This is a genomic window from Nonomuraea sp. NPDC004702 (assembly GCF_053601695.1).
Genome location: NZ_JBSGCE010000017.1, coordinates 1 through 54813, shown reverse-complemented (window position 1 = coordinate 54813; position 54813 = coordinate 1). Strand labels below are relative to the sequence as shown.

The window sequence follows — 54813 nt, the reverse complement described above, 5'->3', positions numbered from 1 at the left end:
CGCGTGGGACGACGCCCGGCCCGCCCGGCTCGGCCTGCTCTCCCGCGAGACCGGCGACGTGCAGTGGGTGGAGATCGACCCCTGCTGGGTCTTCCACACCCTGAACGCCTACGACGACGGCGACCAGGTCGTGGTGGACGTCGTCCGCTACCCCAAGCGGTTCGTGGACGCCCGGCTCGACCTGGGCGGCGCGCCCACGCTCGACCGGTGGCGCATCGACCCCGGCGCGGGCCGGGTCACCACCACCCGCCTGGACGACCGCCCCCAGGAGTTCCCCCGCATCGACGAGCGCCGCACCGGCAGCCCGTACCGCTACGGCTACACCTCGGCCGCCGCCGACCTGCACGACGTGATCTACCCGGCCGCCGAGCTGGAGGACCTGCCGGACGAGGCGTTCGACAACACGCTCATCAAGCACGACCTGGAACGCGGCACGCAGGAGGCGCGGCGGTTCGGCCGCGGCGCGTACGTGGGGGAGCCGGTCTTCGTGCCCTCCGGCGCCGCCGAGGACGACGGCTACCTGCTCACCTACGTCAACGACCCGGCCAGGGGAGCGGCCGACCTGGTGATCCTCTCGGCCCAGGACTTCACCGGCGAGCCGGTCGCGGTCGTGCACCTGCCCGCCAGGGTCCCGCTCGGCTTCCACGGGAGCTGGATCGCGGACTGACCGGAGGCGGTAGCCTCTTCAGGTTGGGGAAACACACGTGAAGAGGGAGAGGCCGTGTCCGGTCTGGTCGTCGCCATGGACGGTCCTTCGGGGTCGGGCAAGTCGAGCGTGTCGCGCGGGGTCGCCCGTGCGCTGGGCCTGCGTTACCTCGACACCGGGGCCATGTACCGGGCGATGACGTGGTGGATGCTCCGGCAGGGCGTCGACCTGGCCGATCCCGAGGCGGTCGCGGCCCGTTGCGGCGAGCCGTCCATCGTCTCCGGCACCGACCCCGAGGGGCCGACGATCCTGGTCGACGGCGTCGACGTGGGCGGGCCCATCCGGGAGGCCGAGGTGACCGGCTCGGTCTCCGCCGTGGCCGCCGTCCCCGAGGTGCGCAGGCGGCTGGTCGCGCTGCAGCGGGAGATCGCCGGCGCCGGTGACATCGTGGTCGAGGGGCGCGACATCGGCAAGGTCGTCTGCCCCGACGCGCCCGTCAAGGTCTACCTGACGGCCAGCGCCGAGGCCCGCGCCCGCCGCAGGAGCGCCGAAGTGGCCGGCTCCACGGTGGAGGCGCAGCAGGCCGCCATGGAGCAGCGTGACACCCTGGACTCAACACGTAAGACGGACCCACTCTCGATGGCGGATGGCGCCGTCGAGCTCGACACCACCGCGCTGAACCTCGAAGAGGTCATCGCGGAGGTGCTGAGGCTGGTCAAGGAGCGCACCTGACCTCCAGGTGCGGTACTCACCTAAGGATGAACAAGCATGTCAACGGGGGATTGGGTCGAGGCTGACCTCGACGAGCTGGAAGTCACCGAGCACGGCGACACCACGCCTCTGCCGGTCGTGGCCATCGTGGGCCGCCCCAACGTGGGCAAGTCCACGCTGGTCAACCGCATCATCGGCCGCCGCGAGGCGGTCGTGGAGGACGTGCCGGGCGTCACCCGCGACCGCGTCACCTACGACGCCAACTGGCGCGGCCGCCGCTTCACCGTCGTCGACACCGGCGGCTGGGACCCTGACGCCACCGGCATGAACCTGCGCATCGCCGAGCAGGCCCAGGTCGCCGTCGAGCTGGCCGACGTGATCGTGTTCGTGGTCGACGCCACCGTGGGCGCCACCGACGCCGACGAGATCGTGGGCGCGGTGCTGCGCCAGTCGGGCAAGCCGGTGCTCCTGGCCGCCAACAAGGTCGACAACCAGCAGCTGGAGCTGGAGGCCGCCGCGCTGTGGGCGCTCGGCCTGGGCGAGCCCTACCCGGTCTCGGCGCTGCACGGCCGCTCCAGCGGCGACCTGCTCGACGTGGTGCTCGACGCGCTGCCCGAGACACCGCAGGTGACCTTCGGCGGCGAGCGCGGACCGGCCCGCGTGGCGCTGCTCGGCAAGCCCAACGTGGGCAAGTCCTCGCTGCTCAACAAGCTGGCGGGCGAAGAGCGGGTGCTGGTCGACCCGATGGCGGGCACCACCCGCGACCCGGTCGACGAGCTGATCGAGCTGGGCGGGCGCACCTGGCGCTTCGTCGACACCGCCGGCATCCGGCGGCGCGACCGCGAGCTGCAGGGCGCCGACTTCTACGCGGCCATGCGCACCCGCGCCGCCCTGGAGCGCTCGGAGGTGGCGATCGTGCTGATCGACGCCAGCGAGCCGCTCACCGAGCAGGACCTGCGGATCATCGGCCTGGTGATCGAGTCGGGGCGGGCCATGGTGGTGGCCTTCAACAAGTGGGACCTCGTCGACGAAGACCGCCGCTACTACCTGGAGAAGGAGATCGACCGGCAGCTCGTGCGCACCCCGTGGGCGCTGCGGGTGAACATCTCCGCCAAGACCGGCCGCCACATGGACCGGCTGGTGCCGGCGCTGGAGAAGGCGCTCGACTCCTGGTCCACCCGGGTGCCGACGGCGCGGCTCAACGCGTTCCTCACCGAGCTGGTGCACGCGACGCCGCCGCCCGTCCGGGGTGGCAAGCAGCCGAAGATCCTGTTCGCCACGCAGGCGTCCGTCGAGCCGCCCAAGTTCGTGCTGTTCACCTCCGGCTGGCTGGAGGACACCTACCGGCGCTTCATCGAGCGGCGCATCCGCGAGGAGTTCGGGTTCGCCGGGTCGCCGATCGACGTCACGATGAAGATCCGCGAGAAGCGCCCCAAGAAGGACAAGTAACGGCGTTGCCGTATCATCTACGGCAACACGTGGACGGAGACGAGTAGCCAGCGGGCCGCACGGGCCCAGAGAGCCGCCGGCAGCTGTGAAGGCGGTCCCGTGTCCGCTGGTGAAGACACTCCCGAGTGCGGGGAGGAAATGCCCCGCCGGCCTGACCCCCGTCATCGGGTCGTGGAGGCCGCCCCTCGCGGGCGGCGAAAGTGCGGTGGCACCGGGAGCTCCCTTCTCCCCCGCACTCCCAAGGGGTCATGCATTTCCTGCAGAGGAGCTGTAATGATCTCTCGTGTCCTGTCGGCGTCGCTCGCTGAGCACGCCGGCCGACGAGTGACGATCGCCGGCTGGGTCCATCGCCGCCGGCACCTGAAATCCGTCTCCTTCCTGGTCGTACGCGACCGTGCCGGGCTGGCCCAGGTGGTCAGCGCGGACGGGGAGCTGCCGCCGGAGGAGAGCGTCGTCCGGGTCACCGGCACCGTGACCCCGGCCGGGCAGGCGCCGGGCGGGGTCGAGCTGACCGGCCCGGAGATCGAGGTCCTGGCCGAGCCCGCCCAGGCGCCGCCGTTCGACCTCTACCGGCCGGTCGTGGCCGCGACGCTGCCGACGGTCCTCGACCACGCGCCCGTCGCGCTGCGGCATCCGCTGCTGCGGGCGCCGCTGGAGATCTCGGCGGCGAGCGTGGCCGGGTTCCGCGAGACGCTGGACGGCCTCGGCTTCACCGAGATCCACACGCCCAAGATCGTGGCCTCGGCCACCGAGTCCGGCGCGAACGTCTTCGGCATCGACTACTTCGGCCGCCGCGCCTACCTCGCGCAGTCGCCGCAGTTCTACAAGCAGACGATGGTCGGGGTGTTCGAGCGGGTCTACGAGGTCGGGCCGGTCTTCCGTGCCGAGCCGCACGACACCGTCCGCCACCTGGCCCAGTACACCAGCCTCGACGCCGAGCTGGGCTTCGTGGCCGACCACCGGGACGTGATGGCCGTGCTGCGGGAGGTCGTCGCCGGCATGGTGGAGTCGGTGCGCCGCCGGGCCGGGTCCGCCGTCGAGGCGGCCGGGGCCGTGCTGCCCGCCGTGCCCGCCGAGATCCCGGCCGTGCACTTCACCGAGGCCCAGCGGCTGACCGGCGAGGACGAGCCCGACCTGTCACCGGCCCAGGAACGCTGGTTGTCGGACTGGGCGCTGCGCGAGCACGGGTCGGAGTTCCTGTTCGTCACCGGCTACCCGATGTCCAAGCGGCCGTTCTACACCCATCCCGACCCGGCCAGACCGGGCTACTCCAACGGCTTCGACCTGCTGTTCAGGGGCCTGGAGCTGGTGACCGGCGGCCAGCGCCTGCACCGGTACGACGACTACGTCCAGGCCCTGGACGGGGACGTGGCGCCGTACGAGGGCTACCTCCAGGCGTTCCGGTACGGGATGCCGCCGCACGGCGGGTTCGCCCTCGGCCTGGAACGCTGGACGGCCCGGCTGACCGGCGCCGCCAACATCCGCCAGACCACCGCCTTCCCCCGCGACCTGCACCGCCTGTCGCCCTGACCGGCGGCGCCACCTGATCCGCGGTCAATGTTCGGGGTCGGGGGCGGCGTCCGCGAGGGCGGGCGCCGCCCCCGGCAGGGCGCGGCGCGGCATGAGCAGCGCCACCGCCGCCCCCAGCAGGCAGACGAACGCCGTGAGCAGGAACATCTCGGTGTACTCGACGTGCAGGGCGGCATCGACCTGGGCCAGGTAGTCGGCCAGCCGCCGCTGGTAGGTCTGCGCGTCCACGCCGAACGGCAGCGGCGTGTCCAGGTGGGCGGTCAGCGACTGGAACCGGTGGAACCCCCACGCCGACACGCCCGCCACGCCGACGAGCATGCCCATCATCCTGGCCACCACGACCGCCGCCGAGGCGACGCCGTGCTGGACGGCCGGGCTCACCCGCAGGACCGCCGACGAGACCGGCGCGATCACCAGGCCGAGGCCGAGCCCCGCCACGACCAGGTCGGCGTCCACGGCCAGGCCCGCGCCGGCCAGGTCGAGCGGCCAGCGGCTCATCAGCCAGTACCCGGCCGCGGCGATCAGCAGGCCGGGCACCGCCACCGCGCGTTCGCCGGCCCGCCGGGCCAGCACGCCGCCGAGCAGCGCGCCCACGGCCAGCGCGCCGAGGAACCGGGCCAGGACCAGCGCCGCGCCCAGGGCGTCCTTGTCCAGCAGCGTCTGGGCGGCGAACTGCACGAACACCATCGTCACCAGCAGCGCCGCGCCCGCCAGGAAGCTCACGCCCAGCGTCGCCAGCAGCGGCGACTTGCGGGCGGCCGACAGGTCGAGCAGCCGGACGGGGGAACGGATCTCCCACCAGACGAAGACGCCGCCCGCCACCGCCCCGGCCGCGATCACCGGCGGACCCCACGGCGGCAGCACGGTCGTGGCCGGGTCGGGGTTGTACAGGCCGACGACCAGGAGGGCCAGCGCCAGCGCCAGCAGGGCGCCGCCGACGACGTCGACGCGGGCCGTGCCGGAGGGCGGCCGGGCCGGGACCGTACGCTGCACGGCCACGGCGGCCAGGGCGGCGAGCGGCACGTTGACCCAGAAGATGGCGTGCCAGCCGCCCAGCTCCACGCCCGCCACGGCGACCGGCGGGACCAGCGCCAGCACGCCGCCGTACAGGGGGCCGAGGGCGCTGCCCAGCTCCTGCGCCGCGCCCACCGCGCCCAGCGCGAGCGGTCGGTCGCGCTCCTCCCACAGGTCGCCGATCAGCGCCATCGTGATCGGCAGCAGCGCCCCGCCCGCCACGCCCTGCACCGTACGGCCCGACACCACCATCGCCTCACCGGCCGCCAGCGCGGTCAGCACCGAGCCGAGCGCGAACGCCGCCAGGCAGGCGTGGATCAGCGGCCGCCGGCCGTAACGGTCGGAGAGCTGGCCGAGCAGCGGCATCGCGGCGACGTAGCCGAGCAGGAACCCGGTGACGACCGGTGTGACCCGCTCCAGGTGGTTCTGCGGCACGCCGACGTCGTGGGCGATGTCCATCAGGACCGTCACGACCACGTAGGCGTCGAGCGCGGCCAGCAGCACCACCGCGCCGCCCGCGCCGAGCGCGACCCGCCGGGCGCGGTCCGCCGGGACGTTCCGGCTCACCCGGCTCATCCGGCTCATCCGGACGGGGGCGGCGTGATCGTGACCGGCGCGTCGTAGTCGCTGAACGTCACCGTCACCGTGCCGTTCTGCAGCGGCAGGCTCGCCTTGGTGAGCCTGCTGCTGGCCTTGTCGATCCAGACCTTGCCGTTGACGCCCTGCGTGACGCCCGGGACGATCTGCCCGACGACCTGCCCGGAGAACGTCGTGGCCACCCGGTACGAGCCGTCCTCGACCGCCTCCACCTTGGGGTCGGTCGCCGAGGCGAGCAGCTGCGCGATGCCCTTGCCCGGGTCGAGGATCACCGACGGGTCGTAGAACTGGGCGAGCTGCTGCCTGGTCATCGTCTGGAAGCCGCCGGTCGGCCCCTTGAAGTGCACGGTGTCGCCGATCAGGGCGAAGGTGATCTCCTGCAGGGTGCCCAGCACGTCCAGCGTGATCGTGCCGTCGGCGTCGCCCGCCGAGGTGAGCCTGCCGTCGGCCTTCTTGAGCGGCACGTTGGGCTTGCCCTCCGTGGCGATCGAGAAACCGGCCGACCTGACGGCCTTCATGGCCTCCGCGGACTTCTTCATCACCTCGGGCCCGGCGGGGAGCTCGTCACCCCCGCCCCCCGCGGAGCAGGCCGGCATCAGCGCGAGCACGACAACGATCAGCAGCTTTCGGAGCATGAGCGGATCGTAGCGAGCGCCCGGGAACGCCGGTGAGCCGTCACCGATATCGGTTGGGCCTCAGCGCAGCTTCTTCAGGTGGTCGACGATGGGGCCGAACGCCTGCTCCAGCGCCTCCAGCTGGTCGTCGGTGAGCCGGTCGACGAAATGCTCGCGCACGCTCGCGACGTGGTCGGGCGCCACCCGCTGGATCGTCGCCCAGCCCTCGTCGGTCAGGACGGCGAACGTGCCGCGCCGGTCGTCGCGGCAGTCTTCCCTGGTGACCAGCCCTTTGGCCTCCATGCGGGAGATCTGGTGCGACAGCCTGCTGCGCGACTGGATCGTGGCGTCGGCCAGGTCGCTCATCCGCATGCGCCGCTCGGGGCTCTCGGAGAGGTTGACCAGGATCTCGTAGTCGTTCAGCGAGAGCTGGTGCTCCTGCAGCTCGCGGTCGAGGCGGTGCATGAGCAGCTTGTGCAACGCGAGATGCGTACGCCAGGCACGCTGTTCGGCGGGGGAAAGCCAGCGGGGCGCGCTCATGATCCCCAATCTATCGCACGCCCGCGACGACGCGGCTACCTGCGGGGGGCCGCCGCGCAGGGCCGCCGTACAGTGATCTGATGGAGGAGAAGTCGGGGGAGAGCCTGGCGACCGTGCTGGTCGCGGGCGCCGCGAACCTGACCATCGCCCTGGCCAAGCTCGTCGCGGGGCTGATCGGCGGCTCGGCCGCGATGTTGTCCGAGGCGGCCCACTCGGCCGCCGACACGATGACCGAGCTGCTGCTGCTGGTCTCCGTACGCCGGGCGGGCAAGCCGCCCGACGAGCGCCACCCGTTCGGCTACGGCAAGGCGGGGTTCTTCTGGGCGATGATGGCGGCGGTCGCGACGCTGGTCGGCGGTGCGGGCTTCTCCGTCACCCACGGGCTGCACGAGATCAGCCACGGCGAGCAGCTGGGCAACCTCACGCCGTCCTACGTCGTGCTGGCCGTCTCGTTCGTGATCGAGGGCATCTCGTTCACGAAGGCGTACTCGCAGTTGCGCGCCGAGGCCGGCCGGTACAAGGTGCATCCGGCGCGGCTGGTGCGGATCACGTCCGACACCGCGCTCAAGGCCGTGCTGTTCGAGGACGCCGCCGCGCTGGTGGGCCTGGTGATCGCGGCGCTCGGGCTGCTCGGCTCGCAGTTGTCCGGCTCGGCCCTGTGGGACGGCGCGGCCTCGGTCGCCATCGGCCTGCTCCTGCTGGTGGTCGCGCTCATCCTGATCCAGTCGAACCTGTCGCTGCTGATCGGCCAGGCCGCCCCCAGGCAGATCGAGGTCGGCATCCGCGCGGTGCTGCTGGCCCAGCCCGAGGTGGACGACGTGGTCGAGCTGCTGACGATGATGATCGGGCCGGGCTCCATCATGATCGCCGCCAAGATCGACTTCCGGGACGAGGCGAGCGCGGCGGGCGTGGAGATCGCCTGCGACGAGATCGACCGGCGGCTGCGCGACCGCTTCTCCGGCGTCACCCTGGTCTTCCTCGACCCCACCCCGACCCGCCGCCGCTGACCGGGCCCTCAGAGCGACGGGACGGGAATCCGCTCGGCCGGCGTGTCGGTGACGACGGCGACCCTGATGTCCGGCGCGGCCCGCCATTCCAGCAGGTGGCCGACCGGCAGCGGGTCGACGCCGGTCGTGCGCAGCTCGTCCAGGGTGAGCTCGCCGCGTTTGACCAGGGCCTCCTTGCGGGTCCAGTGGCGGATCAGGTCGTCGTTGCCGGTCACCAGGGCGCGTTCGGCGGGGGTGAGCGCGTGGTCGGCCAGGCCCTCGTTCAGCGGGCCCGCCGGCACGTGCTCGGCGTCCACGCCGACCCGGCCGGGGCCGGCCGCGGCGCACACGTAGCCGCGGGTGTGGCTGAAGCTCACGCCCAGATCGGGGGCCTCGCGCAGGTACGGCCTGCCGTGGCCGGGGCCGTGCACCTCGCAGTGCTGCAGCAGGGTCAGCCCCTCCGGCGGCAGATCCAGCACGGCCGCGGCGCACAGGCGGACGAGCAGGTGGGCCGCGACGAAACAGGCGCGGTCGGCGGGGAAGACGAACCGGTCGGCGCGTTCGCGCTCGGCCTCGGTCAGCCACGTCTCGGGGGCGCGCACCTCTTCGGGGCGGCCGCCCATCGCCAAGGGGACGATCGTCAGTCCTTCTTCTTCGCCGCGGGGTCGTCGAGCTTGTGCTGGTCCTCCGAGGCCGCGCCGAGCACGGTCACGTCCTGGACCTTCCAGGCGCCCTTCTGCTTCACAAGCGTGATCTTAAGGTGCGAATCCTGCACCGAGCGAATCGCCTGCGCGGTGTTCACCTGCTGGTCCACGACGACGATGGCGTGCGCGCTGGCCTCGCCGGCGTCGGCCAGGTAGACCTCGCGGACCTTGGCCTGGGAGACGGCCCTGAGCTTGACGATCACCTGGGACATCGCGCCGCCGAACGCCGCGTCGTAGGTGGCCTGGAAGTCGCCCGTGGCCTGGGCGGACAGGTTCGAGCGGGTGCTCTGGAGGTCCTTGTAGTCGTAGCTGAGCAGGGCCTGGCCGAAGGCGCTCGCGGCGCCGGAGACCTCCAGACGCAGGGCGCGTTCGCGCTCCAGGCGGGCCAGCGCGTCCTGGGCCCGGGAGGCGTCGATCCACTGCGGCACGGCCGTGGCCGCGACGGCCGCCGCCAGCATCGCCGCCAGCGCGCCGAGCACCCGCCCCCGTGTGAACCACCGGCCCACCGCCGCCGCCCCGCCGCCCTCCGCCTCTCGGTCGCTCTCCGCCTCGGCGGGAGCCTCGGTGGGGGCCTCCGGAGGTGCCTCGGTGGTGGGGGCGGCGAGGCGGTGGTCGGCGGTCATGGTGACTCCTCACGGCGGCGGGCTGCCCGGCCCGCCGAGATCCAGCCCACGATGCCAGCCGGGGCCGAACCTTGTCAGTCGGCCACGAAAAGTGACCGGGCCGTCACGATCGGACGACGTTCATCCAGGACTCGATCTCGTCGGGGTGGCGGGGGAGGGCCTTCGACATCAGGGTGGCGCCCTCGGCGGTGACCACCAGGTCGTCCTCGATGCGGATGCCCATGCCGCGCAGCTCGGCGGGCAGCGTCAGGTCGTCGGGCTGGAAGTACAGGCCCGGCTCGACCGTCAGGACGTTGCCCTCCTCCAGCACGCCGTCGAGGTAGACCTCGGCCCGCGACCTGGCGCAGTCGTGCACGTCGAGGCCGAGCATGTGGCCGCTGCTGCACAGGGTGTAGCGCCGGTACAGGCCCGACTCCATGAGGGCGTCGGGGGAGTCCTTCAGCAGGCCCCAGTCGTGCAGGCCCTCGCAGATGACGCGCATGGCCGCCAGGTGGAAGTCGCGGAAGCTCGCGCCGGGCTTCAGCGCCGCGATGCCGGCGTCCTGGGCGGCCAGCACCAGCTCGTACGCCTGCCGCTGCGCCGCGGTGAACCGGCCCGACAGCGGGAACGTCCGGGTGACGTCGGCGGTGTAGAGGGTGTCGGTCTCGACGCCGGCGTCCAGCAGGAGCAGGTCGCCCTCGGCCAGCGCGCCGTCGTTGCGGATCCAGTGGAGCACGCAGGCGTGGGCGCCGGAGGCCACGATGCTGTCGTAGCCGACCGCGTTCCCCTCCAGGCGCGAGCGCAGCCCGAAGACGCCCTCCAGGTAACGCTCGCCGCGCGGGTGGCCGAGGGCCGCGGGCAGGGCGCGCACGACGTCCTCGAAACCGCGCACGGTGGCGTCCACGGCCGACTGCAGCTCGCCGACCTCCCACTCGTCCTTGACCAGCCGCATCTCCGACAGGAATACCTCCAGCTCGGCGTCGCGGCCGCCCGCCGGCACCAGCGCGTCGACGGAGGCGTCGACGCCGCGCAGCACCCGGGCCGGGCCCTCGGAGCGCAGGTCGCGGATGTGCGCGCACTCGATCTGGTACAGCTCCGACGCCTCGGCCAGGTCGGGCCTGCGGCCCACCCAGAACTCGCCGTAGCGGCGGTCGCGGTAGAACTCCTCGCCCTCCTCGCGCGGCGAGCGCGGGCGCACGTACAGCACGGCCTGCCCGGACGGCTCGATGACCAGCACATCGCCGGGCTCGCCCGCGCCCGTCAGGTAGGAGTACGCGCTGTGCGGACGGAACCGGTAGTCGCTGTCGTTGCTGCGCACCTTGAGCGTGCCCGACGGGACGACCAGCCGCTCACCGGGGAAACGCGCGGCCAGCGCCGCCCTGCGCCGGGCCGCCCAGGGAGCGATCGGCAGCGCGGTCACGCCGGTGCGCCGGGTGTCGGCCCAGCCGGTGCGCATGAACGCGGCCAGCTCCGGGGTGATGGGCAGGTCGTGGCTTCCGGTGTTGAGCTGCTCGGTCATCGATGCCTTCCACGTCGTCGGAGATGCGGCAAGTCAGCCTACGTGACCGCTTGACGGGGTCCCCACTCGGTTGTTTGCCTGTGAGGACCGGGCATAAGCCGGCCCTCGGCCGGGGACAACGGGAGCAGAGGTGGTGCACATGCTCATCGGGACGATCCTGCGCAACAAGGGAAGCGCTGTCACCACGGTGGCGCCGGCGGCGACGGTACGGGAACTGCTCGGCAAGCTCGCCGACCACAACATCGGCGCGGTCGTCGTCTCCACCGACGGCACGACGATCCAGGGGATCGTCTCCGAGCGCGACGTGGTTCGGCGGCTGCACGACCGGGGCCCCGAGATCCTCGACGCGCCGGTCTCCTCGATCATGACGACCGAGGTCCGCACGGCCGGGCCCGGCGACAACGTCGACGAGCTGCGCCGCACGATGACCACCCACCGGTTCCGTCACATGCCCGTGGTCGAGAACGGGCGCCTGGTGGGCATCGTCAGCATCGGCGACGTGGTCAAGAGCGCGATCGAGGAACTGGAGACGGAGAAGGCGTCGCTCGTCGACTACCTCCACCGCTGACCGGGGCGTTGACAGGGGCGTCGATGGAGATGGCACCCTTGGGTCCGTGACGTACGGCCCCCCTGAGCCCCCTCGGGCGACGAGCAGTCCGCCGATCATCCTGCTCGTGTCCGGGCTGGCCGCCGTGGTGGCCTTCATCCTGGGCGTCTTCGTGGGGTACGGCGCGGAGGGCTCGTCGGCCTCGCCGGCCCCCAGGGTCACGGTGACGGTCGAGGGCACCGGGCCGCCCTCGGCCTCCGTCCCCGCCACCCAGCCCGCCCCGACGGACGCCCCGCAGACCGGCCCCCTCCAGACGGACCCCCTCCAGACCGGTCCCGCTCAAACCGGTCCCGCTCAAACCGGTCCCGCTCAAACCGGTCCCGCTCAAACCGGTCCCGCTCAAACCGGGCCCACGCAGCCCGGACCGGCGCAGACCGGGCCCACGCAGCCCGGACCGGCGCAGACCGGGCCGATGGCCGGGATGCGCACGTTCGTCGTGGGCGTGGACATGCAGCCCGGGGCCTACCGCACGACCGGTCCCGTCGCCGGTTCCACGAACTGCTTCTGGGCCCGGCTGAACAGCACGTCCCCCGACCTCGGCTCGGTGATCAACGCGGGCGCGCCGACCGGCCCGGCGAGCGTCACCATCGAGCCGGGCGACAAGGCGTTCCAGACCGCCGGATGCGCACAGTGGACCAAGGCGTGACGGCCGCCGGTGGGTTCGACCTCCTGGTCGTCGGCGACGCCAACCCCGACATCGTGCTGACCGGCGCGCCGCGCGACCTGGCGTACGGCCAGCGCGAACAGCTCGTCGCGGGCGGCGACCTGGTTCTCGGCGGGTCCGGCGCGATCACCGCGTGCGGGGCCGCCAGGCTCGGCCTGCGCACCGCCTTCGCCGGCCGCGTGGGCGACGACGCAGCGGGGCGTTTCGTGCTCGGCGCGCTGGCCGAGCGCGGGGTGGACGTCTCCCACTGCGTCACCGACCCCCGGCCCACGGCCATGACCGTCGTGCTCGCCGACGGGACGGACCGGGCCATCCTCACCTCGCCGGGCTGCCTGCCGCACCTGACCGCCGCGGACGTGCCGCGCGGCCTGGCCCGGCACGTGCACGTGTCGTCGTACTTCCTGCAGCCGGGACTGGCGGACGGGCTGCCCGCGCTGCTGGCGGAGCTGCGCGCGGCGGGCGCCACGACCTCGCTGGACACCAACGACGACCCGGCCGGCCGCTGGGACGGACTGGCGGACGTGCTCGCCGCCGCCGACGTGTTCCTGCCCAACGCCGGCGAGGCCAGGGCGATCGCGGCCCGCCTGTCCGGCGTCCGTGACGGGCCGCTGGAGGCCGTCGCGGCGCGGCTGGGCGCCCTCGGACCGGCCGTCGTCGTCAAGGACGGCGCGGACGGCGCGCTGGCCTGGGAGTCCGGCCTGGTGACGCGGGCCCCGGCCAGGCCCGTCGAGCCCGTGGACACCGTCGGCGCGGGCGACAGCTTCGACGCGGGCTACCTCGCCGCCAGGCTGCGCGGGATGAGCCCGCGCGAGTGCCTCGACGTGGCCGTGGCCTGCGGATCGTTGTCCACCCGCGCGGCCGGCGGCACCGCCGCCCAACCCACCTGGGACGACCTGTGAAGACCGCCCTGCCGTGTCGTTGCGCGGGTGAGTCCCGCTGGAGGAGGATGCGCTCAGCCCAACAAGGAGGATGACATGTCGGTGTTGCAGAGCTTCCTGGACAGCGTGCGCGGCGGTGCGATCGAGGTGGTCGACCTCACCGCGCCCCTGTCCTCCGAGACGCCGATCCTCCAGTTGCCCGAGCCGTTCGGCAACACCATCCCGTTCCGGCTGGAGGAGATCAGCCGTTACGACGACCGCGGCCCGGCCTGGTACTGGAACGACATCCACACCGGCGAGCACTCCGGCACCCACTTCGACGCCCCCGTCCACTGGGTCACCGCCCGCGACGGCCAGGACGTCTCCCAGGTGCCCGTACGCAGCCTGATCGCGCCCGCGGTCGTGCTCGACTTCGCCGCCGAGGCGGCCAAGGACCCCGACTTCCTGCTGCAGATCGACCACGTCAAGGAATGGGAACGCGCCAACGGCCCGCTGCCCGACGGCGGCTGGCTGCTCTACCGCACCGGCTGGGACGCCCGCTCCGCCGACCAGGCCGCCTTCCTCAACGCCGACGAGACCGGCCCGCACTCGCCGGGCATCTCGGTCGAGTGCGCGTCCTGGCTGGCCGCCGAGACCCCGATCCTCGGGCTCGGCGTGGAGACCGTCGGCACCGACGCCGGGGCCGCCCACTCCTTCGACCCGCCCTTCCCCTGCCACTCCTTCCTGCTCGGCGCGGGCAAGTACGGCCTGACCCAGCTCCGCAACCTCGACCGCCTGCCGGTGACCGGGGCCGCCGTGGTCGCCCCGCCGCTGCCCATCGTGGGCGGCTCCGGCAGCCCCGTCCGCGTCCTGGCCCTGGTGGAACGTTGACCGTCCCGGAGACGGCGGCCGCGGCGGTCGGCCGGGCGCTGGCCGCCGGCGGCGTCCGCACGGCGTTCGGGGTGGTCGGCAGCGGCAACTTCCACGTCACGAACGCGCTGGTCGAGCACGGCGTGCGGTTCGTCGCCGCGCGGCACGAGGGCGGGGCGGCGACCATGGCCGACGCCTACGCCCGGATGAGCGGGGAGGTCGGCGTCGTCACGGTCCACCAGGGGCCGGGGCTGACCAACGCGATGACGGGGATCGCCGAGGCGGCCAAGAGCCGTACGCCGATGATCGTCCTGGCCGGTGAGGCGACGGACGCGCGCTCCAACTTCCACATCGACCAGGACGCCCTGGCCGCGGCGGTGGGCGCGGTCCCCATGCGTCTCACGGATGCCGCGCGGGCCGAGGAGCAGGCGCTCGAAGCCTTCCGCGTGGCCTCGCGGGAACGCCGCACGGTCCTGCTGAACCTGCCGCTCGACGTGCAGTCCACCCCCTCCCGCTCCCGCGCCCCCGCACCTGCCCTGACCGGCACGGCCGGCCCCGACCGCTCAGCGGCGCAGGACACGACGGCCGGCCCCGACCGGGAGGCCGCGGACGACGCGACGGCCGAGCTGGGGCGGCTGCTGGCCGGGGCGCGGCGGCCGGTGTTCGTCGCGGGCCGCGGCGCCCGGCACGCCCGCCGCGAGCTGGAGGCGCTGGCCGACCGCACCGGCGCCCTGCTGGCCACCTCCGCCGTCGCCAAGGGCCTGTTCCGCGGCAGCCCCTGGGACCTCGACGTGAGCGGCGGCTTCGCCACCCCGCTGGCCGCCGAGCTGATCCGCGGCGCGGACCTGATCGTCGGCTGGGGCTGCGCCCTGAACATGTGGACGACCCGCCACGGCACGCTGATCCCGCCGGAGGCGAAGGTGGCCCAGGTCGACCTCGACCCGGCGGCCGTCGGCGCGCACGTCCGGGCCGACCTCGGCGTGGTCGGGGACGTCCGCGCCGTGGCGGCGGCCCTCACCGGGCCGGGCGGCGCCGCGCCGGGCTACCGGTCGGCCGAGCTGGCCCGGCGGATCAGGGACGAGGGACGCTGGCGCGCGGTGCCGTACCGGGACGAGAGCGGCGCGGGCCGCATCGACCCGAGAACGCTCACCATCGCCCTGGACGACCTGCTCCCGAGCGAGCGCGTGGTGTCCGTCGACTCGGGCAACTTCATGGGATACCCCTCGATGTTCCTGGACGTGCCGGACGCGGGCGGGTTCTGCTTCACCCAGGCGTTCCAGTCGGTCGGGCTCGGCCTGGCGACCGCGATCGGGGCCGCCCTGGCCCGTCCGGACCGGCTCCCGGTGGCCGCCCTGGGCGACGGCGGCGCGTTCATGGGCATCGCCGAGCTGGAGACCGTCGTCCGGCTGGGGCTGCCCATGGTGGTCGTGGTCTACGACGACGAGGCGTACGGGGCGGAGGTGCACCACTTCGGGCCGCACGGGCATCCGCTCGGCACGGTCCGCTTCCCGCCCGCCGACCTGGCCGCGATCGCCCGGGGCCACGGGTTCGCGGCGGTGACCGTCACGGACGCCGCCGGGCTGGCGGGCGTGGCCGAATGGCTCAAGGGGCCCAGGGACCGCCCGCTGCTGGTGCACGCCAGGATCACCGGCGAACGCGGCTCCTGGTGGCTGGAGGAGGCCTTCAAAGGCCACTGAGCGGGGCCAGGGGCCGGGTCCGGGGTTCGGGGCCAGGGTTCGGGGCGGTCAGAGTTTGCGGTAGGTGCGGGCCTCTTCGGCGGCGGCCAGCACCTCCGCCAGCGACCCGCCCGTGCACGCCGCCACGCACGCCGCCACCGCCCCCTCCACGAACGGCACGTCCGCGATCACCACCCGCCCGTCCTCCTCCAGCAGCCGGGCGGTCAGCACCGAGCTGCCGAGGTCGGGGATGATCAGCACGCCGTCGCCCCGGTCCACGCTGCGCACCGCCTGCTCGACGAGGTCGAAGCTGGTGCCCAGGCCGCCGTCCGCGGTGCCGCCGGCCGCCGCCACCGGCACGGGCTCCGCGGCGATCCCCAGGGCCAGCGCCGCCGTCTCGGCCGCCAGCCCGGCACTGTGCGAGACCAGCACCACCCCGACCATCAGCCCTCCGCCCGCCCCTGGCCCTCTGCCGGGCTCTGGCCCTCTCCGGGGGGCCGGCTCTCGGCCTGGTCCTGGTCCGCTGCCTGGTCCTGGCCCTCTGCGCGGTTCCGGGCCACTGTGGCCAGGGCGCGCATGATCAGGGCCGCCGAGGCGGCTCCGGGGTCCTCGTGGCCCACGCTGCGTTCGCCCAGGTAGCTGGCCCGGCCCTTGCGGGCCTGGAGGGGGATCGTCTCGCGCGCGCCCTCGGCCGCCGCGTCCGCCGCCCGTTCGAACGCCTCCAGCGCCCCGATGCCGTCCCGTACGGCCAGGGCCAGCGACCGGGAGGCCGGGACCAGCGCGTCCACCATGGTCTTGTCGCCCACGGCCGCCTTGCCCAGCCGTTCCAGCGCGACCACCCCCTCCTCGAACGCCGCCTCGAAGCGGGCCAGCGTCACCGGGGACTCCAGCGTCCGGCCCATCTGCCGGAACATCGACCCGTACAGCGGGCCGGAGGCGCCGCCGACACGGCGGATGAGGGCCGTGCCCGCGTCGGCCAGCACCTGCCCGGGGGAGCCCGGCGGCCGGTCGGCCAGCGCCTTGGCGACCTCGGTGAAGCCGCGGTCGAGGTTCGCGCCGTGGTCGGCGTCGCCGATGGCCGCGTCGAGGTCCGTCAGCCGTTCGCGGTCGCGGCGGACCAGCCGGGCCGCCTCGTCGAGCCAGTCGGCGAAGAAGCGGGTGTCCATCAACGCCCCCAGCGCAGCGCCGGCGTCTCGACGGGCGCGTCCCAGAGCCGGATGAGCGGGTCGTCGACCCGGCACACGGTGACCGAGAAGCCCTGCATGTCCAGGCTCGTCACGTAATTGCCGACGAGCGAGCGGGCCACCCGCGCGTCCTTGCCCTTCACGAACGCCGCGACCTCGGCGAACAGCACGTACAACTCCATGAGCGGGGTGCCGCCCATGCCGTTGACCATGACCAGCAGGTCGCCGCGGAGCGGCAGGTCGCTGTGCAGGGCCTCCATCGCGACGGCGGCCAGCTCGCGGGCCGAGGCCATCGGCACCCGCGTGCGGCCGGGCTCGCCGTGGATGCCGATGCCCAGCTCCACGTCCGTCTCGGGCAGGTCGAACGTCGGCTTGCCCGCCGACGGCGTCGTGCACGAGGTCAGCGCGATGCCGAAGGACCGGCTGCGCTCGTTCACCTCAGTGGCCACCCTGGCCACCTCGGTCAGCGGCGCGCCCTCCTCGGCCAGCGCGCCCGCGATCTTCTCCACGAACAGCGTCGCGCCCGTGCCGCGCCGCCCGGCCGTGTAGAGCGAGTTCTGGACGGCCACGTCGTCGTCGACCAGCACGGAGGCCACGTCGTTGTCCTCGGCCAGCTCGGCGGCCATCTCGAAGTTGAGCACGTCGCCGGTGTAGTTCTTGACGATGTGCAGCACCCCGGCGCCGCCGTCGACGGCCTTGGTGGCCTCGATGATCTGGTCGGGCACGGGCGAGGTGAAGATCTCGCCGGGGCAGGCGGCGTCCAGCATGCCGTGGCCGACGAACCCGGCGTGCAGGGGCTCGTGGCCCGAGCCGCCGCCCGACACCAGCCCCACCTTGCCGGGGCGCGGCCCCGCGGCCCGGTAGACCACGCGGTCCCGGACCCTCAGCTCGGGATGGGCCGCGGCCATGCCGTTCAGCGCGTCCTCCACCACGGAGTCGGCGGTGTTGATGAGCTTCTTCATGGTCAAAACATCTGCCCGTTCGCACGGGAGGGCAAGCGCCGCCGCGTGAACAGGGTTGATGTCCTACGATCTCGTGACCCGAGCCGATCCTTTCCGGGCGGGACCAGGTCTCCCGGGTGGCCTGCCGACCGGCGTGAGTAGGCTACCTTCTGCTCATGGCTGAGATTGTGTACCCGCCGGTGATCGCCGCCGCGCGGACCCTCTTTCGCGTGCTCGACTACCGCTTCCACATGGAGGGCACGGAGCACGTGCCGCGGACCGGGGGAGCGGTGCTGGTGAGCAATCACATCAGCTATCTCGACTTCATCTTCGCGGGGTTCGCCGCGGTGCCGTCCAAGCGGCTGGTGCGCTTCATGGCCAAGCAGGACGTCTTCGACCACCGCGTCTCCGGGCCGCTGATGCGCGGCATGCACCACATCCCGGTCGACCGCGGGGCCGGGGCCGGCTCGTACGCCACCGCGCTGCGCAAGCTCAAGGCCGGCGAGGTGGTGGGCGTCTTCGCCGAGGCCACGATCAGCCGCTCCTTCACCGTCAAGGAGATCAAGAACGGCGCGATCCGCATGGCCCAGGCCACCAACGTGCCGGTCATCCCGGTCGCCCTGTGGGGCAGCCAGCGGTTGTGGACGAAGGGCCGTCCCAAGCAGCTCACCCAGCGGCACGTGCCGATCACCATCCTGGTGGGCGAGCCGTTCCACCCCAAGCGCGGGGAGGACGTCAACCAGCACACCGTCGACCTGCACACGCGCCTGTCGGAGCTGGTCGACCGGGCGCAGCGCACCTATCCCGAGGTGCCGCCGGGCGTGTGGTGGCAGCCCGCGCACCTGGGCGGCACCGCGCCCACCCCCGAGGAGGCGGCCGCCATGGACGCCGCCGAGGCCGAGGCCCGCGCCCAGCGGGACTGAGCCCGCCTGAGCCCGCCTGAACCGGTCAGATGGCGGCCTGGTAGGCGCTGGCGCGCATGCCCGCCAGCAGGCCCGCCGTCTGCTCCGGCGTGTAGCGGCGCACCGGGTCGTGGTGGAGCAGCCCCTCGATGAGCGGGCGCATCACCCCGGCCCGCCGCGGCGGCGGGTACGGGCCGCTGCGGGCCATGCCGAGCACCGTGGCCGCGTCCTGCCCTGGGTAGGGCGGCTGGCCCTCGACGGCGCTGTAGAGCGTCGCGCCGAAGGACCACATGTCGGCCTCCTTGCTGGCCGGCCCGCCGTGCAGCCGCTCCGGGGCCATGAACGCGGGCGTGCCGCGCAGCCGCCGCGAGGTCGTCATGCGGATGTCGCCCTCGGCCGTGGCGATGCCGAAGTCGGTCAGCACCACGCGGTCGCCGGTCAGCATCACGTTCGCGGGCTTGACGTCGCGATGGAGCACGCCGGCCTTGTGCGCGGTGCGCAGCGCGGCGAGCAGGTGCTGGCCGATCGCCACCACCGACTGCGCGGGCAGCGTGCCCACCTGGGAGAGCAGCTGGTGGAGTGAGAGCCCGTGCAGGTACTCCATCACGATCCAGAGCTTGCCGCCCACTTCCATCAGGTCGTGGACCGTGACGATGTTGGGGTGCGTCAGGCCGGCCGCCATCCGGGCCTCACGCAGCACCCGGCGGCGAACCATCTCGGCCTCACCGGCCAGAGTCAGCTCCTTCAACGCCACCTCTCGGTGGAGGAGCCGATCGAACGCCCGCCAGACGACTCCCATACCCCCACGACCGGCCTCCTCGTTCAGGAGGTACCGTCCGCCGATCTCCCGCATACCATCCCCTCAAGCTCGGGGATAATCATGTCATCTCCGCACACGGCATAGGGTGCCTAACGTGATCTGGATATGTCGGGAAGTGTAGGTTCGCTGGTCAGCGCCGCAGAAATTCGCCCAGGCAGGGCGCGCCACACGAGCCCCACCGCCACCAGGCACAGCCCCGCGGCCCCGGCCAGGACGGCGGACAGCCCGAACAGATCGCCCGCCAAGCCGCCGAGCGCCGCGCCCACCGGCATGCCGCCCATGCCGACCAGCCGGTAGGCGGAGTTCACCCGTCCCAGCATCTCGCCGGGGATCAGCCGCTGGCGGATCGAGACGACCAGCACGTTGGCCGCCGCCCCCGTCACGCCCCACACCACCGCGACCGGGTACAGCGCCCACGGCGACGGCACGAGCATGGGGACGAGCAGCAGCAGGCTGCTGATCAGCCACGCCCCGACCAGCGTGCCGGCCTCGCCGATCAGCCGTGTGACCGGCCCGGTCAGCGGCGAGCCGAGCACCGCGCCGGCCGCGAACGCGGTCATCATGAGGCCGTAGCCGCTCGGGTCGAGACCGATGCGCGACCCGTCGCCGACGGCCCACAGGACGAAGACGGCGAAGTATCCGGCGTTGGCCAGGTTCAGCATGCCCGCGGAGATCGCCAGCCTGCGCAGCAGCCGGTGGGCCCACAGGTAGCGCAGCGCCTCGGCGATGTCGGCACGCAGCGGGCGGCGCGGCCGGGACGCGGCCGGAGCGGCCCGGAAGGAGCCGGCCATGCCGGTCAGCAGCAGGGCGGCGGCGGCGTAGAGGAGGGCGGGGGCGCCGAAGAGGGCGGCGGGCAGCAGGCCGGCGAGCAGCCCGGCCACCGGCGCGCCGACGAAGTCGTTGCCGACGGTCTGGACGCCGACGATCCGGGCGTTGGCCCTGGTGAGGTCGTCCTTGGAGACGGTCATGGGCAGGACGGACTGTGCCGAGGTGTCGGCGAAGACCTCGCTGACCCCGGCCGCGAAGATCACCGCGAGCAGCGTCCACAGGTTCAGCAGGCCCGCCGTCGCCAGCAGCGCCGCCACCGCCAGCACCGCCGTACGCGCGGCGTTGGCCAGCGTCATGATCCGGCGGCGGTCGACCCGGTCGGCCATCGCCCCCGCGTGCAGCGCCAGCAGCAGCCAGGGCGCGGTCGCGGCGGCCCCGGCCAGCGACACCAGCGTGGGGGAGCGGGTCATGAACACGGCCAGCAGCGGCGCGCCGACCCGCAGGACACCGTCGGCCAGGTTCGACAGCGCGGTGGACGACCACAGGAACCAGAAGGCCCGCCCGAGACGGTTCACGACTCACTCCGATAGTGTGTAAGGAAAAGTGTGCATAGATTCCTTTGCAAAGATAGGCTTGCACAGTGACAGACGGCAAGGGCTTTTCCGCCCGCACCCTCGACGCGAAGGCGCTGAAGTCGTTCGCGCACCCGCTGCGGCTGCGCATCTACGAGCTGCTCGACGAGCACGGCCCGGCCACCGCCACCGGCCTGGCCGGCCTGCTCGGGCAGAACACCGGGGCCACCAGCTACCACCTGCGCGAGCTGGCCCGCCACGGCATGATCGAGATCGCGCCCGAGCTGGGCCGGGGCAAGGAGAAGTACTGGCGGATCACGCCGGGCGGCTTCAGCTTCGGGCCGGCCAGGGACCACCCGGAGGAGGCCGACGCCCTGGAGTTCCTGCTGGACGACATGGTCCGGCAGCGCGGCGCGGAGCTGACCCGCTGGCGCGAGGGCTCGGCGCGGGCTCCCGAGGAATGGATGCAGGCCAGTGTGTTCGCCCGCCGCTCGCTGCGGCTCACCCCCGAGGAGACGGCCGACCTGCGCGACCGGGTGCTGAAGGTGCTGGACCGTTTCCGCCGCCTGTCGGACGGCAGGGACGCCCCCGCCGACGGCGCCCACGTCGTCGTGCACTTCGACGTCCTGCCGCTCGGTGCCACGGGCGACCCGCCCGCGCAGGACCGGTCCTGACCCCTGCGACGCGCGGCGCCCCCGTCCCGGGAGGGACGGGGGCGCCGTGGCCGGACGATCAGGAGATCAGGGTCATGGCCCGCTCGACGGTGCCCTCGGGCGCCTTGGCGGGCGAGCCCGCGTCGAACGGCGGCTGCGGGTCGTACTCGATCGCGAGCTGCACCGCCTGGGCCGTCTCGACGCCGTCGGCCTGGGCCAGCAGGGTCAGGGCCATGTCGATCCCGGCCGACACCCCGGCGGCCGTCACGATCTTGCCCTCGGTGACGACGCGCTCGCCCACCGGCTCGGCGCCGACGCCCGCCAGGCCGTCCAGCACCGCCCAGTGGGTGGTCGCGCGCACGCCCTTGAGCAGCCCCGCCGCGCCCAGCACGTACGAGCCGCTGCACACCGACGTCGTCCACCGCGTGTGCTCGTGGGCCTCGCGCAGCCAGCCGAGCAGCGCCTCGTCCGACATCGCCTCCATCGTGCCGGGCCCGCCGGGCACGAGCACCACGTCGGGACGCGGCAGGTCGGCGTAGGTGGCGGTGGCGGCGATCGACAGGGTGCCCTGGTCGTCGGTCACCGGCCCCACCTCCCCGGCGACGAACGTCACCGTGACGCCGGGCGCGAACGCCAGCACCGTGTAGGGGCCGACCGCGTCGAGAGCGGTGAAACGGGGATAAAGCGGGATTGCCACGTGCATGGTGTCATTTCTCCTTCGACTGGAATCTGCGGCGGTGCTCGCCCGGCGACACCCGCCAGTGGCGGCGGAAGACGCGGTAGAGGGTCTCCGGCGTGCCCAGGCCCGCCTCCCTGGCCACGGTCTCCAGGGGGTGCCCGGTGACCTCCAGGAGGCGCCTGGCGGCGTCGGCGCGGCTGCGTTCGACGTACCGGCCGGGTGGCAGGCCGGTCTGCTCGGTGAAGACGCGGGAGAAGTGCCGTTCGCTCATCCCGACGCGCCGGGCGAGCGCGGGCACGCTCAGGTCGGCGGCCGGGTTGGCGTCGATGTAGCCCTGCAGCTCCCGCAGGGGGAGGCTGCGCGGCGTCATGGCCCGCATCGGCGCGCTGAACTGGCTCTGCCCGCCCGGCCGGTGCAGGTAGACGACGAGCCCGCGGGCGACGTCGCGGGCCAGCTCGTGGCCGTGGTCCCTGGCCACCAGCGCGAGCGCGAGGTCCACGCCGGACAGCACGCCCGCCGAGGTCCACACGTTGCCGTCCTCGATGTAGAGCGGATCGGGGTCCACCTCGACGTCGGCGTAGCGGTGACGCAGGTCGTCGGCGGACAGCCAGTGGGTGGTGGCCCGGCGGCGGCCGAGCAGCCCGGCCTCGGCCAGCAGGAAGGCCCCGTTGCAGACCGAGGCCACCCGTCCCGCCCGCGCGGCCAGGGCGGCGACCGCCCCGACCAGCGCGCGGTCCTCCAGCTGCCGGGGCACCGACAGCCCGCCGGCCACCATGAGCGTGTCGATCGGCCCCGACACCTCGCCGAGCGCCCCCGCCATGACGGTGACCCCGTTCGACGCGCTCACCGCCCCCGCCGCCACACCGGCCACCTCGACCCGGTAACCCCGCCCCCGGGCGATCAGGTCGGCGGTCGCGAACACGTCCGCCGGCCCGGCCATGTCCAGCAACTGGAAGCCTGGGAAGACGACGATCACGATCCGTCGCTGCATGCCTTCATGCTGGTCGCGGCCCTGTGTTAGCGTCAATGACACAAACCTTGCACATTACGCCACCCGCTCCCGCCTCCTGGCGCAGGCGGGTTACACTTATTGCAGATATCGAGGGTCGGAGGTGGTCATGCCCCGCAGCGGCGTCCTGGCCGGCGCGACGCGCGTCGAAGCCGACAGCGGTGACCGCAAGCTGCTCGAACATCTGGAGGCGACGGCTGCCGCAGGGAACGCGTCGCTGGTGCTGCGCGGGCCGGACGGCACCGACCTCGTGCTGCCGCGCTCGTTGGTCAGGCTCCTGGTCGCCGCGGCGCACGACCTCGGCAAGGGACACGCCGTCTGGGCCCTGCCCGCCGAAGCCCTGTTGAGTCCCAACGAGGTCGCGGAGCTGCTCGGGCTGTCGCGTCCCTTCGTCGTGCGACTGCTGGACGAAGGCGAGATCCCCGCGCAACCTCTTCCAGGCAGCCGTCATCGTGTCGTTCGCCTGGAAGATGTCCTGGAGTTCCAGGATCGCCGGGAGCGTCGCGCCGAAGCCCGTCGCAGGATCATGGAGGTCGCCGAGGAGGCGGAACTACCCTACTGATCTCCCGAGGGATATTGGCTGATGGCGCGGGTCTTCGTCGACACCAACGTGCTGTTCCCGTTCTCGCTGATGGACCTCATGCTCGCGCTGACCGAGGACGCCGTGCACACGTGGGTCTGGAGCGATCACCTGCTCTCGGAATGGGAACGTGTCATCGTGCGCGAGCAGCACCGCTCCGCCCATGCGGCGGCGCGCATCGGGGAGGTGATCCGTGAGTTCTTCGCCGACAGCCGGGTCTCCGAGGACGACTACAAGCATCTGATCGATCAGATGGAGGGCCCCGACCTCGACGACCGCCATCACATGGCTGCCGCGACAGCGGGTCACGCCCGGACTCTGGTCACCTGGAACGTCACGGACTTCCCGGCGTCGTTCCTCGGCCGGCACGGGGTGCGCGTCAGCACTCCCGATGCGTACCTGTGCTCGCTGCTCAGCCGCAGTTCGCGTGAGGTGCTGGACGTGCCGGCCCGGATGGCGGCAGGGAAACGCCGTCCGCCCATGACCATCCATGACGTCCTCGCCGCGCTGGGCAGGGCAGGCGTTCCGGGCTTCGCCAGTGGCGCGGGAAGTCTCCTGACGATCGTAGAGGGCGGTTTCTGACGGAATTGGAGACGGCCGGCACCCCTGCAGGGGTGCCGGCCGTGGCTCTTGGGGGCGTCAGCCCATGTGGGGGTAGCGGTGGTCGGTCGGCGGGACGAAGGTCTCCTTGATCGTGCGGGCGTTCACCCAGCGGATCAGGTTGAAGATCGAGCCGGCCTTGTCGTTGGTGCCCGAGGCGCGCGCGCCGCCGAACGGCTGCTGGCCCACGACCGCGCCCGTCGGCTTGTCGTTGACGTAGAAGTTGCCCGCCGCGAAGCGCAGCCGCTCCGAGGCCGCGGCGATGGCGTACCGGTCCTGGGCGATGATCGAGCCGGTCAGCGCGTACGGGGCGATGCCCTCCATCTGGTCGAGCACCGTGTCGAAGTCGCGGTCCTCGTAGACGTGCACGCCCAGGATCGGCCCGAAGTACTCCTTGACGAAGATCTCGTCCGTCGGGTCGGCGCACTCCAGGATGGTCGGCTTGACGAAGTAGCCGACGCCGGAGTCGTAGGAGCCGGTGAGCACGTCGATGTTCGAGGCGGCCCGCGCCCGGTCGATGGCGTCCTTGTGCTTGGCGAAGGCCCGCTCGTCGATGACCGCGCCCATGAACGTCGACAGGTCGGCCGCCACGTCGCCCACGGTCAGCGACTCGGCCACGCCCACGAAGTCGTCACGCATGCGGTTCCACACCGAACGCGGCACGTACGCCCGCGAGGCCGCCGAGCACTTCTGGCCCTGGTACTCGAAGGCGCCCCTGACCAGCGCGGTCGAGAGCACCGCCGGGTCGGCCGACGGGTGGGCCAGCACGAAGTCCTTGCCGCCGGTCTCGCCCACCAGGCGCGGGTAGCCGTGGTAGGAGGCGATGTTGGCGCCGATCGTGCCCCACAGGTGCTGGAAGGTGGGGGTCGAGCCGGTGAAGTGCACGCCGGCCAGGGCCGGGTGCGTCATCGCGACCTCGGAGACGGCCTGCCCGTTGCCGGTGACCATGTTGATCACGCCCGGCGGCAGCCCGGCCGCCTCCAGCAGGCGCATCGTGTGGTGCGCGGCGAGCTGCTGCGTCGGCGACGGCTTCCAGACGACGACATTCCCCATCAAAGCGGCAGAAGTCGGCAAATTTCCGGCGATGGCGGTGAAGTTGAACGGCGTGATCGCCAGCACGAACCCCTCAAGGGGCCGGTACTCCATCCGGTTCCACACGCCGGGCGACGAGATCGGCTGGTCGGAGTAGAGCTGACGGGCGTAGGTCACGTTGAAGCGCAGGAAGTCGATCAGCTCGCAGGCCGCGTCGATCTCCGCCTGCTGCGCCGACTTCGACTGGCCCAGCACGGTGGCCGCGTTCAGCGTCTGGCGCCACGGACCGGCCAGCAGGTCGGCGGCCTTGAGGAAGACCGCGGCCCGCTCGTCGAAGGACAGCGCCCGCCAGGCGGGCGCCGCCCGCAGGGCGCTGTCGATGGCGTCCTGCACGTCCTGAGCCGTAGCGTCGTTGGTACGGCCCAGGACGGAGGCATGGTTGTGCGGCTGCACCACGTCGATGGGCGCGCCGCCGCCGAGCCGCTGCTCGCCGTCGATGGTCATGGTCAGGTCGACGGGGGAGCCGGCCAGCTCCTTGATGCGGTCCTCCAGTGCCGAACGCTCGGCGCTGCCCGGCGCGTAGCCGAGCACGGGCTCGTTCACGGGGACGGGGACGTTGCTGATGGCATCCATTTACTTACCCCCAAGGGCACGAAGGAAGAAGGCGACGTTGGCGGGGCGCTCGGCCAGCCGGCGCATGAAGTAGCCGTACCAGTCGTCGCCGTAGGGGACGTACACGCGGACCGTGTGGCCGGCCCCGGCCAGGGCCTCCTGCCGGTCGGTCCGGATCCCGTAGAGCATCTGGAACTCGTGGTCGCCGAGCGTGCGGCCGAAGCGGTCGGCGAGCAACTCGGTGATGGAGATCAGCCGGTCGTCGTGCGTGGCCACCATGGGGTAACCCTTCCCCGCCATGAGGATGCGCAGGCATCGCACGTACGCCTTGTCCACGGCCTGCTTGTCCTGGTGCGCGACCGAGGCGGGCTCGCGGTAGGCGCCCTTGACCAGCCGGACGCGCGAGCCCTCGTGGGCCAGGTCGCGGCAGTCGTCCTCGCTGCGGAACAGGTAGGCCTGGATCGCCACGCCGGTGGACGGGTAGTCCTCGCGCAGCTTGCGCAGGATGCCCAGCGTCGAGTCGACGGTGGTGTGGTCCTCCATGTCGAGCGTCACCGTCGAGCCGTTAGCCGCGGCGGCGGCGCAGATCTCGCGGGCGTGCTCCAGGGCCATGCCGTCGTCGAGCCGCTGCCCGACCGCCGACAACTTGACCGACACCTCGCCCCGGGTGCCGAGCTGGAGCGGCTTCAGCGCCTCCAGCAGCGTCACGTACGCCTGCGCCACGGTCTCGGCGGCGCGCGCGTCGCGCGTCTCCTCGCCGAGGTGGTCGACGGTCACGGCCAGGTTGGCGTCACGCAGCCGTTCGATGGCGTTCCGGGCCTCCTGGACGCTCTCGCCCGCGACGAACCGGTCCACCACCTTGCGGGTGAGCGGAAAGCCTGACACGGAACGGCGCACGACGCCGCTCCCGGAGGCGGCAAGGAGCAGTTGACCCAACATGCCTCAAGTCTAGAAAGCCCAGGTCAGAGGGGGCCATGAACGCGCGTAACGATCGATGTGGCAGGCTGTCATACAAATGCACAACACGTCCGACCTTCAGGAAATCGTCGACGAGATCGCCGCCACGCTCGGGGCGTCCGTGACGCTGGAGGACCGCTCGTTCCGGCTGCTCGCCTACGGCGCCCAGCACGGCGACATCGACACGGTCCGCCAGGAGTCGATCCTGCGCCGGCGCGCCACCGGCGAGGTGCGCGACTACTTCGAACGCTACGGCATCGCCAGGGCCGGCGGCCCGGTCAGGATCCCGGCCGACGCCGAGCTCAAGGTGCTGGCCCGGGTCTGCTGGCCGCTGCGCCACGGCGAGGTCACCTACGGCTACCTGTGGCTGCTGGACTCCGGCAGCCTCGCCGACGAGGCGCTGCGCCGCGTCGCGCCGCTGGTCGCCAGGGCCGCCGCGGCGCTCGCCCAGGAAGCCAGGAGCCGCCAGGACCTCGGCCGAGGCCTGCTCGCCCTGCTCTCCGCCGACCCCGAGGAACGCGCCGCGGCCTCCATCGAGGTCCCCGGCCCGGTCACCGCGGTCGCCGTGCGCGAGTCCAGCGAGCGCGTGGCCGCCCTCTGGACGCTCCCGCGCGGCGTGCTGGCCCGCACCGGCTCGCCCGTCGCCCTGCTGGCCCCCGCCCACCTGGCCGGAGAGGTCGCCCAGACCCTGCAGAGCGCGTACGGCACCGCCGCCGGCATCGGCGCCCCCAGGAACGACCCGGCCGAGGCGTGGCAGAGCTGGCGCGAGGCCCGCCAGGCGCTGCGCATCGCCGAGCACTTCCCCCGGCACGCCCCCATCGCCCGCTGGCAGGACCTGGGCGTGCACCGCCTGCTGGCCCGCCTCGGCCGCGCCGACCTGCGCGAGCTGGCCGCCGAGACCGCCGCCCTCGACGCCGAGCTGGCCCAGACGCTGGAGGTCTACCTCGATCTCGGCGGCCACGCCCAGAAGACGGCCGCCGAGCTGGGCGTCCACCGCCAGACCCTCTACTACCGCCTGGGCAAGGCCGAACGCCTCCTGCACCGGGACCTGTCCGACGGCGACGACCGGCTGACCGTGCACCTCGGGCTGAAGGCGGCCAGGCTGCTGCCTCAGGACGGCCGGTAGACCTTCACCCAGTCCACGTACATCGACACCGTCGCGGGGGTGGAGGAGTCGCGGCAGCGCGGCTCGCACACCACGTCGTTCTGCAGCGCCAGGCCCATGCGGTCGCCGTCGGGCACGTACGGGCCGCGGTAGTCCCACACCTTCCTGCCGTCGAGCCAGAACGTCAGCCGGCCGGGCAGCCAGTCCACGGCGGCGGTGTGCCAGCGGGTGAAGTCGGCCCGCAGCTGCCGTTGCGCCCGCCCGCGGCCGCCGTGCACGAAGATGCCGCCGCCCTGCCGGCGCGGGTCCACGATCTCGGCGAAGTCGACCTCGGCGTAACCGTCGCCCTCGCTCTGGGCGGTGGGCCACAGCAGCGCGACCGGCGTGTAGCCGTTGCCCGCCTCGGCCCTGAACCGCACCTCCCACCTGCCGTAGCGCTGGGTGAGCCGGGTGGCCACGCCGCCGGACAGGTCCTTGCCGCCGTACCGGCCGCCCTTGAGGCGCAGCATCCCGCCTGCGACCGTGGCGGCCCGGCCCGTACGGGGGTTACGGGCCGCGTCCGGCGAGTGGTAGACCATCCATTTGCCCGTGTCGACCGAGGAGCCGTCGAAGTTCTCGACGAGGACGGGCGCGCCCCACCTCGACGTCTCCGCCTGTGCGCTCTGGGGCAGGGCGAGGGCCGTGATCAGCGCCGCCACCGCCGCCCGCTTCGAACCGCGAGTAGCCATGCGGACCATCGAAGCAAAGATCTCACTCTGGTAACAAGGGCCCCTTCCGGACAGGTTGGGCGCCGCCCAGCATCGCCCTGGTCAGCTCCTCCCGGCCGCGCATCATCTCCTCCAGCGCCGCCGACAGGTGCTCCCGGCTCAGCGTCTCCGCCCCGCCGCCGGAACGCAGCGCCTCCAGCACGGCCCGGCGCAGCAGCTCCTTGAAGAACGAGGCGGTCATCCCCTCCGTACGGGCCACCAGCGGCTCCAGGTCGACCCCCGCCAGCAGGTCGCCGCCGTACAGGCGCAGCAGCGCGGCCCGCAGGCGCGCGTCCGGCTGCGGCACCTCGACGGCCAGGTCCACCCGGCCGGGCCGGTCGGCCAGCGCCTGCTCCAGCACCTCGGCGCGGTTCGTGGTGAGCACGAAGGTGACGTCGGCGTCCGCGCCGACGCCGTCCATGGCGTCGAACAGGGTGAACAGCAGCGGGCTGCCCTCCTCGGAGAAGCGGCGGTCGTGCGCGACGAGGTCGACGTCCTCGACGACCACGATGGCCGGCTGCAGGCGCCTGGCCAGGGCGGCCGCCTCGGAGACGAAGCGCAGTCCCGTACCGGCCATGACCACGACCGTCACGCCCGGCATGCGGCCCATCAGATAGCGGACGGTGTGCGTCTTGCCGGTGCCGGGCGGGCCGTGCAGCAGCAGGCCGCGCTTGAGGTGCTGGCCGCGGGCGCGCAGCACGTCGGCGTGCCTGGCGATGCCGACGACGTGCCGCTCGATCGTCTCCAGCACCCCTTCGGGCAGGATCACCTGCTCGGGGTCGATCGACGGCCGGGGCAGGAACGTCACCAGCTGGTTGCCCCGGTGCTCGGAGACGCCGAAGGTGAGGATCTGGCCGCGCAGCACGTCGTTCTCGCGCATCAGCCGTTCGATCTCCTGGCCGGCGGCGGTCGCGGCCGGGCGGGAGGCCCCGATCAGCTCCACCCGGCAGTCGTCCCTGCCGAACCGCTCGACCGCGCCGCGCACGCCGAGCACGAGCGGCTCGCCGCCGGGCGCGTGCGTCAGGACCAGCCCGAACGAGACCACCTCGGTCGTCTCCTCGGGGCCTACGGACACGGTGGTGTAGTCGACGGCGCCGACGCCGACCACCTCGGCGCGGGCGGACATGGCGATGATGTCGATGCTGTCGGCGTGCTCGCGCCCGGTCCCGGACACGCCGAACCACTCGGCGCCGCCCCGGGCCTCCAGGTACGCGTCGACGCCCCGCTGGAGGCTCGCGTGCTCCCAGTTCTTGAAGCTCCGCGTGACGCAGATGAGGTCCTCCAGCCCGCAGCCGAGGTGCGCGGTCACCCGGCGCACCAGCTCGGCGGGAGGCTGGGACTCGTCGATCATGGTGTGGGCGTCCTGCAGGAGCCGCCGCAGCGCGTGTGCCAGCGCACGTGCCTCACTGATCTCCATGGGCGTCACCCTGGCACACCGGGCCACGCCTGGGAACGGCGGGAGGCGGACGGCTTCCGCCGCCCGCCTCCCGCGCGGTCTCCGTCACGGTCTCCGTCAGGCGCAGGCCGACTCGTAGACGCGGACCAGTTCCTGGCTCACGCGCTCCCAGGAGTAGCGCGAGCGCGCCCGGTCGGCGCCGGCGTACCCGAGCGCGGTGCGCAGCGTCGGGTCGCACAGGATCTCGCGGGCCAGCCGCGCGGTGCGCGCCGGCCGGTCCGGCGGGACCAGCAGGCCGGTCACGCCGTCGATCACGGAGTCGAGGTGGGCGCCCACGGCCGAGGCGATCACCGGCACGCCGCAGGCCATGGCCTCCAGCGCGACGACGCCCGTCGCGGCCTCGCGCGGCACCGACACCACGGCGTCCGCGCTGCGCATGAGCTTCGGCACCGAGGCCCGCTTGACCTGCCCCAGCAGCGTCACCCGGTCGGCGACGCCGAGCTGCTCGGCCAGGGCGCGCAGCCGGCGCGCGTCCCTGTCGTCGTCCAGTTCCTCGGGCTCGGGGCCGCCGGCGATGACCAGCTCGACGTCCGTCAGCCCCTGCAGCGCCCGCACCGCCGTGTACGCCCCGCGCTCGGGGGACAGCGGTCCGACGTGCAGCAGCCGCTTGCGGGCGCCCTTGGTGGCGATCGCCCCGCGCCGCTGGAAACGCTCGGTGTCCACGCCGTGCGGCACGATCGCGATGTTCCCGCGCGGCACGCCCAGCCTGATCAACGCCGACTCCTCGTCGCCCGAGCCGGCGATGACCGCCTTGGCCCGGCGTCCGAGCGCCCGCTCCAGCTTCTGGTGCGCGGCGTCCACGGTGTGGAAGGTCTGCATGACCGGGACGTCCAACCCCTTGGCGCCCGCCACGGCGGCGAGCCCCCCGGTCCACGAGTGGGCGTGGATCACGTCCGGGCGCTCCTGGTTCCAGCGCTTCATGAGGTGCTCGCCCACGTCGTTCAGGTACGGCACGACGTCCTCGGGCGTGAGGTCCTTGGCCGGGCCCACGTCGATCTGCTCCAGAGTGACTCCCGGGGCCACCCGCGTCTTGGGCTTGCCCTCGGCGTCGTCACGGCGGGAGTAGATGGTGACGTGGTGTTCGCGGCCCAGCTCGCGCGCTACGGAGAGGATACGGTGGCGCTGGTTTCCCTTGGCGGACGCGACGATCGCAATATTCATGGCACACCTCAGCGTGGAAAAGCCTTCAAGGTGTGCCTGCGTCTTAGGCACGTTGTTCTACGGAAAGACAATACCCATGTTTAGCCGGATAGCAAACCCCCGCAGATCAGACACCCTTGAGGGCCAGGACGACGATCTCGTCCCACACCTGGCCGCCCGAGAAGGCGTGCCGGTCGGCCTCCACGGCCTTGACCACGGTGGCCGGTGACTGGCCCGCGCAACGGCCCAGCACGTCGGCCAGCCGCTCCTCGCCGTACGGCTCGCCGGCGTCGTTCCTGGAGGAGATCAGGCCCTCGGAGTAGAGCACCAGCGTCTCCCCGACGGAGACGGTCAGCTCCTGCACGCCCGTCTCGGCCTCGGGGGAGATGCCCATCGGCACGCCGCCGCCCGCCGCGAAGCGCACGTTGCCGTCGGGCTGCAGCAGCGCCGCCGGATGGTGACCGGCCGAGGAGAGCTGGATCGTCCGGCCCTTGACGAAGCCCACCACGGCCATCACGAACATGCCCGTGCCCTGCGCCACCAGAGCCTCGTTGACCTTGCGCATCACCAGGTCGGGATGGGACTCCCAGGTGCTGAGCACCCGCAGCCCGCCGCGCACCATCGCGCTGACCGAGGCCGCCTCCTCGCCCTTGCCCGCCGCGCCGCCCAGGGCGAACCCCCAGCCGCCCGCGACCGGGAACACGTCGTAGAACTCCGCGCCCACCGACGCACCCGGATGGTAGACCGCCGACGCCTCGTAGCCGGGCACGTCGGGCAGGTTGCGCGGGGCCACGCTGGCCGACAGCGCGTCGGCGGCCCGCGAACGGCTCTGGAAGCTCGACTGGGCGCGCACGGCCAGGCCGAGCTGCATCCCGACGTCCTGCAGCACGCCCAGGTCGGCCAGCGAGAACGGCGGCCGGTCGTGCGTGCGCACCAGCGTCAGCACGCCGTCGGACTGCCCGATCGGCACCGACAGCAGCGAGCCGGCGCCCATCGCGGTCAGCAGCGGCCCGTCGGCGGTGAAGCCGAGCAGCGACTCGTCGTCGACCATCTCGTGCACCACGCCCGAGCCGCGCTCCAGCACCTGCATCACCACCTGGCTGCCGGCCGGGTCGGCCGACTCCACCAGCCGCACCAGGTCGCCCAGCGGATGGTTCTTCGGCGCCACCACCACCGAACGCCGCGGCAGCCCGTCGCGCACCAGGTCGGCGATCACCCAGTCGGCCCACTCGGCCGCCAGCAGGCGCGTCGTGCGCGGCAGCGCCACCGGGCGCAGCAGCGCCTCCTCGTCCAGCAGCAGCCCGCCGACCCTGGCCAGCAGGTCCTGCCGTTTGGACGCGGCCAGCAGCAGCGCCCCGTCGGACTGCTCGGGCCGCCGCCCGCCGGGCTCGGGGAGCTGCACCTCGGTGGGCAGCGCCACGGCCGCCACCATCTGCTGCGGCTCGCCCGGCATCGTCACCCGCGTCAGCGCGAGCTGCACGGTGTGCGTCCGCCCCTGGTGCGCCAGCCGCGTCTCGAACGCCGACGGCTGCCCGGTCTGCAGCACCGAGTTCAGGTGCGAGCGGAACGCCGCCCGTCTGGAGACGTCCACCAGCAGCGGGAACGACCGCCCCACCAGGTAGCCGTCGGGACTGCCGAGCACCCGCGAGGTCTCCGGGTTGATCCGCCGGACCACCCCGCCGCCGTCGAGCACGATCACCGGCACCGGGAAGGCCCGGAACACCTGGCGCAGCAGCTTCAGCTCCCGCTGGGTGCCGTCCTTCTTGCTCGCGGCGCGCTTGGGCGCCTTGCGCAGCGCCTCGCGCGCCTCGGCGAGCAACTCGGCGGCGGTGTCCAGTTCGGCCAGGGCCGCGTCGAGCGTGGGCGCGAGGTCGGTAGGGTAGGCGGTCCTCGCCTCACGCAAGGACGACACGCGTCCCGCCAGCGCGTCCAGAGCGTGTTCGAGGTCCGGCATGGTCATCCTTTGACGCTACGCCACCGGGGATAACGGTAGCCATAAGGGGTAGGGGCTTCTTGCTATGGAATCGACCGCGATGATCACTCCCGGGCTCGCCCGAGACCTGGCGGCGCTGGGGCGACTGGGTGAGGACACCTCCACGGAGAGCGTGTTGCGCGGCCTGACCACGGCGCTGGCGGCCGGTGTGCCCGGGTGCTCGGGCGGCTCGGCCGAACACTGGCGCGACCAGCGGGTGCTGGTCTCCGGCTCGCACAGCGAGCTGATCATGCTGGTCGAGGGCGAACGCGAACTCGGTGAGGGACCGTCCCTGGAGGCCCGCCAGAGCGGCGCCCGCGCGAGCGTGAGCGACGTGCTGAGCGACAGCCGCTGGCCCCGCTACAACGCACTGGCGACCCGCTGGGGGGTGCGTTCGGTACTGATCGTGCCCATCGAGGTGGCGCCGGCGCAGCTCATCGTCGGACTCTACTCCGTGCGGCCGGGTGCCTTCTCCCCGCAGGCCGCCCACTCGCTGGCCGACATGCTGACCGAGCAGGTCGGGGTGGCCATGGCGAACATGTGGGAGTTCGAGGAGGTGCGCACCGACGCCGCCCAGCTCCAGGAGGCCCTGGCCGGCCGGTCGGTCATCGACCAGGCCAAGGGCATCATCATGCAGACCAGCGGATGCACGGCCGAGGCCGCCTTCGAGGAGCTGCGCAGGATCTCGCAGCACCATCAGGTCAAGGTGGCCGATCTGGCCAGGCTGCTGGTGGAGGAGCACCAGCGCAAGTCGACGCGTCGCTCATAGGACCTCAGCCGATGGCGGCCAGGGCGTCGTCGAGCGTGTCGTACAGCGGCAGACGCTGGGCCAGCCCGGTGATCCACATCACCTTCGACTTGGAGTACTCCACGCCGACCAGCGCGAACTTCGCACGTGAGGCCAGGCTCGTCTGCCAGTGATGGACGATCAGCCCGAGTGCTCGCGAATCCATGAACGTCACCCCGGCCAGATCGAGTATCAGGTCGGCTCCGGCCAGCGACAGGTAGTCGGCGAACTGCTCACGCGTCGTGGCGTCGAGCACACCGTCGACCTTGACGACGGTGATCTCGCCGACGGGCGATGACGTCAGGCTCAGGGCGGCCACGGGCCCCTCGCCGTTTTCGGGCATTGTCACGAAGCAACCCTACTGTCACCACGCGACCGAGGAATACTTCCCGCGGCAGGGGGGAGACTGGGACCGAAGTCCAGCAGAGGGCTTCCGTCTCGAGAGTAGAGCGAGGCGTGCCTCTGCCTGGGCTTTTCTGCTGGCGGAGGCCGCCCTGCGACCCATATGAGGAGCAGCGATGGCTGTGCAGGAGTACGTCCTCGAGGAGATGACCGCGGAAGAACTCCTGGCTGAGATGGTCAGGGAAGACACACCCGACAGCCACAGGGAGCGGCTGCGCGAGCGCATCGTGGAGATGCACCGGCCGCTGGCCATGGAGATCGCCAGGCGTTACCGATACCGGGGCGAACCTCTGGAGGACCTCCTCCAGGCCGCGTACGTCGGCCTGATGAAGGCCGTCAACGGCTTCGACCCGACCCTCGGCCACGCCTTCAGGGGCTACGCGGTCGTCACGATGACCGGTGAGGTCAAGCGGCACTTCCGCGACCGCACCTGGGCCATCCGGGTCCCGCGTCTCTACCAGGAGCGACGGTCCGAGCTCAACCGGCTCGTCGCCGACCTCAGCCAGGACCTCGGCAGGTCCCCGACCGTGGCCGAGCTGGCCGCGAAGATGAACATCTCGGAGGAGGACGTCCTGCTCACCCTCGACGCCTCGGCCGCGTACAGCACGCTGTCGCTCGACGCGCCGCTCGGCACCGACGACGACGCGGCCTCGCTCGGCGACGTCATCCCCGAGGACGACGACACGCTGAGCACCATGGTCGACCGCGAGGCCGTCAAGCCGCTCATCGACGCGCTGCCCAGCCGCGAGAAGCACATCCTGCTGCTGCGCTTCTTCGGCAACATGACGCAGGCCGAGATCGCCGCCGAGTTCGGCATCTCGCAGATGCACGTCTCACGGATTCTCCGTAAGGTACTCGACCAGCTCCGCAGTGAGCTGCTGGTCGGTTAGCCGCTGGCCGGCTGGTGAGAGAAAGGCGAGTCGCCGGGTGAACGAGGACGTCGAGCCTCAGTCGGGCTACACGAGCCCGCCACCCGGCGTGCCCGTGAAGGAGCTGCGCTTCCGCCTGCCGGACCTGCCGGAGGTCCGGCAGTTCGCCGAGGACGAGGCCCGCGCCGTGGGGATGCCCGAGGAGGCGGTCGGCGACTTCGTCATCGCGGTCAACGAGGTGGCGACCAACGCGGTCACGCACGGGGCCGACCGGGCGGCCATGCGGACCTGGGTGATCAGCGGGGACCTGGTGGTCGAGGTGCACGACGAGGGCTTCTGGAAGCCGGGGCCGCTGCCGGGGGCGGTGGGGGGGATGGGGTTGTGGGTGGCGCGGCTGCTGTCCTCTGATTTCACGTTGCGGGTGGGGAGCGGGGGGAGCACCGTGATCATGAGGTTTCCCGGTAAGGGGTGATCCTCGGGGAAGCCGGCTTCGGCGCCTGGCCCGGGTGCGCTGGGCCTGTCTTCGCCGATCTTGAGGTCGACTTTTCTTCACGTCGTGCTGGCCCGGGTGTTTAGCGATTTTTCTAGATATTTAGCGCTATTTAGTTCTTTGTGGTGTTTGAGGTGGTTGGGGTGGAAGGCCGGTCGGCCTCCCACCCTGACCGGCGTTCAGCGGCTGCTCAGCGGCTGCTCAGCGCCTGGCTCGGCGGCTGGTCGGTAGCCTGCTCAGCGGCGGCTGCGGCCACGCCAGTGGCCGGTCCCGCCGCGGATGCTCGCCGTGCCGACGCCTGCCTGATGCAGGGCCAGCAAGGTCAGCCCCAGCAGGACGAACGTCATGCCGGAGATCCCGCCGATCTTCACACCCACGAGGTCGAGCAGGAAGCCCAACCCGAAGATGATCGCTGCGACGACTGCGAGCATGCCGATCACCTCCTCGTTTCAGCGGACAGATTGTGCGTGGACAGCGCGAGCAGCCGCTCCAGGACGTTGCGGTAGTCGCGGAACGCCTGACGCAGGTCCTCGGTGTCGGGGGAGTCGACGTCCTTCCAGCGTTCGCGCAGAGCGCCGGTGCGGCTGGTGAGGGAGTTGGTCAGCGACTCCACCACCTCGCCGACCAGGCCGTCGGCGCGCTGGATCGCCTCGGCGGGGTCGTCCACGAAGGACGCCTGGACGTCCCGCCAGCGGGCCTGCACCTCGGCGGGGTCCTGGTCGAACAGGGCGACCTCCAGAGGGGCCGCGTGCGAGGGGACGTCATCGACCGGAGCGCCCTCGACGGGCGCTCCCTGGACGGGCGCCCCTTCTAGGGGAGCCCCCTCGACCGGCCGCCCGCCCTCGCCGAACTCACCGTCGGTGCGACGGTGGTCGGTGAGACCGCTGTGGCTCGCCAGCCCGTCGCGGGCCGCCCCAGCTGGGGTCAGGTTGTCACGCGCCAGATCGTCGCGCGCGAGATCGTCGTCGTCCCGCTCGCCGTGCACCAGGACGTCGTCCTGGGCTCGCCCGTCATGGGCCAGTTCGTCGTGGGGCCGGTCGCCGTGCACCGACCTGTCCTCGGACGGGTCGCCGTGCACCAGCACGTCGTCGGACCGGTCACTTTGGACCAGCACATCATCGGACCGATCGCTGTGCACGAGCACGTCGTCGGACCGGTCGTCGTGGCGTGCCCCGGGGCCGGACAGCACGTCCCGGGAGGTCTCGTGCCCGGGCGTCTCGTCGGCGGGGACGCCGGCGTGAGCGGGGTCGGGGTCGGGGGAGCGGTGGTCGGCACCGTGTCCCAGAGGGGTCTCGCGGTGCGGCTCGGTCGACAGGTCGCCGACGTCGCCGGTGCTCGCGTAGGGGTCCTTGTAGGACGGCTCGTCGTCATGATCCCGGTCGGGGACCGCGGGGGCGTACCCGTGGCTCGCCGAAGTGTGACCGGCGTCGTTCGGGTAGCCGCCGTCGTGCCGCCCGGTGGTGTCGTCGTAACGGTCGCCGGACCCGTCGGTGAGGTCCCTGTGCTCGCCGTCCCTGCCGGCCTCGTCCGACCGCTGCGACGGCACCTTGAGCTCGTCCTCACTCCTTCTGCTGCTGCTCATCTACGTTCACCGCCCTCGCGTGGTCTCGTGCAGCAGTTCCTCGAACAACGCGCGGTAATGAACCATGGCCTGCCGGAGCTCCTCGGTCGAGGCTTCCTTCCTGGCCGCCCGCCCGCTGATCTCGTGGGCCGTCCTGTAGTGGTCGAGAGTGGCCGCGTGTCCGACCGACAGATCGGACAGCCGCTGCTCGAAGTCGTCCGTGGGGTAGCCGCGGTCCGCCATCACCGAGGTGACGAGCTGGTCCGCCTCGGTCACCGCGAACCCGGGGGCGTCGACGAAACGCTCCTGGACCTCGGTCCACCGGTTGGCGTACGCGTCGCGCGTCTCCTCCGGCAGCGGCCGGATGTCGAGCTCGGAATGGCGCTGCTCGCGGGCGATGAGCTCCCGCTCGGCCTCACGCCGGTTGTCACTCTCGGCCACCGTACGCTCGTACTCAGGGCCGAAACGTTCGCGGAGACGGCTGCGGCGTTGCTGCTGTAGCACGACATAGCCCACTGCGGCGAGCGCCACCACCGCGACCACGACGACGGCCACCCAGATCAAGGTGGTCATTGATGTTCGCCTCCGGTCTCTGTAATGAGACCTGCGACTGCCCACGATCAAGGCCGTCGAAACTCGCGTGCTCAGTGAGCTGCAAGCCCTTTCCTGGCGGCCTCCAGCACCGTCGCGACGTGCGAGCCCGCAGGTGACGCCGGAACCTCACTGAACCCCTCAGCCGCGTCGTACCGGACGTCCAGCCCCGCGTCCACGAGCCGCTGCGCCCACCGCAGCGCCGTGTTCAACCGCTCCGCCGCCGGCGGCTTCCCCTGCGCCGCCGCCGACAGGTTCCGCAGATTGGTGGCCGGCCCGGACTGCGCGTGCACCCGCGCCAGCTTCCACGGTACGGCGGCACTGTGGTCGAGCATCGGCTTGGCCAGCCCGGCGGCCCGCTTGGCCTGGAGCACCCCCGACTCGGACACCCCGAAATGAGCGGCCAGCTCCTGCACGCTCATCCCGCCGGCCACCAGCCGCGCCAGCTCCGCCCGATCAACGCTAGGCCTCCGCCCCACCACGCCCTCCGCTCCCGCTTTCCGTGTACGCGCCTACCTCCGATGTGCGCTAAGGTTATGACGTCCCGCCCCGCAGGGGGCGGCCGACACAACCGGGACGTAGCGCAGCTTGGTAGCGCACTTGACTGGGGGTCAAGGGGTCGCAGGTTCAAATCCTGTCGTCCCGACGGTTGCGAAAGGCCGATTGACTTGGGTGTAAGCCTAGGTCAATCGGCCTTTTCTCGTGCCTCGATCTTGAGAGTGATCTCCTAGGCAACTCGCAGCTGGGACCACTTGGGGACCACGTCGCCGCCATGTGCGCGCTGAGCGCATTCCCGGCCTCGGCGATGGTGCTGAGGTCTGGATGAAGGTAGCGCTGTGTAGTCGTCAGAGACCCGTGGCCGGCGATCTTGCGAAGGACATGGACGGGGACCCCGGCGTCGGCCATCCACGTCAGTCCGGTGTGGCGAAGATCGTGACGGCGAAGATGTTCGTAGCCGAGCTGGGTGACGACCTCGTCCCAGTGCGTCGCGTCGCGGAGGACCGCGGTGCTGATGCGACCACCCCCTGGCCCGGTGAACAGCCGGGCCTCAGGATCATCCGTGTCGACGGCTGCGAGCCGGTTGGAGACGAGGCCCCGGATCTCGGCGATGATCGGCACCTTGCGGGCTCGTTTGCCCTTGGTCCCTTTGTCGGCCAGCCCGCCCGGACTCGGTGTGGTCTGCCGGCGCACCGTCCACGTCCAGGTTCTGGTGTCGATGTCGCCGACCCGGACACCGGAGACCTCGCCGATGCGCGCGGCCGTGCACGCCGCGAAGATGACGATGTCTCCCCAGCCCTGATACTTGTCTCTGGAACGTTCCACAAGCGCCTGTGCCAGCCGTTCCAGTGCCGCCCGGTTGGGCAGCGCCAGGGCTGGCGGGTCGTCCAGCTCGTCCTCGGCCCGTTTGTACTCGTGCTGCCAGCCCGTCACACGAGCAGGGTTGCGGTCGATGATGCCGTCCCGGACGGCTTGCTCCATGACGCGGACCAGGATGGCCAGGCTGTTCTTCACCGTGGAGCGGCTGCATTCGTCCGCGATCCATCCGTGCACGACCCGGTCCACAAGGCCGTTGGTGATCATCCGTACGCCATGGTGTCCGAGAGCGGGGACCACGCGTTTGCGCCATCCCGGCATGTACGGAGCGAGAGTCTTGGGCTCCAGGCCGCGCACCGCCAGGGGCATCACCCCCTCGCCGTACTCCTCGAGGGTGCTGGTGGCCGCCTTGGGGTCGATACCGCTCTTGGCCAGCCGCTCAATGGACTGGATCCAGCCGTCAGCAGCCTCTTGCGTGGTGAACGCCTCGGACTTGGACAGGCGCTGTCGCGTCGCCTGATCCCGCCAGCGCACTCGAGCCCGATAGGGCGAGACCCTGTCGGGCCGGTACTCGATGTCGATGGAGAGCGGCACTCCCATGGGCGGGAGTACCTTGGCCGAGGTCATCACGCCACCTCGCCGGGATCGATGCGGTGCTTGGCCAGCCATTGCTGGAGGTCCTGGATGCTGTAGAGGGTCAGGCGCGTTGTGAGCCGGACGAAGGGAGGCCCCTGCGGCGGCTTGGCCGAGCGCCAGCGGCGGAGGGTTGACGGGTCGACGGTGAGAATGGCTGCGACTTCCTCGGTCGTGCGCCAGAGGTGTGGCGCGTCGTTGTCATGCGCTTCTGCTGGTGTTGCTTGGAGGTCAGCGTTCTTCGATGGCACAGGTCCTTTGCTCCTCGGGAATGATGGCGCGAGGTGTTTCGCGCGCCCCGTCGTGTGGCCGTCTCATCCGTTGTCCGACGGCGGGTCACGTCCACGGACGTGACCGCGGGTGGACAACCTTCTGTAGAGGGGGCAGCTCCCGAGAAGCGTCTTGGGCGCGATGCTTCTGTCAGGTCCACGCAGAGCGGACAGGCCCGGGCTGAGCTGGGGGAGAAGGTTAGCGACCACCCGCAGATCGGCAATGGGCGTACAGGGTGTCCGCACAAGCTGACCTCCGTGCCAGGGAGCACGGCATGCTGGACAGCGTGGCGCCCGCTCCAGATGAATCCCGCCCTGTGGTCCGCTTCGAGCACGTCTTGGAGACCGCCCTCGTCTTCTTCCAACGCCAGGTCGTCCCAGCACAGAGCCCAACGGCGCACACCACCCGGACAATGTTCCGCGTCGCCGTCCAGTTCCACGAGGGCAAGCCGTCCCTCTCGCAGGACGGCCACGATCACGCCATGTCGGCCCCGAAGCTGATCTCGGTACACCCGTGCCCTGTCATGGCTGTGCAAGACGTCCACAACCGTAGCCCGCATGCTGATCTTCTGATGCGCACTGATCACAGCCTGCTCCGACCGAGTCGTCCTGAGATACGACCGCAGACCGGCAGGTGCTTCTGACCTGGCTGATGGTCACTCTGAGGGCAGTGGCGGGTATGGGCGAAGAGCCGACTCCACTGCATGGAATCTGTGAACTGCTGGTGATGGGCAGGTGTGCGTGTCATTCCGACAAGCAGAGCAAGTGCGCTGTGGAAATGGAGGATGACAAGGCAGGACAGGGGGGACAGGAACTTTGAATGTCCAGGCGAGTCGCTCCTGAGCGCGGGCAAGCCCCTATGTCTCGTAGCCATACTTCTGCGCCACCGCTCAGACGTCTAAGGCATCCAGGCATGTTGAGGTGGGCAGCATTTGAGCAAAAGCCGCGTCAGGGGGCGCGGTGGTTACCGTTCAGCACGAACTCCTAGCGAAGAACGCTGACACCAGCGCGGCGTAGACCGGGCGGGCCAAGACACCTGATGCGGCCGTCCAGCCGAGCAGTCAATGTCCCGTCCCACCAGGATCGGGAGAAGGCGTAGGACCCCAACATCACTCCAGGTACACCGCACTCACGGCATCACCCTCCACCAAGGTGCGCACGACGGCTGAACATCGCCACCCGGCGTGTATGCGGAGCGTGATACTTGAGGGTGATCAGCTTTCGGCCCAGACGGAATTCGTACGGCGACGTCGTAGTCCGTGGTTGCCGCGTCCACAGCGGGCGTCAACCGCTCGCATGCCCAGATTCGAGCTGCCGGGGAAACGTACCGCAGCTGACCTGGAACATGGATGTCCTGACCAGCCTGCGCTGCTACCCACATCAAGCGGCCGCGCTCGCGCAGGCGATCCTCTGCAACTCGTCGAAGAGGACCGCAACTCAGGACGAAAAGGCTCTATCTAGCAGACCGCGGCAGCGATTTTCCGGCCCAGCACACCGACTCTCTTCTAGAGTGGGAACTTTCCATTGCCTTGAGGCGTGTCAATGATAAGCATGTCGCGAATGGTACGGATCCGGACCTCGACAGAGGGAAGCTGTATGGACGATATTCTCATTGCGCTGGCCACGGCTGCCGGGACTTCGGTGGTGGAGGCTGCAGGAACCAGCTCATGGCAGGCGTTCCAGCAGGCACTCGCTCGCTGGTTCGGCCGCGGGAACGCGGTAGCCGAACAGAACACCCAGGCACGGCTTGAGCGTACTGCGTCCGCTCTCGCCAGCGGTGCCAACGACGTCGCCGAAGCCAAGATCGGCGAGCAGGCAGCGTGGCGTGCGCTCGTCGAGGCGGCGCTGGAAGGAATGGAGCCCCGGGAACGGGAGACCGCTGTTGCCGAACTACGGCAACTTCTCGACCTGCACGCTCCGGGAGGAGCGTCGGCAGGGACAGAAGGAATCGCAGTCGCAGGTGACATCAATGTCAACGCTCACGGCCAAGCCATCGCCGCAGTCAAAATCGGAACCGTATCGATCGGCCGCCCTCAGACGCCGGACGCGAGCCAGGCCTAAGCGCGTCCGGCCCTGCACTGGCCCCTTCTGTCACGGGTGACATGGTCGTCACGGCATCCAACGGAGGGATTGCCGTCGGCTATGCGCAGAAGGTCATCTCCTACAACGTCTCTCCCTCTGAGCTCGAAAGCCTGGCGGATCAACTGGCTGAGAGGGTGATGGCGGTCGAGCGGGGCACACGCGACAGCTTGCTGGGAGCGTCGCAGGCCGTCGCCCAAACCCCCTTCACCGTGCGGATGACACGATTCGAAGGATCAGACGAGCCGACCCATAGCTCACTCGGCGCGCTCGCCGATACCTACCTGTCCCTGCCCGCACGGCGGATGGTGGTCATCGGAGGGCCAGGGGCGGGAAAGACCGTGCTCACACTGCAACTCGTGCTGCTCCTCCTCGCGCGGCGAGAGCGCGGCCAGTCCGTTCCCGTACGGTTTCCGCTGGCCGAATGGGACCCTGAAATACCCTTGGACTCCTGGCTGGTCCAGCGGATCACCGAGGTTTACCGGTTGCGTCGGCGTGCGGCAGCCGCACTGGTCGACCAGCGGCGTATCGTCCCCATCCTCGACGGACTGGACGAGATGGACGGCGGCTCCCAACCGGTGAGGCGAGAAGTCAGGGCGCTTCATCAGATCAACCGCTACCACAGCGCCGAGGGCAGCACGCCGCTGGTGTTGACGTGCCGTACACAGACGTACAAGCACCTAAGCCGTGATCACGGAACGTTGACAGACTCCGCCCTCGCGGTCATCGAGGAACTCACCGAGGACCAGATCCGCACCTACCTCGAGCGAACGCTCGCCTCTCGTCCCGTCGGCGAGAAGCGGGCTTGGTCCGAGGTACTGAGAAACCTCGATTGCGTCCCCGCCGGCGCCTTGTCAACTCCATGGCGCCTCTACCTGGCCACGACCGTCTACACCGGGCGGCAAGATCCAAGGGATCTTCTGGGCTTCGGCGATCTCGCCGAGGTCGATGCGGTACTGATGACCCGGCTGATACCGGCGGCTCTGGAGACATCCCCGCGCCACCACTATCGGAAAGAAGATCCGGTCAGGTGGTTGGCGGCGCTGGCGGAACATCTGGAGCACGGAGGGCCGGACGGCGCCACCGCTGCCGACATCCTCCTGGACCGCCTCACGCCGATCGCGGGCTCCAGGGCCGTGATGGCTGTCCACTGGGTGACGACCGCCCTGGTCACAGCCCTCATCTGCTCCACCTCGATACTCTTTTCCGGGAACGTCCCGACATTTGGCGCAGCGGTGCTGATCGTCGCGGGCTTCTGCTGGGGCGCTCTTTGGGGTGGCCTCCTCCTGAGGAAGGAGGTGTCGCCCGTGAGATTCACGCCGCGGCGGCTCCGGATGAGGGTGACGGGGAAGGCCTTGCGGGAGGAGCTCGCGGACGTCTGGTGGATCGAGGTCCGCGAAGGAGGCCACAAGGCCAGGACCCTGGTGAAGACCGCCGCCATGGCGATGGCTGTCGTGGCGCCTCTCGGCGCGCTGGCGGCGAAGGCGTGGATCTCGTCGACGACCTGGGTGGAGGCGTTCGTCGTCGCCGTCGCCTGCTCCGCGTTCGGTCTCTCCGTGCCGCTGCTCGGATGGCTCACCCACTGCGTGATCGTCCTCCCCCTGAACGTCATCTCCTCGTGGTTCACTGTGGCGGACGTCCTGCCGGCCCAGCGACCGACGGATTTTCTGAGGCGCGATGCCGTCGTCAGCCTCACCGCGCTCATCGCGGTCGGCGTGTGCGTGACGCCCTGGCCCGCACACATAGCGGCCGTCGTGGGCCTGGCCACGCCGTTCGCCGCGAGCAGGGCCTGGATGCGATACCTTGCAGCCGCTCTGGTCGGCAGGATGAAGGGCAGGCTCCCGCTTCGCCCGGCTCGATTCCTGGCCTGGGCACACCAGGTCGGTCTGCTGCGAGTCACCGGGCGGGCCTATCAGTTCCGTCACCGGGAGCTGCAGGAGTGGCTGACCGGCGAGGCACGTCGCCAGGCCCATGCCGCCCGGCTGACCCGCGTTGCCGAGAGCAGCCGCATGTCGGATGTCGAGCGCCTGACCGCGGCCAAGGAACTCGCGCGAATCGACCGACGCTCCGGCATCCTCGCTCTGCTCAAACTCGCTGGGCGTGAGACGGTCGATGGCCGGTACCAGGTGCAGGCGATCCAAGCCCTTGCCGACCTCGACGATTTCCATACATTCGAAAGAGAAATCGACTACGAGTGGGCCGTCGAAGCCCTGGTTCGGTTGGATCGTCCAACCGGCATCGATTTCCTCCATCGAATCATCGGCGACACTTCGTCAAGTGTCAGATTTCGCGGCTGGGCGTCGAATTACTTGATCGGCCTAGGGGTAGAGCTACCTGTCCAAGGCGCTGAGAATCCCTCATCCCCTTAGTGGCACAGACCTGATTCCTCGCCGAGCGCGGTTCATGTCGTGTTCCAACGTGTACCGCTGCCCACGCCGACCGCGGTCGATCGCCCGCTGCCTGTCCAGCCGTTCCTGGCCTGTGCAAAAAGCGTCGCCGCTCGCGTGGGCGTGCTGCAGTTGAAGGCCATCCAGGTCCTGCTACCCGTGCAGAGCCTGGCCTCGCCCGAAGGCGAGTCCCAGCGCACCGGCGCCGTGGTGCGACTCCTGCAGGAGATCGGCTGGTTCGGCGACCTCCCCCCCCGCAGGAGAGAACAGCCGTACGCGTGACGTTGGACGGCGGACAGAACCCGACGATCCGGTCAGTGGTGCCCGACATGCTCGAATGGGTGCGAGAGCTGAAACAGGACGTGTTCGGCGACTTCTTCCTCACCGACTAGCCCGTCATGCTGCACCCCGCCATCACCGATGAGTTGTGGCGAGGGCCGGCTCGGCACAGCGTAACCATCGACGGCACCTTGGCCGAGTGGTCTTCGGACGGACTCGGTTGGCTTGCCGCGCTTCTCGCCGAAGCGGGCCGCCATCATCGGCTCGACTCTCCGCTCATGCTGTCAGCAGTTCCCATCCAGGATGCATCCACCCCGTAACTCATGGCTGGCATTCTCGCCGCACGAGCGTGGGGTCAGCCAACGGTGGTCATCAAGGGTTGGCGTGCATTCAGACCGTCGCACCCAATCCGCCGTCAGCAGCCCTGCGCTGCGAACGGTAGGCGTCCACGGGATCCAGGCGGCCGCAGTGCGGAAGATCGTGTGACGAGCATGGACCCGGCCATTCTCACCGCTCAGGGTCGGGCGAGAATCGATAAGCCGCAGGTCGGGCGGAAGTAGTGGTAGGAAGCAGAGGCTCGAACTCGGTGCCTGCGGATTAGTACTAGGTGCGCTCCACGTACTTGCCACGCACGCTCTTGTAGACGCCATACAGGGTCTCCATGCCTCCGATGACCATGAGGACCACGCCGACCTTGGACGGTGTGAAGATGAATATCTCCCCATCCGGTCCGAACAGCCAAAGCGCCAGTCCCGCCACGAAGGTGATCGAGCCAGTGAGTAGCGTTTTACGGACGGAGGCCATAAACGATCCTTTCGAGAGGGTTGGGCGGGCGGTGTCTTCGAAACAGCCTATTCAGGCCCTCTTCGCGCGGCTTCCTGCCAGTTGAGGAAATCGGGCTACATCCTTTGACTGACACCACCCCGCCCCGCGATCTCAACCTCGAAGTGGTCCTTAGAACGCCTAACAGAATGATCTCTGTTGTGCTTTGCTCTCTCGCTGTAGCCGAGAGAGGGGCGCGGGTGGCCAAGCTGAAGCCGTGGGAGGTCAGCGACGAGCTGTGGGCGGTGATCGAACCGCTTCTGCCGCAGTCCAGCGGCGGTTCCGGCATCCAGGGCTGAGCGGCTGGATGACAGGCCGGACGTCGCCCATGCGCTCAGCCGTCATGTCCGGTGGAGGTTCATACGCAGGTGGGGAGGTAGCGGCTCGTGGGGATGAAGTCGCTGATGGAGAGGGAGTCCGCCGCGCTCAACCTCGTCACCTCATCCGTCGTGACCGGTTCCGCCCCGAGCCCGGCCGACCAGAAGCGGGAGTCCGGGTCGAGCGGGTTGACGATGACGACGAGCGTGGTCCAGCCGTCGGCCCTGGTGAAGGCCCGTACGCGCTCCTCGTCGCGCTGCATGTGGTAGTCGACCTGGCTGCACGCGGGAGCGTCGAAGGTGGCGTACTGCACCGGATGTTGCGCCTTCTCGTCGTGGGACAGCACGATATGGACCTGGATCGTGGTCGGCAGGGCGTTCCCGTTCTTGACCGTGATCGTGCCGCCGGTCATGAGCGGGGTGGCGATGTCTATTTCGCCCGGTTCCACGGTGACGCGCAGGGCGAAATCGCGCCGGCCAGCCCGCTCGGAAGCCAGTCTCGCCTGCTGAACCTCCGATCGCTGCTGCTCGCTGACGCGCAGCGCGTTCATGGAGACGATGAACGCGGGCACCGACATGAGACTCCCGATGATCCCCGCGACGCCCATCCAGAGCTGGATGGAGGTGAGTCTGCGACGCAGAGGCCGACCCGTCCGGCGGCGCGTGGCGAGTCGCCTGGTGGTTCGAGCGGAGAGGCGGGGATGACGGCGGTGTTCACGCATGTGCTCAGCGTGGGGGAGATGCTCAGGGGTCCGGAGGCGGATCGGCGTGTTGTGGTGTGTTGTCCTGGATGGCGTGGGTGTGCGGTGTTACAGCTTGGCTGCCCGCTGCCCGCTGCCCGCTGCCCGCTGCCCGCTGCCCCCTGCCCGCTGCCCGCTGCGCGACGGTGGCACGGGCCCCGAATCTGTGCAGGCTGTCGAGTGCCCGGCCGTAGGGTTCGGTGAAGGCGGGCTGGTGGGCGGAGATCGCCGAAGAAGGTCTCGTCCTGCAGGAGGGCCAGGGGCGGTGAGCTGGCGGCCCGCCCGGTCCGCCAGCTCGGTCCGGCGCCGGTGCACCAACGAAGAAAGCGATGGGAGGTTGGGGCCATTGGTCTGGAGTTCGGATGTGCCATACGGCTCGCATTCCATCGCCGTCTGACCAGCCGGCTCAGATGGCTGAGCTCGACCGCCTCAGGGCCTGCCTCGGCCAGGTAGAGGCGGCCGTTCCGGACGTCGACCGCCACTTCACGAGAATTTCCATGTCCTTGTCCCGTTCACTCATGGGCAGCAGTCGCAGTGCGGCGAAGGCGTTCGTGACGGTCAGCTAGGCCAGGGAAGCAGCAGGGCGGATCATCCTGCCGTACGCGTTTCCGTCTCCCGGGTGACTGGAGCTCGCGTATGTTGAAGCGAAAGCCCTTGCGGAGCAAGGACCTGGGCGGATGTAGTCATCGGCAGGCGCAGAGTCTGGACCGCGTGGTCTGATGAGGGCCTCGTGGTGAACAGTGTGGAGTTCTTGGGGGACCTGCTCGGCACCACGCACTGTCCCCGTGCTCGCACAGCCCCCTGGTGGTGAATGGCGAGCTCAGTACACGAAGGTGTCTGACGTGCGGGAAGACCTGCTCCCATTTCTCCTCCACAGCGCTACGGAGAATCCATGCCGACTTCCTCCTCGGCCCCATATGGGTCGGCTAAATACCGTGATGTGCGGCTAGTGTCGTGCAATGTCGCGTCTCGCTTCCTTCAGTATCGGACGGGACGAAATCTGTATTTCAGTCATATTCAGAAGAATCAAATCGATAACGAGCCGTCTGGCCATGTCTACGGAAGGTGTGCCCGAAGGTTAAAGTGCCATCCGTGGCTGGGGATGGCTTCGCGTATTGCCTGTGGCGCAAGCGCTGAGCCCACGGGGTTGGCAGAGGTGATTCGTGAGTTTTCTGGACCGCTTTCGACGGCCCCCCGCCCCGGTACCAGGAGCGCCGCCGTCGAGGCCCGTGCACCGCAACACATCGGATCCCGGGCACGGTCGACAAACATCGCCTGCCTCCGCTCCGGCAGCGCCTTCGGTACGCCCTCACAGTCCAGCAGACCCGTGGCTGCGCCCAGGAGCGGGAATCAATCTCGCGGGCTACGACATCGTCGGGGGACTCCTCTACGTTGGTACCCATCTGGCCGCACCTTCGGGCCAAAGGGTGGACCCGGCGCTGATCAACCCGTCATTGCCCGTCGACCTGCGTCAACCGGACTGGGGCGGGCGGGGGTTGGACTATTGGCCGTCGTACGGCGATATTCCGCCGCAGTCGAGGGCCGCCTATCTGGCCTGGCTCGCGGATGGGCGGCGCTTTCCACAGGCGCCGATCGGCTATGTGTTCCTCTACTTCTATGGCCTTGAACGGCGGGTGCTGTACGACCTCCAGCGGGACCGTTCCAGTGCGGCCATCGAGCTGCCGATCATCCATCAAGAGGTTCGCCGCCTCCTGGCTGTCTACGGCGACCAGAAGGCCTTTAAACGCTACGCAGGACAGTTCGAGCAGGTATTGGACACCCTCGCAGCCGGAGCCCCTGAACGGGATCCGGCTCCCGCGCCCGTGCGTGACTACCCGCCACCGCTACGGCTGCGCGCCGGTCTGGGCGCGTTCGCGGCGCAAGGCGCACCTGTGCCTGCTGAATGGGCGTTGACCTGGATCCGCTCGCATCCGGAATACTACCCGCGTACCCCTGCCACCCGCTGCGCCGCCGAGTTCGACGCGCTCTTCCTGCAGCGCTACGCCGCCCGCCACGGTCAGGGGCTCATCGTGCGGCCGGGCCGCAAGGAGGTCACGCTGGACTACCGCCCCGCCAGTGCCGGCTTTCGCGGCGCCGCCGAGCTGACCCTGCCCGGCATCCCCGACGTGCTCGAATACGCCGCGCCGACCCGAAAATTGGTCGCGCTGGCCGACGAGTGCACCTCGGACCTGGAGGCATACAGTCGTTACCTAGGTCGCGTGCCCGACGGACAGCGCTCGGTGCAGGCGCAGGCACTGCTGCCGGCTGAACTGGTGAACCTGGCCAGCGGCGGTGCCGGGCAGGCGATCGCGTGGGCGCGCCATCGGCTGGGCGCACAGGAGCTCGCCGTCGTGCCGGTTACGGAGTTCTCCGCCTTCATCTCCTCACCGCATGAAGCGAAGCCGGCCAAGAAGAACATCGTTGCTCTGGCGCAGGTGCTGGGTCGGGCGGGGGTAGGCATCGAACCCGACCCGCGGCTGGGCGGCGCGGTTCTCACCTCGGGATCCATGGTGTTGTTCGCGGCGCCGGACGGTCCGACGGCGGCGGCCTCCGACGCGTACCGGGCGGCGACGTTGCTGCTGCATCTGGCGGCGGCGGTGAGTGCTGCCGACGGCGACTTCGACGAGGCCGAGCAGCGCCATCTGAGCGACCATCTGGAGCGGGCGTTGCACCTGACCGCCGAGGAACGGCGGCGTCTGCATGCGCACCTGCGCTGGCTGACCGTCACTCCGGTCAGGCTCACCGGCCTGACCCGGCGCATCGCAGGCATCGACACGGCCCAGCGCCAGTACGTGGCGGAATTCCTCACCGCCGTAGCCGCGGCCGACGGCCGGATCTCGCCGGACGAGGTGAAGACCCTCACCAAGATCTACCGGCTGCTGGAGCTCGATCCCGCTCTCCTGCCGGATGCCTCCACACCCCCGCCGGCAACGGAACCGGTCGTCGTCCGCCCGGCACAACCAGAACGTGGTTACGCCATCCCGCAACAGGCTCCCGCACCTATCGTTCAGCTGGACGAGGCGGCGATCGCAGCCAAGCTGGCCGAGACCGCGCGCGTCGGCGCGCTGCTGGGCTCGATCTTCACCGAGGACGAGCCGCCGTCGGTCGCCGTGCCGCCGCCCGCCACCGCACCCGTGGCGGGCCTGGATGGGCAGCACTCCGGGATGGTGCGCGAGCTGGCCTCGGTGGAGCAGCTCTCGCGGGCGCAGTTCGAGCAACTGGCGGCGCGCTGGAAACTTCTGCCGGACGGCGCGCTGGACCGGATCAACGAGGCCGCCTACGAGCTGGCGGGCGAGCCGCTACTGGATGGTGACGACCCGATCTGGGTCGACCGGAACCTGCTGGGAGAGATGCTGACGTGACATCGACCTCGATCCGTCCCCGAGAGCGTGACGCCCTGCTGCAGTCCCTGCGGGCCGGCGTGGTGCCGCGCATCGGGCAACGCCACATCCAGGTGGGACGCGAACCGGAGGTGAAGGCGCTGGTCACCGACATCGACCGGATCTCCGACGGCGGGTCGGCGGTGCGGTTCGTGATCGGCGAGTTCGGCGCCGGCAAGACGTTTTTCCTCCATCTGGTGCGTTCTATCGCGATGGAGAAGAAGCTGGTCACGGCACACGCCGACCTCAACCCGGACCGGCGCCTGCACTCCAGCGGCGGCCAGGCCCGCAGCCTGTACGCCGAGCTGATGCGCAACTTGGCCACCCGGGCCAAACCGGATGGGGGAGCGCTGAGCAGCGTGGTGGAACGATTCGTCTCCACGGCGTTGGCGGAGGCCCAGCAGACCGGAGCCGACCCCTCGCAGGTCATCCGGGGCAGGCTGGCGCATCTGAGCGAGATGACCGGCGGCTACGACTTCGCCGAGGTCGTCGGTGCCTATTGGCGCGGTCACGACACCGGTGACGAGCAGCTCAAGTCGGCAGCGGTCCGCTGGCTTCGCGCAGAGTACGCCACCAAGACAGAGGCCCGCTCGGCCCTCGGCGTACGCACGATCATCGACGACACCACCGTCCACGACCACCTGAAGCTGATGAGCCGCTTCGTCCGGCTGGCCGGATTCGACGGGCTGCTGGTGTGCCTGGACGAGATGGTCAACCTCTACAAACTTGCCTCCACCCAGGCCCGCAACTCCAATTACGAACAGATTCTGCGCATCCTCAACGACACGCTCCAGGGCACCGCCGCCCACCTCGGGTTCATCTTCGGCGGCACCCCGGAATTCCTGGCCGACAGCCGACGCGGCCTGTTCAGCTACCCCGCTTTGCAGTCACGGCTCGCCGAGAACGCGTTCGCCGCTGCCGGCTTGGTCGACTACTCCGGACCTGTGCTGCGTCTGGCCTCGCTCACACAGGAAGACCTGTACGTCCTGCTGGCCAAGCTCCGCCACGTGCAAGCAGGCGGCGACACCTCCCGCTACCTGCTGCCCGACGACGCCCTGGCCGCCTTCATTTACCACTGCGCCAACCGCGTCGGCGAGGCATACTTCCGCACACCCCGCACCACCATCAAGGCGTTCTGCGACCTGCTGGCCGTCCTGGAGCAGAACCCGGGCGTCGACTGGCGGCAGATCCTGCCCTCGGTGGAGCCGGCGCTGGAGACGAATCCCGACCTGGCGCCCCTGGACGAGGACACCGACGGAAGGCCCGGCGATGACGACCTCGCCTCCTTCAGGCTCTGACGCCTTTGAACGCCTCCATCCCAAGGTCCAGCAGTGGATCTGGCAGCAGAACTGGCGCGAACTGCGTGAGGCGCAGGAAGCCGCCGTCGCGCCGATCCTCGCCGGTGACCGGGACGTGCTCATCGCCGCCGCCACCGCCTCCGGCAAGACCGAAGCCGCGTTCCTTCCGATCTGCTCCGTCCTGACGGAGCAGCCGGACACTGCGGGGTTCGCCGCCGTCTACATCAGTCCGCTCAAGGCCCTCATCAACGACCAGTACGGCCGGCTCGACCAGCTGTGCGACCATCTGGGCATCACGGTGGCCCGCTGGCACGGCGACGTCTCCGCCTCCGCCAAGAGCAGGCTGCTCGACCATCCCCGGGGGATCCTGCTGATCACGCCGGAGTCGCTGGAGGCCATGTTCGTCCTGCGCGGCTGGAAGATCCGCGATCTGGTCGCGTCCGCCCGCTACCTCGTCATCGACGAGTTGCACTCCTTCATCGGGAGCGAACGCGGCGCCCAGCTGCAGTCCCTCATGCACCGTCTCGACCTGGCGGCCCGCCGCCGCATTCCCCGCATCGGCCTGTCGGCGACCCTCGGTGACATGGGTAAGGCCGCCGACTTCCTGCGCCCGCGGGCCGGCGACGACGTCACCGTGATCGTCTCCAGCAGCGACGCGCAGGAGCTCCGCTTGCAGATCCGCGGCTATGTCGAGACCGCGCCCACGCTCGACCCAAGAGCCCGCGCCGCCCAGGAAGCGCTCGGCGAGGAGGTGACCGCCGACGATGTCGCCACCGGCGATCGGCTCGCCATCGCCGACCACCTGTTCGCCACGCTGCGCGGTTCCCCCAACCTCGTCTTCGCCAACTCCCGCGCGGCCGTCGAGGACTACACCGACCTGCTGAACCGCCGCTGCGAGGCCGCTCGCGTACCGGACGAGTTCGTGCCCCACCATGGCAACCTGTCCAAGGACATCCGCGAGCACGCCGAAGCCCGTCTCAAGGACCGCTCCCGCCCGGCCACCGCCATCTGCACCTCCACCTTGGAGATGGGCATCGACATCGGCTCGGTCACCTCCGTCGCACAGGTCGGCGCCCCACCCAGCGTCGCCGCCCTGCGGCAACGCCTCGGCCGCTCCGGACGGCGCGGCGGCCCGGCCATCCTGCGTCTGTACGTCAGCGAACCCGAAGCCACCCCCACCATCCACCCAGCCGACGAACTTCGCGCCCAGCTCGTCCAGTCCATCGCCACCGTCGAGCTGCTCCTGCAACGCTGGTACGAGCCACCGGCCGCCGCAGCTCTGCACCTGTCCACGCTCACCCAGCAGCTCTTGTCCCTCATGGCGCAGCACGGCGGCATAACCCCGGCCGACGCCTACCGCGCCCTCTGCGGGCAGGGCGCCTTCGGCGCCGTCAACAGCCCCACCTTCGCCACGCTACTGCGCGACCTCGCCACCGCCGACCTCATCCGCCAGGAGAGCGACGGGCTCCTCCTGCATGCCGAAACAGGGGTGCGGCTGGTCAACCACTACACCTTCTACGCCGCCTTCGCCGCCCCTACCGAATACCGCATCGTCACCGAGGGCCGCACGCTCGGCAGCCTGCCCCTCGAACAACCGCTTCCTGAAGGCAGCCTGCTGATCTTCGCCGGCCGGCGCTGGCGTATCCAGGCGATCGACACTCACGCCAAGCTCATCGAGGTCACCCACGCCTCCGGAGGACGCCCGCCCCGCTTCACCGGCACCGGCCCCCTCGTCCACGATCGCATCCGCACCACCATGCGGCGCCTGTACGAACAGACCACTGTCCCGGCCTACCTCGACGCCACCGCCCAGAGCCTGCTCGACGAGGGCCGCGCCGCCTATCGCCGCCTCGGCCTGCACGACACCCCGCTCGTCGGCTACGGCAACGACACCCTGCTGTTCTCCTTCCGCGGCGACGCCATCATGACCACCCTCGCCCTGGCCCTGCACGCCCACGGCGTGGACGTGATCCGCTACGGACTCACGCTGCTGATCAGCGACATCACTCCGCAGGCCGCCGCGGACCTCCTGGCCGACCTGGCCACGGAGGGCGTTCCCGAGGCCCTCGCCCTGGCCGCGCTCATCCCCGACAAACGCGTGGAAAAATACGACGACGTCATCGGAGATGAACTCCTCACCCTCTCTTACGCCCGCCGCCTCGACGTCGCCGAAGCTCAGCGATCGATCGAAGCTCTCGCGGCCACCACCCAGCACAGTCCGGCGGTCAATCTGGACGCGTCCAAGCCTGCCGCACCGCCACGCCGGCACCGCATCGGTTCACTGCCGTACGCCGTCGTGGACCTCGAAACCACCTGCCTCGACACCCGCAAGGCCCGCATCGCCGAGATCACCGTCATCCGCCTTCACCCCGACGGCAGCGAAGACCGCATCTACTCCAGCCTGGTCAACCCCGGAAGCAGCCCCGGCCCCACCCACATCCACGGCCTCATCAAGGATGATCTGACAACGGCGCCTCACTTCCCACAGATCGCCGGAGTTGTTGCGGCCATGCTCGACGGCGCGATCGTGGTGGCTCACAACGTCCGCTACGACAGCGAAGTCCTCAGTGCTGAATTCGCCCGTGCCGGCTACGCCCCTGACAACCTCATGACCTTGTGCACCCTGGCCCTGGCGCGACGCTTCGGAGCGCCAGGATCTTCCCGTCGCCTCGCCGACTGCGCTGCCGACGAAGGAATCGACAACGGTACAGCGCACCAAGCCGAGAGCGACGCCCGTACATGCGCCACCCTGCTGCAGATCTACCTCGAACGAGCAACGGCACAAGGACTTCAGTGGTTCAGCGAGATCGGTGCGACAGGACAACTGCCGGCGAGGCCATGGTGCACGGCACCAGTCTCTGCTCTCACTCGACCTCGCGTCATGCCGGAGTGACGGAAGCTCACGGTCACCTGCGGTAGGCGCGGACTCCTCCCGTCGACCTCCGGCGATGCCTCGGATCACAGTACTGATCAGGTGTTCCTCGCCGATCAGGAGCTACATCGTTGTTTTACACTTCCGGGATCGTCACGGGTGCGCAACTGCGCGGCCACCTCTTCTCGCGTATGCGGAGCAGATTCGTCGTCGTGCATCACGTGGTGCAGCGTGACGTCGTCCCGCGCACTTTGCCTTGTGCCCCGCCGAGGTACTTGCCCTGCGTCATCAGATCACGGCTTTCCGTGAGATTTCGGGTGTGTCCAGTTAACGGTGTATCTCGATCTTGATTAGTTATCGGGTCGTTGGGGTCAGGCGGCCGTCGAAGGTGATGGCGAAGGCGTTCAGG

53 protein-coding genes and 1 tRNA gene (1 of these 54 only partly in view) are annotated in these 54813 nt (G+C 70.6%); 26 read left to right on the top strand and 28 right to left on the bottom strand.

The features are described from left to right. The 4 genes from ACWEJ6_RS22260 to aspS form a co-directional block, all read left to right on the top strand. A protein-coding gene (locus ACWEJ6_RS22260; protein WP_387666701.1) for a carotenoid oxygenase family protein crosses the window boundary here: on the top strand, positions 1 to 667 show its 3' portion. It extends 692 nt beyond the left edge of the window; 667 of the gene's 1359 nt are visible here — the last part of the coding sequence; its start codon lies beyond the left edge, outside the window; the stop codon is at positions 665 to 667. Positions 668 to 721: 54 nt separating this feature from the next. Then, complete coding sequence (gene cmk, locus ACWEJ6_RS22255; RefSeq protein ID WP_452425857.1) at positions 722 to 1378, top strand: (d)CMP kinase; 657 nt, start codon at positions 722 to 724, stop codon at positions 1376 to 1378. 36 nt (positions 1379 to 1414) lie between these two features. Continuing rightward, positions 1415 to 2806 carry a ribosome biogenesis GTPase Der gene (gene der, locus ACWEJ6_RS22250; RefSeq protein ID WP_352358193.1) on the top strand — a complete coding sequence of 464 codons (1392 nt, stop codon included), beginning with the start codon at positions 1415 to 1417 and terminating at the stop codon, positions 2804 to 2806. A gap of 273 nt (positions 2807 to 3079) precedes the next feature. After that, positions 3080 to 4336 carry an aspartate--tRNA(Asn) ligase gene (aspS, locus tag ACWEJ6_RS22245; RefSeq protein WP_452425854.1) on the top strand — a complete coding sequence of 419 codons (1257 nt, stop codon included), beginning with the start codon at positions 3080 to 3082 and terminating at the stop codon, positions 4334 to 4336. 24 nt (positions 4337 to 4360) lie between these two features. Here the strand turns inward: aspS and ACWEJ6_RS22240 are convergent, their stop codons facing one another. From ACWEJ6_RS22240 to ACWEJ6_RS22230, 3 genes are read right to left on the bottom strand one after another with little or no spacing between them, the layout of a single operon-like run. After that, positions 4361 to 5926, bottom strand: coding sequence for an MFS transporter (locus ACWEJ6_RS22240; protein ID WP_452425852.1), 1566 nt, complete (start codon positions 5924 to 5926; stop codon positions 4361 to 4363). Positions 5927 to 5931: 5 nt separating this feature from the next. Beyond that, entirely contained in the window at positions 5932 to 6582 is a 651-nt protein-coding gene (locus ACWEJ6_RS22235; protein WP_387666712.1) for an LppX_LprAFG lipoprotein, read from the bottom strand. A 60-nt stretch (positions 6583 to 6642) separates the two neighbouring features. After that, positions 6643 to 7101 carry a MarR family winged helix-turn-helix transcriptional regulator gene (locus tag ACWEJ6_RS22230; protein WP_352321897.1) on the bottom strand — a complete coding sequence of 153 codons (459 nt, stop codon included), beginning with the start codon at positions 7099 to 7101 and terminating at the stop codon, positions 6643 to 6645. 80 nt (positions 7102 to 7181) lie between these two features. On the opposite strand from ACWEJ6_RS22230, the gene ACWEJ6_RS22225 reads away from it, so the two are divergent. Then, entirely contained in the window at positions 7182 to 8108 is a 927-nt protein-coding gene (locus ACWEJ6_RS22225) for a cation diffusion facilitator family transporter (protein ID WP_387666714.1), read from the top strand. A gap of 8 nt (positions 8109 to 8116) precedes the next feature. Here the strand turns inward: ACWEJ6_RS22225 and ACWEJ6_RS22220 are convergent, their stop codons facing one another. From ACWEJ6_RS22220 to ACWEJ6_RS22210, 3 genes are all read right to left on the bottom strand, one after another. Next, on the bottom strand, positions 8117 to 8710 hold the full coding sequence (locus ACWEJ6_RS22220; protein WP_452425972.1) for a 4'-phosphopantetheinyl transferase family protein: 594 nt from the start codon (positions 8708 to 8710) through the stop codon (positions 8117 to 8119). Between the two features lie 17 nt (positions 8711 to 8727). Then, a complete protein-coding gene (locus ACWEJ6_RS22215; protein ID WP_452425850.1) occupies positions 8728 to 9414 on the bottom strand; it encodes a hypothetical protein in 687 nt (228 codons plus the stop codon). Between the two features lie 103 nt (positions 9415 to 9517). Then, positions 9518 to 10912, bottom strand: a complete 1395-nt coding sequence (locus tag ACWEJ6_RS22210) for an aminopeptidase P family protein (RefSeq protein WP_358293722.1) — start codon at positions 10910 to 10912, stop codon at positions 9518 to 9520. Positions 10913 to 11051: 139 nt separating this feature from the next. Here ACWEJ6_RS22210 and ACWEJ6_RS22205 point away from each other — a divergent pair, with 139 nt between their 5' ends. The 5 genes from ACWEJ6_RS22205 to ACWEJ6_RS22185 all read left to right on the top strand — a co-directional run bounded on the left by ACWEJ6_RS22205 (position 11052) and on the right by ACWEJ6_RS22185 (position 15607). After that, entirely contained in the window at positions 11052 to 11480 is a 429-nt protein-coding gene (locus tag ACWEJ6_RS22205; protein ID WP_364331049.1) for a CBS domain-containing protein, read from the top strand. Positions 11481 to 11526: 46 nt separating this feature from the next. Then, positions 11527 to 12165: a hypothetical protein gene (locus ACWEJ6_RS22200; protein ID WP_452425847.1), complete on the top strand. Its 639-nt coding sequence runs from the start codon at positions 11527 to 11529 to the stop codon at positions 12163 to 12165. Then, positions 12162 to 13082, top strand: a complete 921-nt coding sequence (locus ACWEJ6_RS22195) for a carbohydrate kinase family protein (RefSeq protein ID WP_452425845.1) — start codon at positions 12162 to 12164, stop codon at positions 13080 to 13082. The genes ACWEJ6_RS22200 and ACWEJ6_RS22195 overlap by 4 nt, the downstream gene beginning before the upstream one ends. Positions 13083 to 13157: 75 nt before the next feature. Next, positions 13158 to 13931, top strand: a complete 774-nt coding sequence (locus tag ACWEJ6_RS22190) for a cyclase family protein (protein ID WP_352321865.1) — start codon at positions 13158 to 13160, stop codon at positions 13929 to 13931. Beyond that, on the top strand, positions 13928 to 15607 hold the full coding sequence (locus tag ACWEJ6_RS22185) for a thiamine pyrophosphate-binding protein (protein WP_452425843.1): 1680 nt from the start codon (positions 13928 to 13930) through the stop codon (positions 15605 to 15607). The genes ACWEJ6_RS22190 and ACWEJ6_RS22185 overlap by 4 nt, the downstream gene beginning before the upstream one ends. 48 nt (positions 15608 to 15655) lie before the next feature. On the opposite strand, the gene dhaM is transcribed toward ACWEJ6_RS22185, so the two are convergent. The 3 genes from dhaM to dhaK are packed head-to-tail and all read right to left on the bottom strand — an operon-like array spanning position 15656 to position 17732. Continuing rightward, positions 15656 to 16030, bottom strand: coding sequence for a dihydroxyacetone kinase phosphoryl donor subunit DhaM (gene dhaM / locus ACWEJ6_RS22180; protein ID WP_352358152.1), 375 nt, complete (start codon positions 16028 to 16030; stop codon positions 15656 to 15658). Continuing rightward, on the bottom strand, positions 16030 to 16752 hold the full coding sequence (dhaL, locus tag ACWEJ6_RS22175) for a dihydroxyacetone kinase subunit DhaL (protein WP_452425841.1): 723 nt from the start codon (positions 16750 to 16752) through the stop codon (positions 16030 to 16032). Before dhaL ends, dhaM begins: the two co-directional genes overlap by 1 nt. Beyond that, entirely contained in the window at positions 16752 to 17732 is a 981-nt protein-coding gene (gene dhaK, locus ACWEJ6_RS22170) for a dihydroxyacetone kinase subunit DhaK (protein WP_387666739.1), read from the bottom strand. Before dhaK ends, dhaL begins: the two co-directional genes overlap by 1 nt. Positions 17733 to 17887: 155 nt before the next feature. Here dhaK and ACWEJ6_RS22165 point away from each other — a divergent pair, with 155 nt between their 5' ends. Then, positions 17888 to 18634 (top strand): lysophospholipid acyltransferase family protein, encoded by a 747-nt coding sequence (locus ACWEJ6_RS22165; protein ID WP_352358146.1) that lies wholly within the window; start codon positions 17888 to 17890, stop codon positions 18632 to 18634. Between the two features lie 25 nt (positions 18635 to 18659). On the opposite strand, the gene ACWEJ6_RS22160 is transcribed toward ACWEJ6_RS22165, so the two are convergent. Further along, the gene (locus ACWEJ6_RS22160; protein ID WP_352358144.1) at positions 18660 to 19466 is read right to left on the bottom strand and encodes a serine/threonine-protein kinase; all 807 of its coding nucleotides are present in this window, start codon (positions 19464 to 19466) and stop codon (positions 18660 to 18662) included. A gap of 56 nt (positions 19467 to 19522) precedes the next feature. Beyond that, the gene (locus ACWEJ6_RS22155; protein ID WP_452425838.1) at positions 19523 to 20776 is read right to left on the bottom strand and encodes an MFS transporter; all 1254 of its coding nucleotides are present in this window, start codon (positions 20774 to 20776) and stop codon (positions 19523 to 19525) included. Positions 20777 to 20841: 65 nt separating this feature from the next. Here ACWEJ6_RS22155 and ACWEJ6_RS22150 point away from each other — a divergent pair, with 65 nt between their 5' ends. Next, positions 20842 to 21447 (top strand): ArsR/SmtB family transcription factor, encoded by a 606-nt coding sequence (locus ACWEJ6_RS22150; RefSeq protein ID WP_452425836.1) that lies wholly within the window; start codon positions 20842 to 20844, stop codon positions 21445 to 21447. Between the two features lie 58 nt (positions 21448 to 21505). On the opposite strand, the gene ACWEJ6_RS22145 is transcribed toward ACWEJ6_RS22150, so the two are convergent. Beyond that, a complete protein-coding gene (locus ACWEJ6_RS22145) occupies positions 21506 to 22129 on the bottom strand; it encodes a DJ-1/PfpI family protein (RefSeq protein ID WP_452425834.1) in 624 nt (207 codons plus the stop codon). A gap of 4 nt (positions 22130 to 22133) precedes the next feature. Further along, positions 22134 to 23096, bottom strand: coding sequence for a GlxA family transcriptional regulator (locus ACWEJ6_RS22140; RefSeq protein WP_364331016.1), 963 nt, complete (start codon positions 23094 to 23096; stop codon positions 22134 to 22136). Positions 23097 to 23223: 127 nt separating this feature from the next. On the opposite strand from ACWEJ6_RS22140, the gene ACWEJ6_RS22135 reads away from it, so the two are divergent. Together ACWEJ6_RS22135 and ACWEJ6_RS22130 are read left to right on the top strand one after the other, a co-directional pair. Then, positions 23224 to 23676 (top strand): helix-turn-helix domain-containing protein, encoded by a 453-nt coding sequence (locus ACWEJ6_RS22135; protein ID WP_452425831.1) that lies wholly within the window; start codon positions 23224 to 23226, stop codon positions 23674 to 23676. A 21-nt stretch (positions 23677 to 23697) separates the two neighbouring features. Beyond that, positions 23698 to 24276: a PIN domain-containing protein gene (locus ACWEJ6_RS22130; protein ID WP_452425829.1), complete on the top strand. Its 579-nt coding sequence runs from the start codon at positions 23698 to 23700 to the stop codon at positions 24274 to 24276. A gap of 57 nt (positions 24277 to 24333) precedes the next feature. Here ACWEJ6_RS22130 and pruA read toward each other — a convergent pair whose 3' ends face one another. Both pruA and ACWEJ6_RS22120 read right to left on the bottom strand, forming a co-directional pair. Next, a complete protein-coding gene (pruA, locus tag ACWEJ6_RS22125) occupies positions 24334 to 25959 on the bottom strand; it encodes an L-glutamate gamma-semialdehyde dehydrogenase (RefSeq protein WP_358293699.1) in 1626 nt (541 codons plus the stop codon). Further along, complete coding sequence (locus ACWEJ6_RS22120; protein ID WP_352358126.1) at positions 25960 to 26877, bottom strand: proline dehydrogenase family protein; 918 nt, start codon at positions 26875 to 26877, stop codon at positions 25960 to 25962. A 76-nt stretch (positions 26878 to 26953) separates the two neighbouring features. Here ACWEJ6_RS22120 and ACWEJ6_RS22115 point away from each other — a divergent pair, with 76 nt between their 5' ends. Continuing rightward, positions 26954 to 28021 (top strand): PucR family transcriptional regulator, encoded by a 1068-nt coding sequence (locus ACWEJ6_RS22115; protein ID WP_358293696.1) that lies wholly within the window; start codon positions 26954 to 26956, stop codon positions 28019 to 28021. On the opposite strand, the gene ACWEJ6_RS22110 is transcribed toward ACWEJ6_RS22115, so the two are convergent. From ACWEJ6_RS22110 to ACWEJ6_RS22095, 4 genes are all read right to left on the bottom strand, one after another. Further along, entirely contained in the window at positions 28006 to 28728 is a 723-nt protein-coding gene (locus ACWEJ6_RS22110; protein ID WP_387666763.1) for a glycoside hydrolase family 16 protein, read from the bottom strand. The two genes, ACWEJ6_RS22115 and ACWEJ6_RS22110, sit on opposite strands and share 16 nt — an antisense overlap. Before the next feature lie 22 nt (positions 28729 to 28750). Beyond that, positions 28751 to 30163 (bottom strand): AAA family ATPase, encoded by a 1413-nt coding sequence (locus ACWEJ6_RS22105; protein ID WP_452425826.1) that lies wholly within the window; start codon positions 30161 to 30163, stop codon positions 28751 to 28753. 96 nt (positions 30164 to 30259) lie between these two features. Then, the gene (locus tag ACWEJ6_RS22100) at positions 30260 to 31363 is read right to left on the bottom strand and encodes a glycosyltransferase (protein WP_352358118.1); all 1104 of its coding nucleotides are present in this window, start codon (positions 31361 to 31363) and stop codon (positions 30260 to 30262) included. Between the two features lie 106 nt (positions 31364 to 31469). Then, the gene (locus ACWEJ6_RS22095; protein ID WP_358293691.1) at positions 31470 to 33302 is read right to left on the bottom strand and encodes a SpoIIE family protein phosphatase; all 1833 of its coding nucleotides are present in this window, start codon (positions 33300 to 33302) and stop codon (positions 31470 to 31472) included. 58 nt (positions 33303 to 33360) lie between these two features. On the opposite strand from ACWEJ6_RS22095, the gene ACWEJ6_RS22090 reads away from it, so the two are divergent. Beyond that, complete coding sequence (locus ACWEJ6_RS22090; protein WP_352358114.1) at positions 33361 to 34083, top strand: ANTAR domain-containing response regulator; 723 nt, start codon at positions 33361 to 33363, stop codon at positions 34081 to 34083. A 4-nt stretch (positions 34084 to 34087) separates the two neighbouring features. On the opposite strand, the gene ACWEJ6_RS22085 is transcribed toward ACWEJ6_RS22090, so the two are convergent. Next, a complete protein-coding gene (locus ACWEJ6_RS22085) occupies positions 34088 to 34444 on the bottom strand; it encodes an STAS domain-containing protein (protein WP_358294288.1) in 357 nt (118 codons plus the stop codon). Between the two features lie 175 nt (positions 34445 to 34619). Between ACWEJ6_RS22085 and ACWEJ6_RS22080 the strand changes: the two genes are divergently transcribed. Both ACWEJ6_RS22080 and ACWEJ6_RS22075 read left to right on the top strand, forming a co-directional pair. Continuing rightward, complete coding sequence (locus ACWEJ6_RS22080) at positions 34620 to 35393, top strand: SigB/SigF/SigG family RNA polymerase sigma factor (protein ID WP_352330971.1); 774 nt, start codon at positions 34620 to 34622, stop codon at positions 35391 to 35393. Between the two features lie 37 nt (positions 35394 to 35430). Then, the gene (locus ACWEJ6_RS22075) at positions 35431 to 35844 is read left to right on the top strand and encodes an ATP-binding protein (protein WP_352330973.1); all 414 of its coding nucleotides are present in this window, start codon (positions 35431 to 35433) and stop codon (positions 35842 to 35844) included. A gap of 254 nt (positions 35845 to 36098) precedes the next feature. On the opposite strand, the gene ACWEJ6_RS22070 is transcribed toward ACWEJ6_RS22075, so the two are convergent. The 4 genes from ACWEJ6_RS22070 to ACWEJ6_RS22055 all read right to left on the bottom strand — a co-directional run bounded on the left by ACWEJ6_RS22070 (position 36099) and on the right by ACWEJ6_RS22055 (position 38493). Further along, positions 36099 to 36293, bottom strand: coding sequence for a hypothetical protein (locus ACWEJ6_RS22070; RefSeq protein WP_358293688.1), 195 nt, complete (start codon positions 36291 to 36293; stop codon positions 36099 to 36101). 5 nt (positions 36294 to 36298) lie between these two features. Then, on the bottom strand, positions 36299 to 37444 hold the full coding sequence (locus tag ACWEJ6_RS22065) for a hypothetical protein (protein ID WP_452425822.1): 1146 nt from the start codon (positions 37442 to 37444) through the stop codon (positions 36299 to 36301). Positions 37445 to 37450: 6 nt separating this feature from the next. Next, positions 37451 to 37996 (bottom strand): hypothetical protein, encoded by a 546-nt coding sequence (locus tag ACWEJ6_RS22060; protein ID WP_358293686.1) that lies wholly within the window; start codon positions 37994 to 37996, stop codon positions 37451 to 37453. Positions 37997 to 38067: 71 nt separating this feature from the next. Next, entirely contained in the window at positions 38068 to 38493 is a 426-nt protein-coding gene (locus ACWEJ6_RS22055; RefSeq protein WP_452425819.1) for a hypothetical protein, read from the bottom strand. A gap of 93 nt (positions 38494 to 38586) precedes the next feature. On the opposite strand from ACWEJ6_RS22055, the gene ACWEJ6_RS22050 reads away from it, so the two are divergent. Further along, positions 38587 to 38660 (top strand) — tRNA-Pro (locus ACWEJ6_RS22050). On the opposite strand, the gene ACWEJ6_RS22045 is transcribed toward ACWEJ6_RS22050, so the two are convergent. Both ACWEJ6_RS22045 and ACWEJ6_RS22040 read right to left on the bottom strand, forming a co-directional pair. Beyond that, on the bottom strand, positions 38642 to 39955 hold the full coding sequence (locus tag ACWEJ6_RS22045; RefSeq protein ID WP_452425817.1) for a site-specific integrase: 1314 nt from the start codon (positions 39953 to 39955) through the stop codon (positions 38642 to 38644). The two genes, ACWEJ6_RS22050 and ACWEJ6_RS22045, sit on opposite strands and share 19 nt — an antisense overlap. Further along, positions 39955 to 40212, bottom strand: coding sequence for a helix-turn-helix transcriptional regulator (locus ACWEJ6_RS22040; protein WP_452425815.1), 258 nt, complete (start codon positions 40210 to 40212; stop codon positions 39955 to 39957). The genes ACWEJ6_RS22045 and ACWEJ6_RS22040 overlap by 1 nt, the downstream gene beginning before the upstream one ends. 1614 nt (positions 40213 to 41826) lie before the next feature. Between ACWEJ6_RS22040 and ACWEJ6_RS22035 the strand changes: the two genes are divergently transcribed. The 3 genes from ACWEJ6_RS22035 to ACWEJ6_RS22025 are packed head-to-tail and all read left to right on the top strand — an operon-like array spanning position 41827 to position 44978. Continuing rightward, complete coding sequence (locus ACWEJ6_RS22035; RefSeq protein ID WP_452425813.1) at positions 41827 to 42291, top strand: hypothetical protein; 465 nt, start codon at positions 41827 to 41829, stop codon at positions 42289 to 42291. Between the two features lie 41 nt (positions 42292 to 42332). Beyond that, on the top strand, positions 42333 to 44678 hold the full coding sequence (locus ACWEJ6_RS22030) for an NACHT domain-containing protein (protein ID WP_452425811.1): 2346 nt from the start codon (positions 42333 to 42335) through the stop codon (positions 44676 to 44678). Between the two features lie 39 nt (positions 44679 to 44717). Continuing rightward, the gene (locus ACWEJ6_RS22025) at positions 44718 to 44978 is read left to right on the top strand and encodes a hypothetical protein (protein ID WP_452425809.1); all 261 of its coding nucleotides are present in this window, start codon (positions 44718 to 44720) and stop codon (positions 44976 to 44978) included. A 600-nt stretch (positions 44979 to 45578) separates the two neighbouring features. Here the strand turns inward: ACWEJ6_RS22025 and ACWEJ6_RS22020 are convergent. Then, positions 45579 to 45779: a DUF5708 family protein gene (locus ACWEJ6_RS22020; RefSeq protein WP_452425807.1), complete on the bottom strand. Its 201-nt coding sequence runs from the start codon at positions 45777 to 45779 to the stop codon at positions 45579 to 45581. Positions 45780 to 45997: 218 nt separating this feature from the next. Between ACWEJ6_RS22020 and ACWEJ6_RS22015 the strand changes: the two genes are divergently transcribed. After that, positions 45998 to 46096, top strand: a complete 99-nt coding sequence (locus ACWEJ6_RS22015; protein WP_452425805.1) for a transposase — start codon at positions 45998 to 46000, stop codon at positions 46094 to 46096. A gap of 59 nt (positions 46097 to 46155) precedes the next feature. On the opposite strand, the gene ACWEJ6_RS22010 is transcribed toward ACWEJ6_RS22015, so the two are convergent. Then, positions 46156 to 46722: a hypothetical protein gene (locus tag ACWEJ6_RS22010; RefSeq protein WP_452425803.1), complete on the bottom strand. Its 567-nt coding sequence runs from the start codon at positions 46720 to 46722 to the stop codon at positions 46156 to 46158. 1295 nt (positions 46723 to 48017) lie between these two features. Between ACWEJ6_RS22010 and ACWEJ6_RS22005 the strand changes: the two genes are divergently transcribed. Genes ACWEJ6_RS22005 through ACWEJ6_RS21995 form a run of 3 tightly spaced genes read left to right on the top strand, consistent with a single transcriptional unit; the run spans position 48018 to position 54425 of the window. After that, a complete protein-coding gene (locus ACWEJ6_RS22005) occupies positions 48018 to 50216 on the top strand; it encodes a TerB N-terminal domain-containing protein (protein WP_452425801.1) in 2199 nt (732 codons plus the stop codon). Then, positions 50213 to 51532, top strand: coding sequence for an ATP-binding protein (locus tag ACWEJ6_RS22000; protein ID WP_452425799.1), 1320 nt, complete (start codon positions 50213 to 50215; stop codon positions 51530 to 51532). Before ACWEJ6_RS22005 ends, ACWEJ6_RS22000 begins: the two co-directional genes overlap by 4 nt. Next, a complete protein-coding gene (locus ACWEJ6_RS21995; RefSeq protein ID WP_452425797.1) occupies positions 51504 to 54425 on the top strand; it encodes a DEAD/DEAH box helicase in 2922 nt (973 codons plus the stop codon). The genes ACWEJ6_RS22000 and ACWEJ6_RS21995 overlap by 29 nt, the downstream gene beginning before the upstream one ends. Positions 54426 to 54813: the final 388 nt, after the last annotated feature.

Excerpts from the sequence above, each read along its gene's own strand:
- ACWEJ6_RS22160 (WP_352358144.1), bottom strand. The coding sequence starts at position 19,466 with ATGCGGGAGATCGGCGGACGGTACCTCCTGAACGAGGAGGCCGGTCGT.
- ACWEJ6_RS22095 (WP_358293691.1), bottom strand. The coding sequence starts at position 33,302 with ATGACCATGCCGGACCTCGAACACGCTCTGGACGCGCTGGCGGGACGC.
- ACWEJ6_RS22110 (WP_387666763.1), bottom strand. The coding sequence starts at position 28,728 with ATGGCTACTCGCGGTTCGAAGCGGGCGGCGGTGGCGGCGCTGATCACG.
- ACWEJ6_RS22130 (WP_452425829.1), top strand. The coding sequence starts at position 23,698 with ATGGCGCGGGTCTTCGTCGACACCAACGTGCTGTTCCCGTTCTCGCTG.
- ACWEJ6_RS22020 (WP_452425807.1), bottom strand. The coding sequence starts at position 45,779 with ATGGCCTCCGTCCGTAAAACGCTACTCACTGGCTCGATCACCTTCGTG.
- ACWEJ6_RS22045 (WP_452425817.1), bottom strand. The coding sequence starts at position 39,955 with ATGACCTCGGCCAAGGTACTCCCGCCCATGGGAGTGCCGCTCTCCATC.
- ACWEJ6_RS21995 (WP_452425797.1), top strand. The coding sequence starts at position 51,504 with ATGACGACCTCGCCTCCTTCAGGCTCTGACGCCTTTGAACGCCTCCAT.
- dhaK (WP_387666739.1), bottom strand. The coding sequence starts at position 17,732 with ATGAAGAAGCTCATCAACACCGCCGACTCCGTGGTGGAGGACGCGCTG.
- ACWEJ6_RS22205 (WP_364331049.1), top strand. The coding sequence starts at position 11,052 with ATGCTCATCGGGACGATCCTGCGCAACAAGGGAAGCGCTGTCACCACG.
- dhaL (WP_452425841.1), bottom strand. The coding sequence starts at position 16,752 with ATGGACACCCGCTTCTTCGCCGACTGGCTCGACGAGGCGGCCCGGCTG.
- ACWEJ6_RS22240 (WP_452425852.1), bottom strand. The coding sequence starts at position 5,926 with ATGAGCCGGGTGAGCCGGAACGTCCCGGCGGACCGCGCCCGGCGGGTC.
- ACWEJ6_RS22235 (WP_387666712.1), bottom strand. The coding sequence starts at position 6,582 with ATGCTCCGAAAGCTGCTGATCGTTGTCGTGCTCGCGCTGATGCCGGCC.
- ACWEJ6_RS22035 (WP_452425813.1), top strand. The coding sequence starts at position 41,827 with ATGGACGATATTCTCATTGCGCTGGCCACGGCTGCCGGGACTTCGGTG.
- ACWEJ6_RS22030 (WP_452425811.1), top strand. The coding sequence starts at position 42,333 with ATGGTCGTCACGGCATCCAACGGAGGGATTGCCGTCGGCTATGCGCAG.
- ACWEJ6_RS22225 (WP_387666714.1), top strand. The coding sequence starts at position 7,182 with ATGGAGGAGAAGTCGGGGGAGAGCCTGGCGACCGTGCTGGTCGCGGGC.
- ACWEJ6_RS22080 (WP_352330971.1), top strand. The coding sequence starts at position 34,620 with ATGGCTGTGCAGGAGTACGTCCTCGAGGAGATGACCGCGGAAGAACTC.
- ACWEJ6_RS22165 (WP_352358146.1), top strand. The coding sequence starts at position 17,888 with ATGGCTGAGATTGTGTACCCGCCGGTGATCGCCGCCGCGCGGACCCTC.
- ACWEJ6_RS22065 (WP_452425822.1), bottom strand. The coding sequence starts at position 37,444 with ATGAGCAGCAGCAGAAGGAGTGAGGACGAGCTCAAGGTGCCGTCGCAG.
- ACWEJ6_RS22230 (WP_352321897.1), bottom strand. The coding sequence starts at position 7,101 with ATGAGCGCGCCCCGCTGGCTTTCCCCCGCCGAACAGCGTGCCTGGCGT.
- aspS (WP_452425854.1), top strand. The coding sequence starts at position 3,080 with ATGATCTCTCGTGTCCTGTCGGCGTCGCTCGCTGAGCACGCCGGCCGA.
- ACWEJ6_RS22085 (WP_358294288.1), bottom strand. The coding sequence starts at position 34,444 with ATGCCCGAAAACGGCGAGGGGCCCGTGGCCGCCCTGAGCCTGACGTCA.
- ACWEJ6_RS22090 (WP_352358114.1), top strand. The coding sequence starts at position 33,361 with ATGGAATCGACCGCGATGATCACTCCCGGGCTCGCCCGAGACCTGGCG.
- ACWEJ6_RS22210 (WP_358293722.1), bottom strand. The coding sequence starts at position 10,912 with ATGACCGAGCAGCTCAACACCGGAAGCCACGACCTGCCCATCACCCCG.
- ACWEJ6_RS22115 (WP_358293696.1), top strand. The coding sequence starts at position 26,954 with ATGCACAACACGTCCGACCTTCAGGAAATCGTCGACGAGATCGCCGCC.
- pruA (WP_358293699.1), bottom strand. The coding sequence starts at position 25,959 with ATGGATGCCATCAGCAACGTCCCCGTCCCCGTGAACGAGCCCGTGCTC.
- ACWEJ6_RS22120 (WP_352358126.1), bottom strand. The coding sequence starts at position 26,877 with ATGTTGGGTCAACTGCTCCTTGCCGCCTCCGGGAGCGGCGTCGTGCGC.
- ACWEJ6_RS22190 (WP_352321865.1), top strand. The coding sequence starts at position 13,158 with ATGTCGGTGTTGCAGAGCTTCCTGGACAGCGTGCGCGGCGGTGCGATC.
- dhaM (WP_352358152.1), bottom strand. The coding sequence starts at position 16,030 with ATGGTCGGGGTGGTGCTGGTCTCGCACAGTGCCGGGCTGGCGGCCGAG.
- ACWEJ6_RS22070 (WP_358293688.1), bottom strand. The coding sequence starts at position 36,293 with ATGCTCGCAGTCGTCGCAGCGATCATCTTCGGGTTGGGCTTCCTGCTC.
- ACWEJ6_RS22060 (WP_358293686.1), bottom strand. The coding sequence starts at position 37,996 with ATGACCACCTTGATCTGGGTGGCCGTCGTCGTGGTCGCGGTGGTGGCG.
- ACWEJ6_RS22010 (WP_452425803.1), bottom strand. The coding sequence starts at position 46,722 with ATGGGCGTCGCGGGGATCATCGGGAGTCTCATGTCGGTGCCCGCGTTC.
- ACWEJ6_RS22145 (WP_452425834.1), bottom strand. The coding sequence starts at position 22,129 with ATGCACGTGGCAATCCCGCTTTATCCCCGTTTCACCGCTCTCGACGCG.
- ACWEJ6_RS22215 (WP_452425850.1), bottom strand. The coding sequence starts at position 9,414 with ATGACCGCCGACCACCGCCTCGCCGCCCCCACCACCGAGGCACCTCCG.
- ACWEJ6_RS22100 (WP_352358118.1), bottom strand. The coding sequence starts at position 31,363 with ATGAATATTGCGATCGTCGCGTCCGCCAAGGGAAACCAGCGCCACCGT.
- ACWEJ6_RS22135 (WP_452425831.1), top strand. The coding sequence starts at position 23,224 with ATGCCCCGCAGCGGCGTCCTGGCCGGCGCGACGCGCGTCGAAGCCGAC.
- ACWEJ6_RS22105 (WP_452425826.1), bottom strand. The coding sequence starts at position 30,163 with ATGGAGATCAGTGAGGCACGTGCGCTGGCACACGCGCTGCGGCGGCTC.
- ACWEJ6_RS22220 (WP_452425972.1), bottom strand. The coding sequence starts at position 8,710 with ATGGGCGGCCGCCCCGAAGAGGTGCGCGCCCCCGAGACGTGGCTGACC.
- der (WP_352358193.1), top strand. The coding sequence starts at position 1,415 with ATGTCAACGGGGGATTGGGTCGAGGCTGACCTCGACGAGCTGGAAGTC.
- ACWEJ6_RS22140 (WP_364331016.1), bottom strand. The coding sequence starts at position 23,096 with ATGCAGCGACGGATCGTGATCGTCGTCTTCCCAGGCTTCCAGTTGCTG.